The 56622-nt window shown below is 65.7% G+C and carries 54 protein-coding genes (2 of these 54 running past the window's edge); 24 read left to right on the top strand and 30 right to left on the bottom strand.

Annotated elements, in window-relative coordinates:
- The 4 genes in view from ACIPPQ_RS12760 to ACIPPQ_RS12745 are tightly spaced (at most 43 nt apart) and all read right to left on the bottom strand, a layout consistent with a single transcriptional unit that may run on beyond the window.
- On the bottom strand, positions 1–636 hold the 5' portion of the coding sequence (locus ACIPPQ_RS12760) for an N-formylglutamate amidohydrolase (protein ID WP_446544458.1). Its footprint begins 96 nt before the window's first position; the window shows 636 of its 732 coding nt (coding positions 1–636); its start codon is at positions 634–636; its stop codon lies off the left edge, out of view.
- Positions 633–1472, bottom strand: a complete 840-nt coding sequence (locus ACIPPQ_RS12755; protein ID WP_446544457.1) for a 4-(cytidine 5'-diphospho)-2-C-methyl-D-erythritol kinase — start codon at positions 1470–1472, stop codon at positions 633–635. Before ACIPPQ_RS12755 ends, ACIPPQ_RS12760 begins: the two co-directional genes overlap by 4 nt.
- An 8-nt stretch (positions 1473–1480) precedes the next feature.
- Positions 1481–3091 (bottom strand): tetratricopeptide repeat protein, encoded by a 1611-nt coding sequence (locus ACIPPQ_RS12750; RefSeq protein WP_446544456.1) that lies wholly within the window; start codon positions 3089–3091, stop codon positions 1481–1483.
- Positions 3092–3134: 43 nt separating this feature from the next.
- On the bottom strand, positions 3135–4790 hold the full coding sequence (locus ACIPPQ_RS12745; protein ID WP_446544455.1) for an electron transfer flavoprotein-ubiquinone oxidoreductase: 1656 nt from the start codon (positions 4788–4790) through the stop codon (positions 3135–3137).
- A 182-nt stretch (positions 4791–4972) separates the two neighbouring features.
- On the opposite strand from ACIPPQ_RS12745, the gene ACIPPQ_RS12740 reads away from it, so the two are divergent.
- Genes ACIPPQ_RS12740 through ACIPPQ_RS12725 form a run of 4 tightly spaced genes read left to right on the top strand, consistent with a single transcriptional unit; the run spans position 4973 to position 9114 of the window.
- Complete coding sequence (locus ACIPPQ_RS12740; protein ID WP_446544454.1) at positions 4973–5698, top strand: uracil-DNA glycosylase family protein; 726 nt, start codon at positions 4973–4975, stop codon at positions 5696–5698.
- 12 nt (positions 5699–5710) lie between these two features.
- A complete protein-coding gene (locus tag ACIPPQ_RS12735) occupies positions 5711–7465 on the top strand; it encodes a lytic transglycosylase domain-containing protein (protein ID WP_446544453.1) in 1755 nt (584 codons plus the stop codon).
- Positions 7455–7979 (top strand): molybdenum cofactor biosynthesis protein B, encoded by a 525-nt coding sequence (gene moaB, locus ACIPPQ_RS12730; RefSeq protein ID WP_446544452.1) that lies wholly within the window; start codon positions 7455–7457, stop codon positions 7977–7979. The genes ACIPPQ_RS12735 and moaB overlap by 11 nt, the downstream gene beginning before the upstream one ends.
- Positions 7980–8025: 46 nt before the next feature.
- Positions 8026–9114 (top strand): PA0069 family radical SAM protein, encoded by a 1089-nt coding sequence (locus tag ACIPPQ_RS12725; RefSeq protein ID WP_446544451.1) that lies wholly within the window; start codon positions 8026–8028, stop codon positions 9112–9114.
- Here the strand turns inward: ACIPPQ_RS12725 and ACIPPQ_RS12720 are convergent.
- The 10 genes from ACIPPQ_RS12720 to tpiA all read right to left on the bottom strand — a co-directional run bounded on the left by ACIPPQ_RS12720 (position 9111) and on the right by tpiA (position 21328).
- Entirely contained in the window at positions 9111–10715 is a 1605-nt protein-coding gene (locus tag ACIPPQ_RS12720; protein ID WP_446544712.1) for a long-chain fatty acid--CoA ligase, read from the bottom strand. The two genes, ACIPPQ_RS12725 and ACIPPQ_RS12720, sit on opposite strands and share 4 nt — an antisense overlap.
- 101 nt (positions 10716–10816) lie before the next feature.
- Complete coding sequence (locus ACIPPQ_RS12715; protein WP_446544450.1) at positions 10817–11230, bottom strand: GFA family protein; 414 nt, start codon at positions 11228–11230, stop codon at positions 10817–10819.
- Positions 11231–11236: 6 nt separating this feature from the next.
- The gene (dnaE, locus tag ACIPPQ_RS12710) at positions 11237–14725 is read right to left on the bottom strand and encodes a DNA polymerase III subunit alpha (RefSeq protein WP_446544449.1); all 3489 of its coding nucleotides are present in this window, start codon (positions 14723–14725) and stop codon (positions 11237–11239) included.
- A 39-nt stretch (positions 14726–14764) separates the two neighbouring features.
- The gene (locus ACIPPQ_RS12705; protein WP_446544448.1) at positions 14765–15241 is read right to left on the bottom strand and encodes a glutathione peroxidase; all 477 of its coding nucleotides are present in this window, start codon (positions 15239–15241) and stop codon (positions 14765–14767) included.
- A 27-nt stretch (positions 15242–15268) separates the two neighbouring features.
- Entirely contained in the window at positions 15269–15946 is a 678-nt protein-coding gene (locus ACIPPQ_RS12700; protein WP_446544447.1) for an ABC transporter ATP-binding protein, read from the bottom strand.
- The gene (locus ACIPPQ_RS12695) at positions 15939–17189 is read right to left on the bottom strand and encodes a lipoprotein-releasing ABC transporter permease subunit (RefSeq protein ID WP_446544446.1); all 1251 of its coding nucleotides are present in this window, start codon (positions 17187–17189) and stop codon (positions 15939–15941) included. The genes ACIPPQ_RS12700 and ACIPPQ_RS12695 overlap by 8 nt, the downstream gene beginning before the upstream one ends.
- 364 nt (positions 17190–17553) lie before the next feature.
- The gene (locus ACIPPQ_RS12690; protein WP_446544445.1) at positions 17554–18237 is read right to left on the bottom strand and encodes a Crp/Fnr family transcriptional regulator; all 684 of its coding nucleotides are present in this window, start codon (positions 18235–18237) and stop codon (positions 17554–17556) included.
- Between the two features lie 26 nt (positions 18238–18263).
- On the bottom strand, positions 18264–19895 hold the full coding sequence (locus ACIPPQ_RS12685; protein WP_446544444.1) for a CTP synthase: 1632 nt from the start codon (positions 19893–19895) through the stop codon (positions 18264–18266).
- A 107-nt stretch (positions 19896–20002) separates the two neighbouring features.
- Complete coding sequence (gene secG / locus ACIPPQ_RS12680; protein ID WP_327454668.1) at positions 20003–20473, bottom strand: preprotein translocase subunit SecG; 471 nt, start codon at positions 20471–20473, stop codon at positions 20003–20005.
- A 105-nt stretch (positions 20474–20578) separates the two neighbouring features.
- Entirely contained in the window at positions 20579–21328 is a 750-nt protein-coding gene (gene tpiA, locus ACIPPQ_RS12675; protein ID WP_446544443.1) for a triose-phosphate isomerase, read from the bottom strand.
- A gap of 180 nt (positions 21329–21508) precedes the next feature.
- Here tpiA and ACIPPQ_RS12670 point away from each other — a divergent pair, with 180 nt between their 5' ends.
- From ACIPPQ_RS12670 to trpC, 6 genes are all read left to right on the top strand, one after another.
- Positions 21509–23455, top strand: a complete 1947-nt coding sequence (locus tag ACIPPQ_RS12670) for a SurA N-terminal domain-containing protein (protein WP_446544442.1) — start codon at positions 21509–21511, stop codon at positions 23453–23455.
- Between the two features lie 2 nt (positions 23456–23457).
- A complete protein-coding gene (trpE, locus tag ACIPPQ_RS12665) occupies positions 23458–24975 on the top strand; it encodes an anthranilate synthase component I (protein ID WP_446544441.1) in 1518 nt (505 codons plus the stop codon).
- 35 nt (positions 24976–25010) lie between these two features.
- Positions 25011–26072: an alpha/beta fold hydrolase gene (locus ACIPPQ_RS12660; protein WP_446544440.1), complete on the top strand. Its 1062-nt coding sequence runs from the start codon at positions 25011–25013 to the stop codon at positions 26070–26072.
- Between the two features lie 106 nt (positions 26073–26178).
- Positions 26179–26769 (top strand): anthranilate synthase component II, encoded by a 591-nt coding sequence (locus ACIPPQ_RS12655; protein WP_327454658.1) that lies wholly within the window; start codon positions 26179–26181, stop codon positions 26767–26769.
- Complete coding sequence (trpD, locus tag ACIPPQ_RS12650; RefSeq protein ID WP_446544439.1) at positions 26766–27764, top strand: anthranilate phosphoribosyltransferase; 999 nt, start codon at positions 26766–26768, stop codon at positions 27762–27764. The genes ACIPPQ_RS12655 and trpD overlap by 4 nt, the downstream gene beginning before the upstream one ends.
- The gene (trpC, locus tag ACIPPQ_RS12645) at positions 27761–28546 is read left to right on the top strand and encodes an indole-3-glycerol phosphate synthase TrpC (protein WP_446544438.1); all 786 of its coding nucleotides are present in this window, start codon (positions 27761–27763) and stop codon (positions 28544–28546) included. Before trpD ends, trpC begins: the two co-directional genes overlap by 4 nt.
- Before the next feature lie 80 nt (positions 28547–28626).
- Here trpC and catB read toward each other — a convergent pair whose 3' ends face one another.
- The gene (gene catB / locus ACIPPQ_RS12640; RefSeq protein ID WP_446544437.1) at positions 28627–29265 is read right to left on the bottom strand and encodes a type B chloramphenicol O-acetyltransferase; all 639 of its coding nucleotides are present in this window, start codon (positions 29263–29265) and stop codon (positions 28627–28629) included.
- 288 nt (positions 29266–29553) lie between these two features.
- Between catB and moaC the strand changes: the two genes are divergently transcribed.
- The 3 genes from moaC to lexA all read left to right on the top strand — a co-directional run bounded on the left by moaC (position 29554) and on the right by lexA (position 31975).
- Complete coding sequence (gene moaC / locus ACIPPQ_RS12635) at positions 29554–30027, top strand: cyclic pyranopterin monophosphate synthase MoaC (RefSeq protein WP_446544436.1); 474 nt, start codon at positions 29554–29556, stop codon at positions 30025–30027.
- A complete protein-coding gene (locus ACIPPQ_RS12630; RefSeq protein WP_446544435.1) occupies positions 30024–31214 on the top strand; it encodes a molybdopterin molybdotransferase MoeA in 1191 nt (396 codons plus the stop codon). The genes moaC and ACIPPQ_RS12630 overlap by 4 nt, the downstream gene beginning before the upstream one ends.
- Before the next feature lie 77 nt (positions 31215–31291).
- Positions 31292–31975 (top strand): transcriptional repressor LexA, encoded by a 684-nt coding sequence (gene lexA / locus ACIPPQ_RS12625; RefSeq protein WP_446544434.1) that lies wholly within the window; start codon positions 31292–31294, stop codon positions 31973–31975.
- Here lexA and ACIPPQ_RS12620 read toward each other — a convergent pair.
- Positions 31929–34010 carry a ComEC/Rec2 family competence protein gene (locus tag ACIPPQ_RS12620; RefSeq protein WP_446544433.1) on the bottom strand — a complete coding sequence of 694 codons (2082 nt, stop codon included), beginning with the start codon at positions 34008–34010 and terminating at the stop codon, positions 31929–31931. The two genes, lexA and ACIPPQ_RS12620, sit on opposite strands and share 47 nt — an antisense overlap.
- 136 nt (positions 34011–34146) lie before the next feature.
- Between ACIPPQ_RS12620 and gltX the strand changes: the two genes are divergently transcribed.
- Positions 34147–35613 (top strand): glutamate--tRNA ligase, encoded by a 1467-nt coding sequence (gene gltX, locus ACIPPQ_RS12615; RefSeq protein ID WP_446544432.1) that lies wholly within the window; start codon positions 34147–34149, stop codon positions 35611–35613.
- Between the two features lie 38 nt (positions 35614–35651).
- Entirely contained in the window at positions 35652–36935 is a 1284-nt protein-coding gene (locus ACIPPQ_RS12610) for a citrate synthase (RefSeq protein WP_327454643.1), read from the top strand.
- Positions 36936–36994: 59 nt separating this feature from the next.
- Here the strand turns inward: ACIPPQ_RS12610 and ACIPPQ_RS12605 are convergent, their stop codons facing one another.
- The 3 genes from ACIPPQ_RS12605 to ACIPPQ_RS12595 are packed head-to-tail and all read right to left on the bottom strand — an operon-like array spanning position 36995 to position 40555.
- Complete coding sequence (locus ACIPPQ_RS12605; protein ID WP_446544431.1) at positions 36995–38362, bottom strand: sensor histidine kinase; 1368 nt, start codon at positions 38360–38362, stop codon at positions 36995–36997.
- Positions 38359–39282, bottom strand: coding sequence for a hypothetical protein (locus tag ACIPPQ_RS12600; protein WP_446544430.1), 924 nt, complete (start codon positions 39280–39282; stop codon positions 38359–38361). The genes ACIPPQ_RS12605 and ACIPPQ_RS12600 overlap by 4 nt, the downstream gene beginning before the upstream one ends.
- Before the next feature lie 58 nt (positions 39283–39340).
- On the bottom strand, positions 39341–40555 hold the full coding sequence (locus ACIPPQ_RS12595; RefSeq protein WP_446544429.1) for a hypothetical protein: 1215 nt from the start codon (positions 40553–40555) through the stop codon (positions 39341–39343).
- A 256-nt stretch (positions 40556–40811) separates the two neighbouring features.
- Between ACIPPQ_RS12595 and gyrA the strand changes: the two genes are divergently transcribed.
- Together gyrA and ACIPPQ_RS12585 are read left to right on the top strand one after the other, a co-directional pair.
- Complete coding sequence (gyrA, locus tag ACIPPQ_RS12590) at positions 40812–43526, top strand: DNA gyrase subunit A (RefSeq protein WP_446544428.1); 2715 nt, start codon at positions 40812–40814, stop codon at positions 43524–43526.
- Positions 43523–43831 (top strand): DUF952 domain-containing protein, encoded by a 309-nt coding sequence (locus tag ACIPPQ_RS12585; protein ID WP_446544427.1) that lies wholly within the window; start codon positions 43523–43525, stop codon positions 43829–43831. Before gyrA ends, ACIPPQ_RS12585 begins: the two co-directional genes overlap by 4 nt.
- A gap of 33 nt (positions 43832–43864) precedes the next feature.
- Here ACIPPQ_RS12585 and ACIPPQ_RS12580 read toward each other — a convergent pair whose 3' ends face one another.
- Entirely contained in the window at positions 43865–44425 is a 561-nt protein-coding gene (locus tag ACIPPQ_RS12580; protein ID WP_446544426.1) for a peroxiredoxin, read from the bottom strand.
- Between the two features lie 168 nt (positions 44426–44593).
- A complete protein-coding gene (locus ACIPPQ_RS12575; protein WP_446544425.1) occupies positions 44594–44965 on the bottom strand; it encodes a glycine zipper 2TM domain-containing protein in 372 nt (123 codons plus the stop codon).
- Positions 44966–45130: 165 nt separating this feature from the next.
- On the opposite strand from ACIPPQ_RS12575, the gene ACIPPQ_RS12570 reads away from it, so the two are divergent.
- Complete coding sequence (locus ACIPPQ_RS12570) at positions 45131–45973, top strand: TauD/TfdA dioxygenase family protein (RefSeq protein ID WP_446544424.1); 843 nt, start codon at positions 45131–45133, stop codon at positions 45971–45973.
- Between the two features lie 52 nt (positions 45974–46025).
- Entirely contained in the window at positions 46026–46487 is a 462-nt protein-coding gene (locus tag ACIPPQ_RS12565; RefSeq protein ID WP_446544423.1) for a host attachment family protein, read from the top strand.
- Here the strand turns inward: ACIPPQ_RS12565 and ACIPPQ_RS12560 are convergent, their stop codons facing one another.
- The gene (locus ACIPPQ_RS12560; protein WP_446544422.1) at positions 46488–47153 is read right to left on the bottom strand and encodes a lysoplasmalogenase family protein; all 666 of its coding nucleotides are present in this window, start codon (positions 47151–47153) and stop codon (positions 46488–46490) included. It abuts the gene before it with no gap.
- 106 nt (positions 47154–47259) lie between these two features.
- On the opposite strand from ACIPPQ_RS12560, the gene trmFO reads away from it, so the two are divergent.
- Positions 47260–48606, top strand: a complete 1347-nt coding sequence (trmFO, locus tag ACIPPQ_RS12555) for a methylenetetrahydrofolate--tRNA-(uracil(54)-C(5))-methyltransferase (FADH(2)-oxidizing) TrmFO (protein WP_446544421.1) — start codon at positions 47260–47262, stop codon at positions 48604–48606.
- Here trmFO and ACIPPQ_RS12550 read toward each other — a convergent pair.
- Positions 48603–49070: an EF-hand domain-containing protein gene (locus ACIPPQ_RS12550; protein WP_327454621.1), complete on the bottom strand. Its 468-nt coding sequence runs from the start codon at positions 49068–49070 to the stop codon at positions 48603–48605. The two genes, trmFO and ACIPPQ_RS12550, sit on opposite strands and share 4 nt — an antisense overlap.
- Positions 49071–49206: 136 nt before the next feature.
- Here ACIPPQ_RS12550 and ACIPPQ_RS12545 point away from each other — a divergent pair, with 136 nt between their 5' ends.
- Positions 49207–50115 carry a hydrogen peroxide-inducible genes activator gene (locus tag ACIPPQ_RS12545; RefSeq protein ID WP_446544420.1) on the top strand — a complete coding sequence of 303 codons (909 nt, stop codon included), beginning with the start codon at positions 49207–49209 and terminating at the stop codon, positions 50113–50115.
- On the opposite strand, the gene ACIPPQ_RS12540 is transcribed toward ACIPPQ_RS12545, so the two are convergent.
- Genes ACIPPQ_RS12540 through pgsA form a run of 3 tightly spaced genes read right to left on the bottom strand, consistent with a single transcriptional unit; the run spans position 50112 to position 51391 of the window.
- Positions 50112–50558, bottom strand: a complete 447-nt coding sequence (locus tag ACIPPQ_RS12540) for a molybdenum cofactor biosynthesis protein MoaE (RefSeq protein WP_446544419.1) — start codon at positions 50556–50558, stop codon at positions 50112–50114. The genes ACIPPQ_RS12545 and ACIPPQ_RS12540 overlap by 4 nt on opposite strands.
- The gene (locus ACIPPQ_RS12535) at positions 50555–50812 is read right to left on the bottom strand and encodes a MoaD/ThiS family protein (protein WP_446544418.1); all 258 of its coding nucleotides are present in this window, start codon (positions 50810–50812) and stop codon (positions 50555–50557) included. The genes ACIPPQ_RS12540 and ACIPPQ_RS12535 overlap by 4 nt, the downstream gene beginning before the upstream one ends.
- A 6-nt stretch (positions 50813–50818) precedes the next feature.
- A complete protein-coding gene (gene pgsA, locus ACIPPQ_RS12530; protein WP_446544417.1) occupies positions 50819–51391 on the bottom strand; it encodes a CDP-diacylglycerol--glycerol-3-phosphate 3-phosphatidyltransferase in 573 nt (190 codons plus the stop codon).
- Positions 51392–51538: 147 nt separating this feature from the next.
- On the opposite strand from pgsA, the gene ACIPPQ_RS12525 reads away from it, so the two are divergent.
- Complete coding sequence (locus ACIPPQ_RS12525) at positions 51539–52834, top strand: MFS transporter (RefSeq protein WP_446544416.1); 1296 nt, start codon at positions 51539–51541, stop codon at positions 52832–52834.
- On the opposite strand, the gene ACIPPQ_RS12520 is transcribed toward ACIPPQ_RS12525, so the two are convergent.
- The 3 genes from ACIPPQ_RS12520 to nadC all read right to left on the bottom strand — a co-directional run bounded on the left by ACIPPQ_RS12520 (position 52831) and on the right by nadC (position 54701).
- Complete coding sequence (locus ACIPPQ_RS12520; RefSeq protein WP_446544415.1) at positions 52831–53055, bottom strand: hypothetical protein; 225 nt, start codon at positions 53053–53055, stop codon at positions 52831–52833. The genes ACIPPQ_RS12525 and ACIPPQ_RS12520 overlap by 4 nt on opposite strands.
- A gap of 94 nt (positions 53056–53149) precedes the next feature.
- On the bottom strand, positions 53150–53866 hold the full coding sequence (locus ACIPPQ_RS12515; RefSeq protein WP_446544414.1) for a ribonuclease T2 family protein: 717 nt from the start codon (positions 53864–53866) through the stop codon (positions 53150–53152).
- Positions 53853–54701 carry a carboxylating nicotinate-nucleotide diphosphorylase gene (gene nadC / locus ACIPPQ_RS12510; RefSeq protein WP_446544413.1) on the bottom strand — a complete coding sequence of 283 codons (849 nt, stop codon included), beginning with the start codon at positions 54699–54701 and terminating at the stop codon, positions 53853–53855. Before nadC ends, ACIPPQ_RS12515 begins: the two co-directional genes overlap by 14 nt.
- Positions 54702–54797: 96 nt before the next feature.
- On the opposite strand from nadC, the gene ACIPPQ_RS12505 reads away from it, so the two are divergent.
- Positions 54798–55934 (top strand): NAD(P)H-dependent flavin oxidoreductase, encoded by a 1137-nt coding sequence (locus ACIPPQ_RS12505; protein WP_446544412.1) that lies wholly within the window; start codon positions 54798–54800, stop codon positions 55932–55934.
- A 36-nt stretch (positions 55935–55970) separates the two neighbouring features.
- Here the strand turns inward: ACIPPQ_RS12505 and ACIPPQ_RS12500 are convergent, their stop codons facing one another.
- Positions 55971–56417, bottom strand: coding sequence for a peptidylprolyl isomerase (locus tag ACIPPQ_RS12500; RefSeq protein WP_446544411.1), 447 nt, complete (start codon positions 56415–56417; stop codon positions 55971–55973).
- 156 nt (positions 56418–56573) lie between these two features.
- On the opposite strand from ACIPPQ_RS12500, the gene mgtE reads away from it, so the two are divergent.
- Positions 56574–56622, top strand: partial view of a magnesium transporter gene (mgtE, locus tag ACIPPQ_RS12495; RefSeq protein WP_446544410.1) — the start only. The gene runs 1403 nt beyond the window's last position; only the first 49 of its 1452 coding nucleotides appear in the window; its start codon is at positions 56574–56576; the stop codon falls past the right edge of the window.

The following is a 56622-nucleotide window of genomic DNA, read 5'->3' as shown; positions in this document are numbered from 1 at the left end:
CATCTCGATCCCGACATAAGGAATATCGTTGCCTTCCGCATGCCGGTTCATCGTCGCGTTGAGTAGCTTGCCAGAATAGGGCTGCTGGTCGCCAACGACCATATTTTCCGCCTCCAAAGCGGCAATCACCGCTGCTGCGAGCCGGTCATCCTCATTATAGAGCACCCCGACATGCCACGGCCGCGCCTGATCGGGGCGCGCCGCAAGCGACGGCGTAAAGCTGTGCAGCGACAGGATCATCGCCGGGCGGTGCGCTGCGATCGTCGCGGCGATATGATCGTGATAGGGTCGGAAAAAGCGCGCCAGCCGCGCCTCGCGCGCCGCGTCGTCGAGCGCATTGCCCGGAACCGCATGGCCGTCGCTCGCGATCGGCAGCACGCCGGGCGCATCTTCCTCGCGGTTGCAGTCGACAACGAGCCGCGACACCCCGCCGAGGATCGCCGCATCGACCGCGCCGCTTTCGACTAGCAGCGCCGCAACCTCCGCCACGCCGATGTCGATTGCGATATGGTTGGCGAGCAGCGCCGGATCGATGCCGAGGTCGATGTCGCCCGGGACATGCGCCGAGGCATGGTCGGCGATCAGCAAGATCCCGCCCGTCCGGGCTGCCCCCAACTGCCGCCACGCTTCGCTCACCGCAATACTCCCGTCATCGTCCACCAGCCCGGATGGCGTTGCGCCAGAATGGCCGCCGCCGCATCGCGCTCCGCCGCAGCGTCGAACAGCGCGAAGCAGGTCGCACCCGATCCCGACATACGCGCCAGCCAAGGCCGCAGCGCGCCCAATTCGGTGAGCATGTCGACGATCGCCGGGCATTGGGCAATCGCCGGACGCTGCAGATCGTTGCGCGCGCCAAGGAGCTGCGCGCGCCAATCGGGACCGGTGAACAAGGGCCCGCGGTCGATCCCGTCCCACGCGGCGAACACCGGCCCCGTGGATACCGGCTGGTGCGGATTGACCAGCAGAACCGGCGTCCCGCCCAGCTGCAGTTCGGGAACCGGGCTCAGTTCCTCGCCGACCCCGACGCCGAGGCAGGTAGCGCTCGCAACGCAGGCGGCGATGTCGGCGCCGAGCGGACTGACGATGCGCGCCAGCGCCGCATCGCCGAGTTCGGGCAGGAAATGCCGCCGCACGAGCCGCGCCATCGCCGCGGCGTCGGCTGACCCGCCGCCAATCCCCGCCGCGACCGGCAGCGTCTTGGACAGCGTCACGCCAAGCGGCGGAACGCGGTCGGCGCCATAGCGTGCGCGCAGCAACGCCAGCACCTTCATCACCAGATTATCGTCGCCCGCGCTCAATCCTTCGGCGAATGCGCCGTCGATCTTCAGCGCATCCTTGTCGGCAACCTCGGCGACGATCGCATCGCCGCCGTCGACGAACGCGAAGAGCGTCTCGATCTCGTGAAAGCCATCGCTTCGCCGCGCGCGGACGTGCAGCGCTAGGTTGATCTTTGCCCAGCCCGTTTCGTGCATAGCACCCGTCATGGCGCGGTGGTGGCGGGGGTCAGCCCCTCGCGTAGCTTCGCCTCCAGCCGCGTCGCCATCTCTGCGTCGGCGAGCAACGCCGCCGCGCGCCAGTTGTAGCGCGCCTGAAACTTCTGCCCGGCCTTCCAATAAGCATCGCCGAGATGTTCCACGATCACCGCATTGCCGGGTTCGCCGCGCTGCGCCTTTTCGAGCAGGCCGACGGCATCGTCGGTGCGCCCCGTCAGGAAATAGGCCCAGCCGAGCGAGTCGGTGATGCTCGCATTCTGCGGGTCCTGACGCCACGCCGCCTCGATCCGCGCGAGCGACTGCTTCACGTCCTTGCGCCGTTCCAGCGCCGAATAGCCGGCAAAGTTGAGGATCGCCGCATCGTCGGGCCGCAATGCCACCGCCTTTTCCATCAAGGGCGCCGCCGCGTCCCATTTGTCCGCCTGCAGCAACAATTCCGCCCGCGCGATCAGCAGGGTCCCGCGCAGCGACTGGTCGCCCTCGCCATCGCCCAATGCTGCCTCGAGCCGCTCATAGGCGCGCGCCGCCGCGACGGGATCGCCCGATCGCCGCGCGATGTCGGCCAGCCGGACGAGCAGGCTGCGCGCCGCATCCGTGCCCACCGACGCCTCGGCCAGCTTCGCCGCGCCGGCGAGGTCGCCCGCATCGGCCATCAATTCGGCGCGCCGCATCGCGAGCACCGGCGGCAAGGCAACGCGCCCCGTATCGAGCAGCGCCATCGCGCTGTCCCGTTGCCCGTTGCGGTCGAGCGCCTCTACCAATGTCATGCGGACCGCCAAGTCCTGATCGTCGAGCCAATAGGCCGCGCGTGCGAACAGCAGCGGCAGCTTCGGGCTGCCGCCCGGCGTGCGCGACAATCCGTCGGCGAGCAGGCCGAGCCACTGTGCCGTTCCAGCGCGCGGGCTTGATACGGGCTGGTCGGGCAGCAGCAGCATCGGGTCCTCGCGCTGCCCCGACGCGAGCGCGATCCGCGCGCGAAGCCGCTCGGCGGCCCCGCCCTCACCTGCCTTGTCGAGCGTAGCGGCGGTGCGCAGCGCAACGAGCTGGCTCGTCCGGTCGGTGAGCGTGACGCCGTCGGTCAGCGTCGCGGCCGCCGCTGCGCGCTTCGTCGCGATCTGGACCATCGCGACCTGGAGCGTCAGCGAGGGCTCGGGCCGCGCGCGATTGTTCGCGGCGATCAGGTGACGCTCGGGCAGTTTTTCGCGCGCGCCGACGTCGATCCACGCGTTTATCGTCGGCAGGATCAACCGCGCGATCGCATCAGCGCCCGCCTTGTCGTTGCGACCCGCCATCGTATCGCGCGCCGCCTTCCAGTCCGACCGGCGCATCGCATCGACCAGCAGCACTAGCTGCGCGTCGAACCGTCGTTCGCCGCTGCTCCACAAGCTCAAGGCCGCAGCCCGCGCGGCCTCCAGGTTTCCCGCTTCGATCGCCTGTTCGAGCATCCGCCCGCGCAGGCCGGGAAGGCCGGGCGCAAGGCTCGATGCCGTGGTGAGCGCCGACAGCGCGGCCGCCGGTTCACCGCCTTCTTCGGCCAGTCTTGCGCGGACCAGCGCGTTCAGCGCCGCACCGCTGTCGTCGACGGCCTGCGCCGGCACCGCCGCTGCGACAGCGGCGACGATCAGGAACAGGCGCGCGGGCTTACATATTCGGGTAATTGGGGCCTCCGCCGCCTTCGGGAGTGACCCAGTTGATATTCTGGGTCGGGTCCTTGATATCGCACGTCTTGCAGTGGACGCAATTCTGCGCGTTGATCACGAACTTGGGATCGCCCTCGGCTTCGCCGACGATTTCATAGACGCCCGCGGGGCAATAACGCTGCGCGGGCTCGTCATAGAGGGGCAGGTTATAGGCGACGGGGATCGACGGATCCTTGAGCTGGAGGTGGACCGGCTGGTCTTCCTCGTGGTTCGTGTTCGAGATAAACACCGACGACAAGCGGTCGAAGGTCAGCACGCCGTCGGGCTTGGGATAGTCGGGTTTCGGCATGATGTCGGCCCGGTACAGGCTTTCATTGTCCGGATGATGCTTCATCGTGAAGGGGACTTTGATCTTCAGCGTTTCCAGCCACATCGTGATGCCCGACAGCAATGTGCCTGCCAGATCGCCATATTTCTCGACGAGCGGCAGGACGTTACGAACGACGCTCAGTTCCTTCTTGACCCAGCTGTCGTCAAAGGCGGCCTGATAGGCGTCGAGCGTGTCGCTGCTGCGGCCCGCGGTCACCGCTGCAAATGCAGCTTCAGCCGCCATCATCCCCGATTTCATCGCGGTGTGCGTACCCTTGATGCGCGGGACGTTCAGGAAGCCGGCGGTATCGCCGATCAAGGCGCCGCCCGGGAAAGCGAGCTTGGGCACCGACTGAAGGCCGCCGTCGCTGATCGCGCGCGCGCCGTACGACACGCGCTTGCCGCCCTTCAGAATCTTCGCGATCTCGGGGTGCGTCTTCCACTTCTGCATCTCCTGGAACGGGGAGATGTGCGGGTTGCGATAGTTGAGCCAGGTCACGAAACCGAGCGCGACCTGCCCGTTCGCCTGGTGATAGAGGAAGCCACCGCCATTGGCGTTTTCGTCGAGCGGCCAGCCCTGCGTGTGGATGACACGACCCTCCGCGTGGTTCGCGGGGTCGATGTCCCAAAGCTCCTTGACGCCAAGGCCGTAGACCTGCGGCTCGCAATCGGCGTCGAGCGCGAACTGCGGCTTGATCATCTTGGTCAGGTGGCCGCGCACGCCTTCGGCAAAGAAAGTGTATTTCGCGTGGAGTTCGAGGCCGGGGGCGTAGTCGCCCTTGTGGCTGCCGTCGCGCGCGACGCCCATGTCGCCCGTCGCGACGCCTTTGACCGAGCCATCCTCATTATAGAGGATTTCGGCGGCGGGAAAGCCGGGGAAGATTTCGACCCCGAGCCCTTCGGCCTGTTCGGCGAGCCAACGGCAAAGATTGCCGAGGCTGCCGGTATAGGTGCCCTTGTTGTGCATGAAGCCGGGCGAGATGAATTCGGGAAGCGCGAATTTCTTCGCCTTCGTCAGCACCCAATGCTGGTTGTCGTTCACGGGAACTTCGGCAAGCGGGCAGCCCTGCGTCCGCCATTCGGGCAGGAGTTCGTCGAGCGACCTGGGATCGATCACCGCGCCGGACAGGATATGCGCGCCGACCTCCGACCCTTTTTCGAGGATGCAGACCGACAATTCACTGCCCGCTTCATTCGCGAGTTGTTTCAGGCGGATCGCCGCCGAAAGCCCCGCCGGCCCCGCGCCGACGATGACCACATCATAGGGCATCGATTCCCGTTCGCTCACCGCAAATACCTTTCTGCCGTCCCTGCGCCGATCATTCATCGTGTCCGACGCTCATTCTGTCACGAATTGCGATGCCCGCCAATTGACGCGCCCGTCAACTGTCTGTTTCAAACATTTTCATGGGTGGGCGAAACTCTGCGTTGCTGGCGGAAAGCACTTGCGACTGGTGGTCACTGGCGGGCGTGGATACGCTTGTCGGGGAGGAGCCGGCGGGCTGGCTTGTCACGCCCCCGGCGAATGACGCTGCGGCAGCGGGGCCGAAGCGCGCAGCGCGCGTCGAACCCGAGCCGCTCCCGCTTCCTGCGGCACTCCAACGTCAGGAAGCCCCGGAAGCCGCCGAGCCGAAGGGGCCCGTCGTCTTTCCCGACGATTGGAACGAATTCCAGCGCTGGCTCGCCGAAAATGGCGACGTGCCGGGCAGCCAGTGGGATGCGCGCCGCGTGCTTCCCGTCGGCGAAGCGGGCGCGCCGTTGATGGTGCTTACCGCCTGGCCCGAAATCGAGGACCAGCGCGACGGTGTTCTCTTCTCCGGCCCGGCGGGACAGTTGCTTGACGCGATGCTGCGCGCGATCGGCCTGACGCGCGGCGAATGTTATGTCGCCAGCCTCGCGGTGACGCGCCCCGCGGGCGGGCGCTGCGACGGCGACGACGCGGCGGAGCTCGACCGCCTGCTGTGGCATCACCTGCGGCTGGCCAGACCGGCACGCCTGCTGCTGATCGGCAGCGATATCCTGCGTATGGCGGCCGCGATGCCGCTGCCTGACGCGCGCGGAAAGTTACTCGATATTAACCAAGATGGCGGCAAGGTGGAGGCGGTAGCAGTCGCGCACCCCGCGATGTTGCTGGCCCGGCCCGCCCAGAAGGCGGCCGCATGGGATAGCCTGAAACTGTTCAACCGGGGACGTTGACGGATGCAGAATATGACCAGAACACTCGTTTCGTGCGCCGCGTTGGCGCTTTCCATCGGCGCGGTGCCCGCGCTCGCCGCCGATGCCGGCAGCCGCGATCTGGTGTCGGCGCCACAAACGGTGCCCGACATATTGTCGTCGAAGCAGAAACAGCTTTACACGCAGGTGCTCACTGCGATCCGCGGCCAGCGCTGGGCCGATGCGAAGGCCTTGCTCGACGGCGCCGACAACGGCCCGCTCACCGATTTCCTGCGCGCCGAACTGCTGACCGCGCCCAACAGTCCGCGCGCCGAAGTTTCGGACATCATGCCGATCCTCGCGCGCTCGCCGCATTTGCCGCAGGCCGAACAGCTCGGTCGGCTGGCCGCAAAGCGCGGCGCGACCGATCTCCCGACGCTGCCTTCGCAGGCGCGGCTTGCATGGGCTGGCAGCGCCCCGCGCCGGCTCGGCGCCGATGCGGTCGGCGGCGATCCTGTCGCAGCGAACCTCGCGCGCACGATCCCCGAGCGGATCAAGAATGACGATCCCGCCGGCGCCGAGGCGCTGCTCAACGCCGTGGCCGACCAGTTGACGCCGCAGGCGCGCGACGAATGGCGCCAGAAGGTCGCCTGGTCCTATTATATCGAGAATGACGACGCCAATGCGCTGCGCCTCGCGAATGAGTGCAGCGCGGGCAGCGGCGCCTGGTCGACGCAGGGCGCGTGGGTGAAGGGGCTCGCCGCGTGGCGCACGCGCGACTATCGCACCGCATTGACCGCTTTCGACCGCGTCGCGAAGGAGGCTCCCGACAGCGAACTGCGCGCCGCCGCTTATTATTGGGCCGCGCGCGCCGCGGTCGCCGCAGGCGAGCCCGCATCGGTCCAGTCGCGCCTCCGCGCCGCCGCCGCCAACGAGGAAACCTTCTACGGCCTGCTCGCGGTCGAAACGCTCGGCGTCGAAACGAACAGCCAGCGCGAACATGTCCGCGCCGACCGCAGCGCCTGGCGCGCGCTCGAAGGCCTGCCGAACGTCCGGATCGCGATGGCGCTGTCGGAAATCGGCGAGGATAAATATGCCGGCGATACGCTGCGCCATCAGGCGCGGATCGGCGACGCGCGGCAGCATGAACAGATTCTCGCGATCGCGGGCGCGCTCAGCCTGCCCGAAGCGCAGCTCTATCTAGCGCACAACACGCCGCAGGGGCGCAAGCCCTCGGCGCAGTCACGCTATCCGCAGCCCAAATGGGAGCCCAATGGCGGCTGGAAAGTCGACCCCGCGCTGGTGTTCGCCCACACGCTGCAGGAATCGCGCTTCCAACGCGCCGTCGTCAGCCCCGCGGGCGCGCTTGGCCTGATGCAGGTGCGCCCCGGCACGGCGCGCGACGTCGCGCGCTGGCGCGGCGACCTCGGAACGGGCGACCTCCGCAGCCCCGCGGTCAACATGGACATGGGGCAAAGCTATCTGCAATATCTGAGCAAGGATCCCTCGACCGGCGGCCTGCTGCCCAAGGTGATCGCTGCCTACAATGCCGGCCCGGCGCCCGTTGCGCGCTGGCAGTCGGAAATTCGCGATAATGGCGATCCGCTGCTTTACATGGAATCGATCCCCTATTGGGAAACGCGCGGCTATGTCGGCATCGTGCTGCGCAACTACTGGATGTACGAGGCGCAGCAGGGCAAGCCCTCTATCAGCCGCGCCGCGCTCGCGCAGGGCAAATGGCCGCGCTTCCCCGACGGCAAGGATCGCACCCGCCTGACCTACGCCGGCGACCTGACGAATGCCGATTGACGAAAACCTCGTCTTCAAACCCGTTCGCATCGCGCTGCTGACGATTTCGGACAGCCGCAGCGCGGCGGAGGATTGGTCGGGCGACAAGCTTGAGGAACTGCTGACGGGCGCGGGGCATATCCTCGCCGCGCGTGCGATCATCCGGGACGAGACCGACCTCATCGTCTCACGCCTCCATAACTGGATCGACGACACGCAAGTCGATGTCGTCATCACCACCGGCGGCACCGGGCTCACGGGCCGCGACGTGACCCCGGAGGCGTTGCACCGCCTCGACGGCAAGGATATCCCCGGTTTCGGCGAGCTGTTCCGCTGGCTGAGCTACCAGAAGATCGGTACCTCGACGATCCAGTCGCGCGCCTGTGCCATCGTCGCGCGCGGCACTTACATCTTCGCGCTTCCCGGCTCGACCGGCGCGGTGACCGACGCATGGGAGGGCATCTTGTCGACCCAGCTCGACAGCCGGCACAAGCCCTGCAACTTCGTCGAGCTGATACCGCGGCTCACCGAATAGGCATTTCGTTCTTTATTTGTTCTCATTGGCGCGATATCCTGCGCCGATGGAATCAACCAAGCCCCTGCCCCCGATCGCGGGCCGCGGCGCACCGACCAATCTGCGCCCCACCCGCACCGGCTCGCTCGACCGCGAGGCCGACGGCGACTGGCTCGACGCCGCGGAGGACATCGACGGCGAGGCTCCTAGGCTGCGCACGACGGTAACCGTCGAGCATCCCAGGACGATCATTTCGCGCAACAAGTCGCCCGACATCAGCTTCGACCGCTCGATCAACCCCTATCGCGGCTGCGAGCATGGCTGCATCTATTGCTTTGCCCGCCCGACACACGCCTTCCACGACCTGTCGCCGGGGCTTGATTTCGAAAGCAGGCTGTTCGCCAAACCCGATGCGGCAAAGCTGCTGCGCGCCGAACTTGCAAAACGCGGCTACACGCCGGCTCCGCTCGCGATCGGCACGAATACCGACGGTTACCAGCCGATCGAGCGCGAATGGGGCATCACGCGTTCGGTGATCGAGGTCCTCGCCGAAACGCGCCACCCGCTGATCGTCACGACCAAGTCCGACCGGATATTGCGCGACATCGACCTGCTCGCCGACATGGCGCGCGACCATCTGGTCGGCGTCGCGGTGTCGGTCACCACCCTCGATCCCGCCATCGCCCGGACGCTCGAACCGCGCGCGCCGCATCCCCGCCGCCGCCTCGCCGCAATCCGCAAACTGATCGACGCGGGCGTACCGACACAGGTCAATATCTCGCCGATCATTCCCGCGATCACCGATCACGAGATCGAAGCGATCATGGCGGCGGCGGCGGAGGCGGGCGCGATCCGTGCTTCTTACATATTGATGCGCCTGCCCTTCGAGGTCGCGCCGCTGTTCCGTGCGTGGCTCGCCGCGCACTACCCCGATCGCGCCGACAAGGTGATGCACATGGTGCAGGATATCCGCGGCGGACGCGACAACGACCCCGACTTCTTCACGCGGATGAAGGGGCACGGCGTCTGGGCGCAGCTCATCCGCACGCGCGTGAAGCGCGCGGCGCGCGAACATGGCATGGACCGGAGCTTCCCGCCGATCCGCAGCGACCTGTTCCGCCCGCCCGAGCGCGACGGGCAGATGGAGCTGTTCTAGGCCTCCGCCAGCGACTTCAGCTGGTAATCCTTGTAATCGTCGCGGATCTGGCGCTTCAAAATCTTGCCCGTCGCCGTATGCGGCAGTTCGTCGACGAAAACGATCTCGTCGGGCAGCCACCATTTCGCGACCTTGTCCTTGAGGTAATCGACAATCGCGGCCTCGCTCGCCTCGGCCCCCGGTTTCTTGACGATCAGCAGGATCGGGCGCTCGTCCCACTTCGGGTGATAGACGCCAACCGCCGCGGCTTCCTGCACCCCCGGCGCGCCGACCGCGGCATTTTCGAGTTCGATCGAGCTGATCCACTCGCCGCCCGATTTGATCACATCTTTCGCGCGGTCGGTGATCTGCATGACCCCGTCGGGGTGCAGCACCGCGACGTCGCCGGTATCGAACCAGCCATCGGCGTCGGCCGCATCCGCATCGGCCTTGAAATAGCGCTGGATGATCCACGGCCCGCGGCACTGCAACCGTCCGCTCGTCACGCCGTCGCGCGGCAGCTCGTTGTCTTCATCGTCGACGATGCGCAGCTCGACGCCGAACGGCGGGCAGCCCTGGCGGCACACGATGTCGACCTGTTCGTCGAAGCTCAGCGCGTCCCAGTTCCACGGGCGCTTGCCCATCGTTCCGATCGGGCTGGTTTCGGTCATGCCCCAAGCGTGGCCGACCGCGATGCCCGCCCGCATGAAGCGTTCGATCATCGCGCGCGGCGCCGCCGAGCCGCCGATGATCACGCGCTCGAGCTTGCCATAGCCGATGCCCGTCGCATCCATATGCGCGAACATCGCGATCCAGACCGTCGGCACGCCCGCGCTATGCGTCACGCCCTCATCGTGCATTAGATCGCACAGCACCTGCGCGTCATTGGTCGCCGAGAACACCAGCTTGGCGCCGACCGTCGCCGCAGCGAAAGGGACGCCCCAGCTGTTGGCGTGGAACATCGGCACGATCGGCAGGATCACGCTGCGATTCGCGAGGCCGAAGACATCCGGCTGGATTTCGGTGATCGCGTGGATGACGTTCGAGCGATGCTCGTAAAGCACCCCCTTCGGATTGCCCGTCGTGCCGCTGGTGTAGCAAAGCCCGACCGGATCGCGCTCGTCGAGCTCGACCCATTGGAAACTGCCGTCCTCGGCGTCGACCAGGTCGCGATACGACGAATAGCCGTCGCGCGCCGGCGCATCGAACAGGATGAAATGCTCGACCGTCGGCAATTGCGCCCGCAGCCGCTCGACGATCGGCAGGAACATCGCGTCGAACAGCAGCACGCGGTCTTCGGCATGGTTGATGATATAGATAAGCTGTTCGTCGAACAGCCGCGGGTTCACCGTGTGGAGCACCCCCCCCATGCCCGCGCTGCCATACCAGCTGACGAGGTGATGGCCGTGGTTCATCGCGAGCGTCGCGATGCGATCGCCCTTCTTAATGCCCAGCTTCGTCATCGCGGCGGCAAAACGGCGCGCATCCGTGCCGACTTCGCCCCAGGTCGTCCGCGTGATGCTGCCGTCCGCCCAGCGCGAGACGATCTCGCGTCCTTTATGTTCGCGCGCGGCATGGTCGATCAGGCCGGTTACCAGCAGCGGCTGGCCCTGCATTCCCATCATGAGGCATCCTCTATTCTATCGTTGCCTTCCGGGAATAAGGTGGGAGGCAAAGCGCGCGCAAGGGCAAATAGGCGCGGCGGCGCCGAAAGGCTCCGATTTCAGCCGGGAAGGCCGTCCATATGGGCGACATCGGCCAGATCGACGTCCCATTCGGCACGGCTGGCGCAGCAAATATGCGCCGTCGGGCGGATGCCGACCGGACCATCAAGGCTTCCCGCGGGAACGACGAGCAGCGCGCCGTCCATCCGCACGCCGGGAAGCGCGGACCCGCAAGTCTTGCAGAAGCTTCGTTCGTGCCGCGTGTCGGGTAGGCGATAGGAGGCGATATTCTCTTCGCCCGCCTGCCAGGCGATGGTCGCGTTGGAGGCGAACAGGTTCGCACCATGCGCCGACCCGCTGTTCTTGCCGCACCGCGAGCAATGGCACAGGAAAAAGGCGTCGAAGCCCCCCGACACCTCGAATTGAACGGTGCCGCAAAGGCAGCTTCCCGGTGTTTTGGCCATCGCTGTCATCGGCCCCTACCGAACCCGGAACTCGCGGGGTGCGACCAGCGAAAGCGCGGTTTCGGCAACACCGGCAACCATGTCGAGGCGCGAAACCGTGTCCGGCCCCAGCGCGAAGTTGCGACCCAGCTCGATACGGATATCCTCGTCGGTGAGCGGATCGCGTGTCGCGATCACGACCTTTCCGCGCGCATCGTCGCGTTTTTCGAGCAGTCGCGCAATCTCGTCGATCGCTTCGGGAAGCTCGACCCGGCACGTCAGCTGAAGCGCCGCGGTCGCCGCGATATCGGCGAGCGACTGCGCCCCGCGCACCGTCACGCGCGGCGTTTCTTCGCCCTCGAGCAGGTCGAGTTCGACCGACAGCATCGCGCAGCCGCCGTCGCTTGCCAGCGTCTCGAGCGTCTTTCCGGCGATCTCGTCGAAGCAGCTCGACTGGAACTGCCCACTGCGGTCCGACAATGTCAGGTTGAGGAAGCGATTTCCGCGCTGCGACACGCGCGGACGCGCGCTTTCGACCATCGCCGCCATCACCATCGGGATGCGCGTTCCCGGCGTCATTTCGACATTGTCGCAGATATCGCCATAGGTGCGGGCACCGCGCGCCGAGATGATCGCTTCATACTGCTCGACCGGGTGCGACGAATAATAAAAGCCGAACGCGTCCTTCTCGCGCGTCATCCGCTCGGCGAGCGTCCACGGCTCGGCCGCGGGCAATTGCAGCGCCGGCGCGATCGCGACGTCGCCGCCGAACAGGCCGCCCTGTCCCGTCGAACGTTCGTGCGCCGAGCTGTTCGCGCAGGCGAGCAGGCTTTCGGCACCCGCAAAGGCGCGCGGCCGGTCGGGTTCGACGCAGTCGAACGCCCCCGCCCCTGCCAGTGCCTCGATCTGGCGCCGGTTGAGCAATTTCGGGTCGATGCGGCTCGCGAAATCGTCGAGCGAGGCGAAATCGCCCTTCACATGCCGTTCGGCGACCAGCGCTTCCATCGCCTTTTCACCCACGCCCTTGAGCGCGCCGAGCGCATAGCGCACCGCGAGCCCCTCGTCGGTACGCCCGACCGAGAAATCGGCCTCGCTGTCGTTGACCGATGGCGGCGCGGCGGCGATGCCGAGACGTCGTAAATCGTCGATGAAGATCGACAATTTATCGGTCTGGTGGCTGTCGAACGACATCGACGCGGCGAAGAATTCGTGCGGATAATGCGCCTTCAGCCACGCGGTCTGGTACGACAGCAGCGCATAGGCGGCGGCGTGGCTCTTGTTGAAGCCATAGCCCGCGAACTTGTCGATCAAGTCGAACAGCTCGTTCGCGGCCTTGGGGTTGATATTATTGTGCTCGCCGCACCCCTTGACGAAGGTGTCGCGCTGCGCGTCCATCTCCGCCTGCACCTTCTTGCCCATCGCACGGCGGAGGAGGTCGGCGCCGCCAAGGCTGTAGCCCGCGAGGATCTGCGCCGCCTGCATCACCTGTTCCTGATAGACGAAGATGCCATAGGTTTCGGCGAGGATGCCTTCGAGCAGCGGATGCGGATAGGCGATCTTCTCGCGGCCGTTCTTGCGCGCGCCGAAGAGCGGAATATTGTCCATCGGTCCCGGGCGATAGAGCGCGACGAGCGCGATGATGTCGCCGAAATTGGTCGGCTTCACCGCCGACAGCGTGCGCCGCATCCCTTCGGATTCGAGCTGGAACACCCCGACCGTCTCGCCGCGCTGAAGCAGTTCGTAGACGGCGGTATCGTCCCATGCCAACGCATCGAGATCGACGTCGACGCCGCGGAGCGCGAGCAATCGCCGTGCTTCCTTGAGCACCGACAGCGTCTTGAGCCCGAGGAAGTCGAATTTCACGAGGCCGGCGCTTTCGACATATTTCATGTCGAACTGCGTCACGGGCATGTCCGAGCGCGGATCGCGATAGAGCGGGACGAGCTGGTCGAGCGGACGGTCGCCGATCACGACGCCCGCAGCATGCGTCGAACTGTGGCGCGGCAGGCCTTCGAGTTGCTTGGCCATGTCGAACAGGCGGCGGACGCCGTCGTCCTGCTTATATTCGGTCATCAGTTCGGACACGCCGTTCAGCGCGCGGTCGAGCGTCCATGGGTCGGTCGGATGGTTGGGCACCAGCTTCGCGAGCCGGTCGACCTGACCATAGCTCATCTGGAGCACGCGGCCGGTGTCCTTGAGCACCGCGCGCGCCTTCAGCTTACCGAAAGTGATGATCTGCGCGACGGTATCGCGGCCGTATTTCTCCTGCACATAACGGATCACCTCGCCGCGCCGCGTTTCGCAGAAGTCGATGTCGAAGTCGGGCATCGACACGCGTTCGGGGTTGAGGAAGCGTTCGAACAGCAGACCGAGCTTGAGCGGGTCGAGATCGGTGATCGTCAGCGCCCAGGCGACGACGCTGCCCGCGCCCGAACCACGCCCCGGACCCACCGGAATGTCGTGCGTCTTCGCCCATTTGATGAAGTCGGCAACGATCAGGAAGTAACCGGGGAAGCCCATCTGGACGATAACCCCGACCTCGAAATCGAGGCGGTCGACATAGGTCTGGCGCTCTTCTTCCGAAAGGTCCGGATAATGCGCGAGCCGCGCGGCGAGCCCCGCATGCGCGTCGGCCTTGAGCTGCGCCGCCTCGCCCTCACGGTCGCCGGCGAGGCTCGGCAGGATCGGCGCGCGCTTCGGCGCCATGAACGCGCAGCGCTGCGCGACGACCAGGCTGTTGCGGATCGCCTCGGGCAGGTCGGAGAAGGCGTCCTCCATCGCCTCGGCGGGCTTCAGCCAGGCTTCGGGACTGCTGACCCGCCGATCCTCGCTTTCGACATAGGCCGATTGTGCGATGCACAGCATGGCGTCGTGCGCGGGATGGAATTGCGGCTCGACGAAGCTCGCGGGGTTCGTCGCGACGATCGGCAGCGCGCGCGCATAGGCCAGGTCGAGCAGCGCCTTTTCGGACGCCGCCTCCGCGGCGTCGCCGCGGCGCGACAGTTCGATATAGAGCCGGTCCGCGAACAACGCCTCGAGCTGCTCGACATAATCGTTCGCCGCTGTCGCCTGTTCGCCCGCGAGCAACCGCGCCAGCGCGCCCTCGCCGCCGCCGGTCAGGCAGATCAGCCCGTCGGTCTTGCCGGCGAGGCCGGAGAGCAGCACATGCGGCTCCTGTTCGACCGGGCGCCCGAGATGCGCCGCCGACACGAGCGCGCAAAGATTGTTATAGCCCGTATCGTCCTGCGCATAGAGCGCGAGCCAATCGATCAGCGGTGCGCCATTTGCCAGCCGCTGGCCGGGCCGCGCGACGCTGAGCAGCGCGCCGACGATCGGCTGCACGCCCGCCGCCTTGCACGCATCGCCAAAGGCCATCGCGCCATAGAGCCCGTTGCGGTCGCAGATCGCAATCGCCGGAAAACCGCGGTCGCGCGCCGCCTTCGCGATCGCCTTGGGCTCGATCGCTCCCTCCAGCATGGTGAAGCTGGAAAAGACGCGGAGGGGGACAAAGGGGCTGTAGGCCATCGAATGACGCTACAGTGACAGCACTGATTCTGCCAAGGCTTAACCCAGCAGGTCCTCGATCTCTTTGCGCAGTTGCTCGGGCTTGGTCGTCGGCGCGTGGCGCGACACGGTCTTGCCATCGCGGTCGACGAGGAATTTGGTGAAATTCCACTTGATCCCGCTGCCGAGCAGCCCGGTCTTTTCCTTCTTCAGATGCTTGAAGATCGGGTCGGCATCGTCGCCGTTGACGTCGATCTTCGCCATCAGGGGAAAGCTGACGTCGTAGGTCAGCGAGCAGAAATTCTTGATTTCCTCGGCGTCGCCCGGCTCCTGCGCGCCGAACTGGTTGCACGGAAAGGCGAGGATCTCGAACCCGCGATCCTTATAATCGCGATAGAGCTCCTCCAGCCCCTCATATTGCGGGGTGAAGCCGCATTTCGACGCGGTGTTGACGATCAGCAGCACCTTGCCGCGATAGTCGGCCAGCGACTGCGTGCCGCCGCCGGGCAGCTTCGCCGAAAGATCATAAAGCGCCATATTCCGTCCCCTCCTGCCGGCGCGAACCTACGCCTCTATCCGCCCGTCGTGCAAGCGCAGCACGCGGTCCATCCGCGCCGCGAGCCGCTCGTTGTGCGTCGCGACGAGCGCCGCCGAACCATGATCGCGAACGAGTTTCACGAATTGGTCGAACACCCGGTCGGCGGTCGCCTCGTCGAGATTGCCCGTCGGCTCGTCGGCGAGCACCAGCAACGGCCGGTTCGCCAGCGCGCGCGCGACCGCGACGCGCTGTTGCTCGCCGCCCGACAGCTTGCTCGGCTTGTGATGCAGGCGCTCGCCGAGTCCGAGCCGTCCGAGCAGGTCGGCGGCGCGCTCCTCGGCCTCCGCCTGCCCCGCACCGCGGATCAGCTGCGGCAACACGACATTCTCGATCGCGTTGAAATCGGGCAGCAAATGGTGAAACTGATAGACGAAGCCGATCTTCTCGCGCCGCGTCTTCGTCCGCTCGCCCTGATCATATCGCGTGACGTCATGGCCATCGATGCGGATCGTCCCGTCGAACCCGCCTTCGAGCAAGCCGACCGCCTGCAGCATCGTCGACTTGCCCGATCCCGACGGCCCGAGCAGCGCGACGATTTCGCCGCGCTTCAGATGCGCATCGACTCCGCGCAGCACGTCGATCGTGACGTCGCCCTGCGTGAAGCTGCGTTTCAGCGCGGTCAGTTCGAGAATCTTGTCACTCATAACGCAGCACCTGCACCGGGTCGGTGTTCGCCGCCTTGAACGCCGGATAAAGCGTGGCAAGGAAACTGAAGACAATCACCATGACGACGATCGCGGTAATCTCGAACGGATCGGGCTTCGACGGCAATTCGGTGAGGAAGCGGATCGACGGATCCCACAACGGTTGACCGGTCAGGAACTCCACGCCGCGCAACACGCCTTGCCGGAAATAGAGCAGCGAGAAGCCGACCACCATGCCGGCGATCGTCCCCGCTACGCCGATCGACAGGCCGATCGCCATGAAGATACGCATCACCGCGTCGCGCGGTGCACCCATCGTCCGCAGGATCGCCATGTCGCGCGTCTTCGCGCGCACCAGCATGATCAGCGACGAGATGATGTTGAACGAGGCGACAAGGATGATCAGCGACAGGATCACGAACATCGCGACGCGCTCGATCGACAGCGCCTCGAATAGGCTGGCATTCATCGATCGCCAGTCGGACACCACCGCCTGCGCCGCGACCTTTTCGCCGAGCGGCCGCAATATTTCGCCGACCTTGTCGGGGTCGGTCGTCTTGATCTCGATCATTCCGACCTGGTCGCCGGTGAGCAGGAGCAGCTGCGCATCCTCCATCGGCATGACGACATAGGCCTTGTCGAAATCATAGACGCCGATCTCGAAAATCGCCGAAATGCGGTAGCTGATTTCGCGCGGGACGGTGCCGAACGGGGTCGATCGCCCCGCAGGGTTGATGATCGTCAGGTTCGATCCCACCGTCGCGCCAAGGTTGCGCGCGAGCTCGCTGCCGATCGCGACGTTGCCCGACCCCGGGGTCAGCGTACTGAGCCTCCCCTGCAGCACCTTGCCGTTCAGCGTCTCGTTCTTGCGGATGTCGGACACCAGCATGCCGCGCACCAATATGCCCTCGACGCGCCCGTTGAAGGTACCGAGTAACGGCTGTTCGATCAGCGGCGTCGCGGAAACCACGCCCGGCGTCGCCTTCGCCTGTTTCAGTACGTCCTGCCAGTCATCGAGCCGCCCGCCGAAACCCTGTACCACCGCGTGGCCGTTCAGGCCGACGATCTTGTCGAACAGGTCGCTGCGCACCCCGTTCATCACGCTCATCACGATGACCAGCGCCGCGACGCCGAGCATCACCGCCGTAAAGCTGAACGCCGCCGCGACGAAGATAAACCCTTCGCCGCGCTGCGGAAGCATATAGCGTTTGAAGATGGTGCGTTCGTACGGACGCAGGATCATAAGGCGAGCAGCCGTTGCGGCGTATGGAAAATGACACGCATAACGTCGCTTTAGGCAGCGCTGGCGCCGCTGGCAATGGCCGCCCGCATCGTGCCAGTTCTGCGAATGATTCGCAAAATATGTTGCCCATAGGTCACAGCGGTCGGCAAAAGCGGGGCCAAGTGCCCGTGAGAGGGTGACAAAGCCCCCCCGCCGACCTACCGCAGCGTTTCTGGTTCAACGCGGCCCAAAGGCCCGGCTCCAGGGAGTGCAGACCTTTCGCCAGGTCTGCAACAAAGGGGGATGGCGAGTGTTCGTCACAGGCGCCCGGGTTTCGCAAAGCGAGGCCCGGGCGTTGTGATTCCGGTGCGAAGAGCCGCCCTGTTTATCCCTCGCTTTCGCTGATATCCTCCAGCATATCGGCATCGAGCACGCGTACACGGCCCTGTTCGAGCGAGATCACGCCCGATTCCTCCCAGCTCTTGAGCTGGCGGTTGATATGCTCGCGGCTCATCCCCGCGAAATTGCCGAGTTCGGTCTGGCTGAGTTCTACGCGCTGCGAGACTTCGACGTCCTTGCGGATCAGGCGCTTAAGGTAACGCGCCAACCGCGGACCCGACGCATAGGCGCGATCGCTCTCGATCGTCTGGTCGGCGGTGCGCAGCCGCCGTGCGAGCTGCTGCATCAGCGACCAGGCGAATTCGGGATGGCTCGCAGCGAAATCCTTGAGCGCATTGCGGCCGAGCTGCAACGCGCTGCCCGCACTCGTCGCGGTCACCGATGCGGTGCGCTCGCCGCCATCGAGCAGCGCGATCTCGCCCAATATCGCACCGGGTTCGGCATAGGCGAGCACGATTTCGCGCCCGCCCGAGGTCAGCATGGAAACGCGCGCCGTGCCCTCGGTCAGGATCAGCATCATGTCGCCCGGGTCGCCCTGGACGAGCAGTTCCTTGCCCTTGACGAAATTGACCTGCACCGCACGGCTGGCGATTTCGGCCCAATCTTCGACCGAAAGCCCGGAAAAGATGCTGTCGGGACCCTGCAACTCGGCGAGTTTCGCGTGATCCATGCCCCTGTAACCCCTTTTTCGAACCGTTAGACCAGCCGGCTCTGTTTCACCGCCGCTTCGATGAACCCCGCAAACAACGGATGCGGATCGAACGGCTTCGACTTGAGCTCGGGATGGAATTGCACCCCGATAAACCACGGATGGTCCGGACGCTCAACGATTTCCGGCAACATGCCGTCGGGCGACATACCCGAAAAGACGAGACCGCCCTTCTCGAGGCTTTCGCGATAGGCGCCGTTGACCTCGTAGCGATGGCGGTGGCGCTCGCTGATCTCGTTCGCGCCATAGACGCTCGCGACATGGCTGTTCGGCGACAGCTTCGCCTCATAGGCGCCAAGCCGCATCGTGCCGCCAAGGTCGGTGTCGGCGCCGCGTTTTTGCAGACCTTCGTCGCTCATCCACTCGGTGATCATACCGACGACCGGCTCGCCGGTCGGGCCGAATTCGGTGCTCGACGCGTCGGCGATCCCGCTCGTATTCCGCGCCGCTTCGATGCACGCCATCTGCATGCCGAGGCAGATGCCAAAGAAGGGGACGTTACGCTCGCGCGCGAAACGCACGCTCGAAATCTTGCCTTCGGACCCGCGCTCGCCGAACCCGCCGGGAACGAGAATCCCGTGCATCGGTTCGAGATTGGCGGCGAGTTCCTCGTCGCGCTCGAACATCTCGGCGTCGAGCCAGCGGATATTGACCTTGACCCGGTGCGCCATGCCGCCGTGGACGAGCGCTTCGTTCAGCGATTTATAGGCGTCGGGCAGCGACACATATTTACCGACCACGCCGATCGTGACCTCGCCCTCGGGATGCTGCTTGCGGTCCATGATATCGTACCAGCGCGACAGGTCGGGCGCGGGCGCATCGTGGATACCGAAGGCGCGCAAGACTTCGCTGTCCAGCCCCTCGCCATGATATTGGACGGGAACCGAATAAATGCTGTCGGCATCGAGCGCGGGGATCACCGCTTCCTTGCGGACATTGCAGAACAGCGCGATCTTGGCGCGCTCGCTCTCGGGAAGCGGTTTTTCGCAGCGGCAGAGCAGGATATCGGGCTGGACGCCCAGCGAGGCGAGTTCGCGCACGCTGTGCTGCGTCGGCTTGGTCTTCAGTTCGCCCGCGGCGGCGATGTACGGCACCAGCGTAACATGGACCGAGATGGCGTTTTCGCGCCCCTCTTCGTTCTTCAGCTGGCGGATCGCCTCGATAAAAGGCAGCGATTCGATATCGCCGACCGTGCCGCCGATTTCGCACAGCACGAAGTCGAGGTCGTCGATTTCGGCGCGCGCGAATTCCTTGATCGCGTCGGTGACATGCGGGACGACCTGCACCGTTGCGCCCAGATAGTCGCCGCGGCGCTCCTTGGCGATGATGCCCTGATAGATGCGGCCCGAGGTGACATTGTCGCTCTGCCGCGCCGCAACGCCGGTAAAGCGTTCATAATGGCCGAGGTCGAGGTCAGTTTCGGCGCCGTCGTCGGTCACATAGACCTCGCCGTGCTGATAGGGCGACATCGTGCCCGGATCGACGTTCAGATAGGGATCGAACTTCCGGATGCGAACGCGATAGCCTCGCGCTTGCAACAGAGCCGCGAGGCTAGCCGCCATCAAACCTTTGCCAAGGGAGGAGACCACGCCGCCGGTGATAAAAATGAACCGCGCCATGGGAGGAAAGACTTACTCAACAGGAGGGGGACGGCGCAAGCCGTCGAATCGCATCCGGCGGAAAATATTTCCGCCGGGCGGGTTACGTTGGAGGCCGAAGCCGCCGGTTATTTCTTGGCGGGCGGCGCCTGCGCGGGAGCCGGAGCGGCTTCCTGGTTCGCGGCCGCAGCAGCGGCTGCTGCCAGCGGATCGTCGCTCGTCGGTGCGGGGGCCGCACCGGCGGGCGCGCCCGCCTGACCACCTTGGGCCGCAGGCTGCGCCGGTCCGGTCAACGACGAGGCCGGAGCCGCGCCGCTGGTCTGCGCCGTTTTCGACAGCGAAGTGTCGATCGTCGAACCGCTGCGACCGACCGAGGCCATCGCCGCGAGCACGATCGACAGCGCGACGAAAGCCGTCGCAAGGATCGTCGTCGCCCGGGTCATGAAATCCGCGGCGCCGCGCGCCGACAGCAGGCCTGCGGGGCTGCCGCCGACGCCCAGACCGCCACCTTCCGACTTCTGCATCAAAATGACGCCGATCATCACCGCGGCGACGAGCGCCTGCAGGACGAGTATGAAGGTGAAGAGGCTGGACATCATATTTTCCCGAACTTGCGTGGCCTCACACGGACCGCGCCCGCGGCGCACATAGAGACGAAGGCGCTTCGCTTCAACCCATACGTCGCCGCGCGAACGACGGCTCGGTCACGCCAGCGCCGCTGCGGCCGCGATGATCGGCACGAATTTCGCCGCGGTCAGGCTCGCACCGCCGACGAGAGCGCCGTCGACGTCGCCCGCATCGAGCAGTTCGGCGGCGTTGTCGCCATTGACCGAGCCGCCGTACAATATGCGCATCGCCCCGGCGGCATCGCCGAAACGCGCTGCGAGCGCGCCGCGGATCGCGCCATGCATCGCCGCGACATCGGCGACGGTCGGGACCAGTCCGGTTCCAATCGCCCAGATCGGTTCATAGGCGATGGCAAGCTGCTGCGGATCGAAGTCGCCGGGCACCGATCCGGCGATCTGCGCCAGAACATACTCGATCGCACCGCCCGATTCGCGCACTTCGCGCGGTTCGCCGACGCACAGGATGACCGACAGGCCGGCGGACAGTCCCGCCTCGGCCTTGGCGCGCACCTCAGCGTCGCTTTCGCCGAACCCTTCGCGCCGTTCACTGTGTCCGACGATCACGACGCTCGCGCCGATATCGGCGAGCATCGGCGCCGCGACCGAGCCGGTGAAGGCGCCCGAAATCGCGCTGTGGCAATCCTGTCCACCCACGGCTTTCCCCGGAGCCGCGGCGACCATCGTCCCGATCAGGGTGAAGGGCGGGCAGATTGCGACGTCGACTGCCCCGTGCCCGTCGGCCGCGGAAAAGATGGCCTGTGCCTCGCCGATCGCGTCCGACAGCCCGTTCATTTTCCAGTTGCCGACTACATATTTGCGACGCGCCATCACCCCGTACCTCCCGCTATTCTCACGATGGCCGTGCCCTAGCGGTGGGTGGGGGCGAAGCGCAAGCGGCGTTGCACGCGCGCGAAAACCCCCTTTCCCGCCTTGATGACACGTCGTCGCGCCTCTAAAGCAACGCGCAATCGCGCGCACCCGCGCCCTGCCGGAAAGAATGCACCTTTCATGATTACCGCTATCCGCGCCATGTTTTCTTCGACGATCGGCAAGTTCCTCGCCCTCGCCTTCGTCGCGCTCGTCGGCCTCGCCTTTGCCCTCGGTGACGTCACCGGCAACTCGAGCTTCGGCGGGCTTGGCGGCGCGAATGTCGCAAAGGTCGGCAGCGAAGAGATCGGCGTCGGCGAACTGCGCGATCGCGCCCGGCAGGCGTACAACCAGGCGCGGCAGCAGCAGCCCGGCCTGACGATGGCGGCCTTCGTCGAATCGGGCGGCCTCGACCAGGTGCTCGATCAGCTCGTAGAGGGGCTCGCCTTTGACCAATATGCGACCAAGATGGGTTTTGGCGTCAGCAAGCGGCTGATCGACGGCCGCATCGCCGACCTTCCCGCCTTTGCGGGCGTGTCGGGCAAGTTCGACCAGAAGGTGTTCGAAAATTTCCTCCGCCAGAACGGGCTGACCGAAACCCAGCTGCGCCGCGACCTGCGCCAACAACTGCTGATCGAACAGCTTGCTGCGCCGATCGCGACGATGCCGCGCATCGCGCAGGGCATGGCACAGCCCTATGCCGCGCTGTTGATGGAGCAGCGCCGCGGACAGGCGACCTTCATCCCCGCCAGCCCCTTTGCCCCGACCGCCGATCCCGGCGATGCGGCGCTGCAGACCTTCCTGTCGCAGAACAAGGCGAAGTTCACCGTGCCCGAACGCCGCGCGATCCAATATGCGGTGTTCGACCGGAGCGCGGTCCCCGTTCCCGCGGTGACCGACGCCGAAATCGCCAAGGTCTACAAGGACAATGCCCCGCAATATGCGGCGAGCGAAACGCGCCGCTTCGCACAGGTCATCGTTCCCGATCAGGCCACCGCGACCGCTCTTGCCGCCAAGGTTCGCGGCGGAACGCCGCTCGCCGCCGCCGCGCAGGCCGCCGGCCTCTCGGCCTCGACCACCGGAGACCTCACCCAGTCGGCCTATGCGGCGACATCGACCGCCGCCGCCGCCAAGACCGCCTTCGCGGCGAAACAGGGCGACCTGATCGGCCCGACGCAGACCGGGCTTGGCTGGACCGTCGCGCGTGTCGAGAATGTCACCGCCCGTCCCGCGCGCAGCCTCGCCGACGCCAGTGCCGAGATCCGCACCGAGCTTGGCAAGAACAAGGCGAACGAGGCGATCGTCGATTATTACAACAAGCTTCAGGACGCCGTGAACGGCGGCGCGTCGATCGAGGAAATCGCCACCGACCGCAAACTGCAACTCGTCGAAACCCCGGCCCTGCTCCCCAGCGGCCGCGTACCCTCGCAGCCCGATTATGCGCTCGCCCCCGAACTCGCACCGCTCGTTTCGCAGGCGTTCCAGGCGGCGGGCGAAGGCGAAGGCCATATCGCGACGCTCGTCGAGAATGAGAAATTCGCCGTCTATGCGGTGAAGTCGATCGTCGCCGCCGCGCCGCCGCCCTTCGCGCAGATCCGCCCCGCGCTGCTTAACGAATGGCGCTTTGCCGAAGGACAGAAGGTCGCACGCGACAAGGCACGCGCCATCGTCAAGTCGGTCGAAGGCGGCAAGAGCCTCGCCGATGCAGTCTCCGCTGCCGGCCCCAACATCGGCAATGTCCAGACCATCGGCGGTCGCCGCGCCGAACTCGGCGCGGGCGGCAAGCCCGTTCCGCCCGAACTCGCGCTGCTCTTCTCGATGGCCAAGAACAGCGTCAAGACGCTGGAAATCCCCGGCAATCGCGGCTGGATGGTGATCGCGCTCGACGACGTCCAGCGCCCCGACCCGAAATCGATCGAACCGGCGCGCGTCGCTGCGATCGCGCAGCCGCTCGCGCCCGCCTTCGGCAACGAGCTGATCGAGCAGCTCGCCGCCGAAGCCAAGCGCCGCGCCGGCGTTACGATCAACAAGAAGCTCGTCGACCAGCTGCGCGCCGAACTGACCGGCAACGCGCCGGTCGCCGAATAAGGGTGAGCCTCGAAGGCAGGGCCGCCGCGCTCGAAGCGCTGGCGCAGGGCCGCGGTGCGGTCGTCTGGCAGCGGCTGATCGCCGATGTCGAAACCCCGGTGTCGGCGGCGCTCAAGCTGATCGAGCCGGGTCGCGGCGACTGGGTGCTCGAATCGGTCGAAAGCGGCGAGACGCGCGGGCGCTACAGTCTGATCGGCCTCGACCCCGACCTGATGTTCGAGGTCACCGGCGACGCAGCGCGGATCAACCGCGAATGGCGCCGCGACCGCGAGGCGTTCAAGCCGCTGGAAACCGGCGCGCTGCAGGCACTGCGCGACCTCGTCGCCGAATGCCGCTTCGATGTGCCCGAGGGACTGCCCAAGGCGCTCGCGACGCTCGTCGGCTTCTTCGCCTATGAAACGATCGGCCTTGTCGAGCGCATCCCGCGCGCGCCGGGCGCCGGGCTCGGCCTGCCCGACATGGTGTTCGTGCGCCCGACGGTGATCCTCGTCTTCGATCGCCTCGCCGACGAACTTTTCCTGATCGCACCGATCTGGCCCGACGCGCACGCGCCGATCGACCGCATGATCGACGCCGCGCAGGAACGGCTCGACGACATTGCCGCGCGCCTGTCGAGCGTCAGCGCGCATTCCGATCGCGCCCTGACCGACGCGCTGCCCGGTGATATCGTCGCGAACGCGGCCACCTCGCCCGCAAATTTTGCTGCGATGGTCGCGGCCGCGAAGGATTATATCGCCGCGGGCGACATCTTCCAGGTCGTGCTGTCGCAGCGCTTTTCGACGCCGTTCGACCTGCCGCCCTTCGACCTCTACCGCGCGCTTCGCCGCATCAACCCCTCGCCCTTCCTCTATTTCCTCGACCTCCCGGGCTTCGCGCTGATCGGCTCGTCGCCCGAGATCCTCGTCCGGGTCCGCGACGAAGAGATCACGATCAGGCCCATCGCCGGCACCCGCCCCCGCGGACGCACGAGCGCCGAGGATGCCGAGAACCGCGAAAGCCTGCTCGCCGATCCCAAGGAACGCGCCGAACATCTGATGCTGCTCGACCTCGGGCGCAACGACGTCGGCCGCGCGGCGGTCGGCGGCAGCGTGGCCGTGACCGATAGCTATACGGTCGAATTCTACAGCCACGTCATGCACATCGTGTCGAACGTCATCGGCCGCATCGCGCCCGGCAAGGACGCGATCGACGCGCTGTTCGCGGGCTTCCCCGCGGGCACCGTCAGCGGCGCGCCCAAGGTGCGCGCGTGCCAGATCATCGCCGAACTCGAAGCCGATGCGCGCGGGCCCTACGCCGGCGGGGTCGGCTATTTTGCTCCCGACGGCAATATGGACAGCTGCATCGTGCTGCGTACCGCGATCGTCAAGGATGGCGAAATGCACGTCCAGGCCGGCGCCGGCATCGTCGCCGACAGCGACCCCGCCTATGAGCAGCGCGAGTGCGAGGCGAAGGCCGGGGCGCTCTTCGCCGCGGCGCGCGAGGCGGTGCGGCTGGCGGGCACGCCCGGGTATGGGCAATAGCTTGACCTCGTGGGACGCTGCGCTAGCGTCCCGTCATGCACAAACTCCTCGCTCCGCTCGCCCTGCTGCTCACCAGTGCCGTCCCTGCCAGCGCGCAAGTGGAAGGCGCCGTCGAAGGCGACGCAATCCTCAAGGATTTCACCTTTGCGAGCGGTGAAAAGCTGCCCGAGCTCAAGATCCACTACACCACGCTCGGCACACCGCAACGCGACGCAAAGGGCCATGTCACCAACGCGGTGATGATCCTCCACGGCACCGGCGGCACCGGAAAGCAATTCTTCCAGCCGCAGTTTGCCGGCGAACTCTTCGGCCCCGGCCAGCTGCTCGATACGCAGAAATATTATGTGATCCTGCCCGACAACATCGGCCATGGCGGATCGTCGAAACCCAGCGACGGGCTGCGGATGAAATTTCCGCGCTACGATTACACCGACATGGTCGGCGCCCAGCACCGGATGCTCACCGAAAAGCTCGGGGTCAAAAAGCTCAAGCTCATTCTCGGCACCTCGATGGGCTGCATGCACGCCTTCGTCTGGGGCGAGACTTGGCCCGATTTTGCCGAAAGGCTCGCGCCCTTCGCCTGCCTGCCCGTCGAGATCGCGGGGCAGAACCGCATGTGGCGCACGCTGTCGATCGACGCCATCAAGGCCGATCCGCTGTGGCAGGACGGCAACTACACCACCCCGCCCGCGGCAGGCTTGCGCACCGCCGCCTCGCTCAGCATGATCGCGGGCGCCAACCCCTATGCGTTGCAGGCCCAATATCCGACGCGCGAGGCGGCCGAGAAATACAAGGACGAGGCCTTCGCGCGCACTTATGGCCGCAATGACGCAAATGACACGATTTATCAGCTCGATAGCTCGCGAACCTATAATCCGTGGCCAAATCTCGAAAAGATCAGGGTGCCGGTGCTCTGGATCAATTCGGCCGACGATTTCATCAACCCGCCCGCCTATGGCATCACCGAAAAGGCCGCGGCGCGCATGAAGACGGCCAGGTTCATCCTGATTCCGGCGAGCCCGGAAACCAAGGGCCACAGCACCCATACCTGGGCAAAGTTCTGGAAGGCCGATCTTGCCAAGCTGATGGCGGAGTAATCTGCTCCTCGTCGTTCTCGCTTTCGCAGGAATGACGAAGGTAAGTTTGGCGCTCGAAAAGCTTCTATCCCTTCCCCAACCCCCGCAAAATCGTTAGTGCGCCCCCATGATCCTCGTCATCGACAATTATGACAGCTTCACCTTCAACCTCGTTCACTATCTGATCGAGTTGGGGGTCGACGTGCGCGTCGAGCGCAACGACGCGCTGACCGCGGCCGACGCGCTCGCGACCGGCGCCGACGCGATCCTTATCTCGCCGGGCCCCTGTACCCCGAACGAGGCGGGAATCAGCCTCGATCTCGTCGCTGCCTGTGCCGAAGCGCGGCGTCCGCTGCTCGGCGTGTGCCTCGGCCATCAGGCGATCGGCCAGCATTTCGGCGGCACTGTCCAGCGCGGCCATCTGATGCACGGCAAGACCTCGCCCGTCTGCCACGACAACAGCGGGCTTTACGCTGGCCTGCCCTCGCCCTTTCAGGCGACGCGCTATCACAGCCTCGAGGTCGTCGACATTCCTGACAGCCTCGCAATCAACGCGACGAGCGACGACGGCGCAGTGATGGGTTTCCGCCACGTCGACCTGCCGATCCACGGCGTCCAGTTCCACCCAGAAAGCATCGCGACCGAACATGGCCATGCGATGCTCGCCAATTTCCTGAAGATCGCGGGGCTGCCGGTCGGCGAGCGCAAAGCGGCATGAGCCGTTTCGGCCCGTTTCCCGACCCCTCGGTGCTGCTCGATCATGACGAGGCGGCCGACGCCTTCGCGACGATGCTCGACGGCGGCGCGAGCGACGAACAGGTCACCGAATTCCTGATCGCCCTTTCCGACCGCGGCGAAACGATGGTTGAAATCGCCGCCGCGGCGCAGGCTATGCGCGACCGGTTGATCCCGATCGACGCGCCCGCGGGTGCGATCGACGTCTGCGGCACCGGCGGCGATGGGCATCACACGCTCAACGTCTCGACCGCGGTGTCGATCGTCGTTGCGGCGTGCGAGGTTCCCGTCGCAAAGCATGGAAATCGTGCGGCTTCTTCGAAATCGGGCGCCGCCGACACGCTCGAAGCCCTCGGCCTCGATATGGAACGCGCCGATCGCCAGGCCGAGGAACAGCTCGCCGATCTCGGCATCTGCTTCCTCTTCGCGGGCACCCGGCATCCGGCAATGAAGCGCATCATGCCGATCCGCAAGGCGATCGGCCGCCGCACGATTTTCAACCTGATGGGGCCGCTCGCCAACCCCGCGCGCGTCACGCGCCAGCTGGTCGGCATCGCGCGCCCTGCCTATGTCCCCGTCTATGCCGAGGCGCTGCACCGTCTCGGTACCGAACATTCGCGCGTCATTTCGGGCGACGAAGGCCTCGACGAGCTTTCGCTCGCGGGCGGCAACGAAGTCGCGGTCGTCACGCCCGAGGGCGTGCGGATGCAGCGCAGCGTCGCGGCCGATGCCGGCCTTCCCACGCGCACGCTCGCCGAAATCCGCGGCGGTGATGCGGCCTATAACGCGAAAGCCCTGCGCTGCCTGCTCGAAGGCGAGCCGGGAGCGTATCGCGACGCGGTGCTCTACAACGCCGCCGAAGCGCTTGTTGTCGCAGGTGCGGCAGAAACACTGCCCGAAGGCGTCGAGGAAGCCGCCGAAGCGATCGACAAGGGCCTCGCCAACGCACTGCTCAACTGCTGGATCGCGTATAAATGAACAAGCTCACGCAAATTCTTGCCACCAAGGCCGATGAAGTCGCCGAACGCCGAGCGATCCGCTCCGTCTCCGACCTCGATGCGATCGACGCCGGTCCGGTGCGCGGTTTTGCCGGCGCGCTGCGGGGGAAGGTCGACGCCAGCGGCTTCGGCCTCATTGCCGAAGTGAAAAAAGCTTCGCCGTCCAAGGGACTGATACGGGCTGATTTTGATCCTGCCGATCATGCGCGAGCCTATGCCGCCGGGGGTGCGGCCTGCCTGTCGGTCCTGACCGACGCGCCCTGGTTTCAGGGCCATGAGGATTACCTCGTCGCGGCGCGCGCGGCGTGCGCCCTCCCCGCGCTCCGCAAGGATTTCATGGTCGATCCCTGGCAGGTCGCCGAAGCGCGCGCGATCGGCGCCGATGCGATCCTGATCATCGTCGCCGCACTCGACGATGGCGTGATGCGCGAGATCGAAGCCGCGGCGTTCGAACGCGGCATGGACGTGCTCGTCGAAGTGCATGACGAGGCCGAGCTCGACCGCGCGCTGACACAGCTCCGGTCGCGCCTGATCGGCGTGAACAACCGCGACCTGCGTAGCTTCGAAACCGACCTCGCGGTCACCGAACGCCTTGCGAAGCTTGTTCCTTCCGATACGCTGCTCGTCGGCGAAAGCGGCATCGCGAGCCATGCCGACTGCCAGCGCCTTGCCGAGAGCGGCGTAAAAGCGTTCCTTGTCGGCGAAAGCCTGATGCGTCAGCATGACGTCACGGCGGCAACGAAGGCCCTGCTGGAAGGCTGAAGCGCCGCACGCGTGCCTTTTCGGCGACGCGCCTGCCCGTCCACTTCGAAAGCCGCGACGGGCAGGCGAATCCGTTCAGTCTAGACCTTTCCGTCAATCGCCTCACGCCAATGATCGTGAAGCGCCCCGACACCCGCGCTGGTGAGGATCGGCATCGCCTCGCGAAGCTGATCGTCGGTCCAATGCCACCATGCGAGTTCGAGCAGCATGGCGATGTCCGCCTCGTCGAAACGCTTTCGGATTACCCTCGCCGGGTTGCCGCCAACGATGGCATAGGGTTCCACATCGCGCGTCACGACCGCGCGCGTCCCGATCACGGCCCCGTCGCCGACCCTGACGCCGGGCATTACAATCGCTTCCGATCCGATCCATACGTCGTTTCCGATTACGGTATCGCCAGCGCGCTCAAATCCGTTGGCTGCCCCGGCAAAGGCCGCCACCTCGGGCATCCAGAAGAAGGGAAATGTGCTGATCCAGTCGTTCCGGTGCCCCTGATTGCCGGCCATGATGAAGGCTGCCCCCGATCCGATCGAGCAGAAGCTGCCGATAACGAGCCGGTCGACACCAGCGTCCGGGAAAAGGAAACGGGCACAGTCGTCAAAACTGTGGCCGTGATAATAGCCCGAATAATAGCTGTAGCGGCCGACAACGATGTTGGGATTGGTGACCTGTCGGTCGAGCGTGATGCCCTTGAAGGGGCTTTCGAAAAAATTGTTCATGGAAGTTACCATCGAATCTGAGCCGGATTAACGGCTTCGGTCCCTGCGTCCGCACGTGCGAACGCGGACCGGCACGCTTTGCGCATGCCGGCGCGGAGGCTTCTCGCGTCGAAACGCGAAAGCCGGTTCAGATGGTACAGTCGGCGGACTTCATACCGCCTCCATGCGCCGGATGCCGGCTCGATTGCAAGGCCTCGACGGAATTTGCCATCGGGCAATCGCCGCTCGAACGACGGCAAGCGACCAAAGCGTCTTGCCTTTCCCGCCCGCCATTGCTTGGCTTGCGCCATGACGAAAAGACCGACTCATCTCGACGAAACAGGCGCGGCCCATATGGTCGATGTCGGCGCCAAGCCCGCCACGCAGCGCCGCGCAGTCGCGGGCGGGCGCATCACCATGTCGGCCGAGGCGCTTGAAGCGATCCGCAGCGGCAACGCGCCCAAGGGCGACGTGCTGTCGACCGCGCGGATCGCCGGGATCATGGCCGCCAAGCGCACCGCCGACCTCATTCCGCTCTGCCATCCGCTTTCGCTGACTAAGGTCTGTGTTGATTTTGCATGGGAAGACAATGGCATCGCGGTCACAGCTGTTGCGCAGACAAGTGGGCCGACGGGCGTCGAGATGGAGGCGCTCACCGCTGCTTCGGTCGCGCTTCTGACGCTCTACGACATGGCGAAGGCACTCGATCGTGCGATGGTGCTCGGCGATATCCGCCTCATCGAAAAGAGCGGTGGCCGTTCGGGCGACTGGCGCGCCGCATGAGCGGCCTGCTTCCGGTCGAAGAAGCGCAGGCGCGGCTGCTCGCACTACGCGAATCGCTTGGAAGCGAAAATATCGCGCTTTCCGAATCGCTTGGACGATATCTTTCGCACGATGTCCGGGCTTTGCGCGACCAGCCCGCGGTCGCCCTGTCGGCGATGGACGGTTATGCGATTCGCTTCGACGATTTGCCGGGCCCCTGGCACGTCATCGGTGAGGTGGCCGCCGGTTCGGTGCCCGCGCTGCACGTCGACGTAGGCCACGCGGTGCGCATCTTTACCGGGGCAATGCTGCCAGAGGGCGCCGATACCGTGATCGTGCAGGAAGATGTCGCGCTGTCGGGCGGGCAACTCCTTCTCACCGGCGACGGGCCGGGTTCGCGCGGGCGCCATATCCGCGCGCGCGCGATCGATTTCGCCGCGGGGGATTGCCTGCTGCCCGCCGGGACCCGGCTGACGCCCGGCGCGATCGCCGCGGCGGCGATGAGCGGTGCAGGACAACTCGCCGTCGGCATGCGCCCGCGCGTCGCGATCGTGACCACGGGTGACGAGCTCGTGCAGCCGGGGCGCGAACTCGCCCCCGGCCAGATCCCCGACAGCAATGGCGCGATGCTCGCGGCGATGCTCGCGGGCGACGTCGCCGATCCGGTCCTGCCGCATCACATCCCCGATGACCGGGAAAAACTCGCTCATGTTCTCAAGGAACTGGCGCGACGTCACGACGTCATCGTCACCGTCGGCGGCGCCTCGGTCGGTGACCATGATCATGTCCGCGCCGCGCTCGAAGCGGCGGGCGGAAGCCTCGATTTCTGGCGCATCGCGATGCGCCCCGGCAAACCCGTGATCGCCGGCAGGCTCGGCGACGCGATCCTGCTCGGCCTTCCCGGCAACCCTTCGTCGGCGTTCGTCACCGCGACCATGTTCCTGCTGCCGCTGGTCCGGCATCTCGCCGGCGCGCGCGATCCGCTGCCGGTGGTGCACCGCGCGCCGCTCGCCGCGGCCTTGTCCGCAGGCGGTGCACGGCGCGATTATCTGCGCGCGCGACTCGAAAATGGCGAGCTTGTCCCGCTTTTCGGGCAGGATAGCGGACTCACCCTGCCATTCGCTTCGGCGAACGCTCTGCTGATCCGCGAGATTGGCGCCCCGGCGCGCGATGCCGGGGAAATGGCGGATTACATCGCCGTCGCTTGACAAGTTCCGCTTTGTTCCACTATCGTTCTCCCTATGTCCGGCTTGGGCGTCATCCAGGCCATCATGGAGAACGACCGATGTTGACCGCAAAGCAGCATGAACTGCTCCACTTCATCCAGGAACGGCTCGACGCCAGCGGCATTTCGCCGTCGTTCGAGGAGATGAAGGAGGCGCTCGGCCTCAAGTCGAAATCGGGTATACATCGGCTGATAAGTGCTTTGGAAGAAAGGGGATTCCTCCGCCGCCTTCCCAACCGCGCGCGCGCGCTCGAGGTGCTCAAGGTTCCCGACGCCGCTAAGCCAGCCGTGCGCGATGATCGCGACAATATCGTTCCGCTCCGCAAACCCGCTCCCGCGCTGCGTCCGATCGCGGCGAACGACATCGTCGAGGTTCCGCTCCACGGCAAGATCGCCGCGGGCGTGCCGATCGAGGCGTTCGAGGATCACAACAATCTCGCTGTTCCTGCTGCGCTTCTCGGCTCTGGCGAACATTATGCGCTAGAAGTCTCGGGCGACTCGATGGTCGAGGCGGGCATTTTCGACGGCGATTATGCGCTGATCCAGAAGGCGAGCACCGCGCGCGAGGGTGATATCGTCGTCGCGCTCGTCGACGGACAGGATGCGACGCTCAAATATTTCCGCCGCGAAGGCCGGATGATCCGGCTCGATCCCGCGAACAGCGCCTATGAACCGCAGCGCTACCCCGCCGAGCGCGTTATCGTGCAAGGTCGGCTGTCGGGACTGCTTCGTCGTTACCACTAAGTTGCGGCGGCAAGCGCCACGGATGTTCGTCGCCCGCCTTGAGCGCGGCGACGGCTTCGGGCGTTTCGCCCAGATAGAGCGCCAGCCCGCCGGTTTCGGCGAGACTGTCGCGATCGATCGTCATCCAGCGGCCCACGCATTCGCGCGGTAGCCAGCGATCGCTGACCACGACATCGGCGGCAGCACAGGCGGCCGCCATGTCGGCGCCCTCGATCCGGTCGCGGCCGCGCGTGGCGAGAATGACGCGCCGCACAGCGCCTTCGCCCTGGCTCCAGCGGCAAAAATCGCGGTTGCATTCGACATGATCGAGCTCGGCCAGCGCGCCGAGGGGCGCATCGACACCCGCCGCCTCCGTCATCGTATCACGAATATAGTCACCGGCGCGATCGCGGAGCAGCGCGTAGCTGCCACCGGGAAGCGCGGCGGCGATATGGCGGCCGTCCCCGGTGACGAGTAGGTCGGGGCGCGGCTGGGCGAGCAGGGCAGCCGCTCCGATGACCAGCGGAACAATCCCCGCCCGCCGCCAGCGAGTTTGCCAGAGCAGGATCCAGAGCCCCCCAAAAACAGCCAGCGCAAAACCCCATGACGGGAAGCTGGGCAGCATGGCGACAGCACCGGGCGCCTCGGCGACGCCGTGCGCAAGGCCGATCAGCAGTTGCAGCGCCTGTTCGGTGACCCACCAGAAGGGAGCGCCGAGGCCAACGCTGTCGAATAGCAGCGCGAGCGCCTCGGCCGGCATGATGACGAATGTCGTGAGCGGGATTGCGACGACATTGGCAAGCGCGCCATAGAGCCCCGCCTTGTGAAAGTGGAACAGCGCGATCGGCGCGAGCGCGACTTCGACGACCAAACCGGTGATCAGCAGCCCCGCAACCCCGCGCCCCAGCCGGAATAGCCACGGCTCTTCGCGGCGCGCAAGGAACACCCGCATTGCGCGGCTCTCGTGAAGCGCAATGATGGCGGTAACCGCCGCGAAACTGAGTTGAAAACTCGGCCCGGCAAGCGATTCGGGGCGCCAGATCAGCACGATCAGCGCCCCCGCCGCGACGAGCCGCAATGTGAGCGCCTCGCGCCCCATCAGGAAGGCGATCAGCACGAGAAGCGCGGCGATGAAGGATCGCAGCGTCGGAACCTCCGCCCCTGCAAGGAGCGTATATCCCCCTCCCGCAAGCGCACCGGCTGCGGCGGCAAGCGGCAGGACATAACCCGCGAGTGCGAGCCGGCGATTGAGCGCGAGAAGGCGCATCGTCAGCAGCATCGCAAAGCCGACCACCGCAGTCACATGCAGCCCGCTGATCGACAGAAGGTGCGCAAGGCCGCTGCGCCGCATCGCTTCCTCGTCCGCTTGGCTGATCGCGCCGCGATCCCCCGTCACGAGCGCGGCCGCGATGCCGCCCGCCGATCCCTCGACCTGGCCGTGGATATGCGCGCTCAATCGCGCGCGCAGCGGCGGCGCGGCGCGTCCACTGCCCGGCGCCCGCGAAACCTCTCCCAGCACGGTTCCCACCGCGCCGATGCGATCGAACCAAGCGCGCTGCGCGAAATCATAACCGCCGGGCAGGCTCGCGGTCGGCGGCGGCATCAACCGGGCACGCACGCCGATCGTCTCACCATCGACCAGATCTACCGCCTGTTCGCTGCGCAGGGTGAGCCGCACGCGCGGGGGCAAATCGCTCCGCCGCTGCGGCAGCGCGAGGATGCGCAGCTGCCCCTTCGCGGGCAGAGGCTCGACGCGATCGACGATCGCCGAAAACTCGGTCACAACCGGCGCCGCCAGAACCGGCGCGGACACCCAGAGCGCGCGCGCCCAGATGAGCAGCATCCCGACCGCCATCACGCCGCAGGCGACGGCTACCGCGCGCCCAAGGCGACTCGACCAGCCCAGCAACAGGCCGCCAAGCAAGCCGCCAGCGAGGAGCAGGAGCAGCCCGATCCAATGCGTCATCGACGGAAGCGCGAACCATGCCGCGATGCCGGCGCCCAGCGTGACGGGCAGCCACAGCCCGATCCGCTCGCGTTCGGCCTCCAGCCGCATTTCGAGCGCATCGGCGATCCGATACCGGCGACGGCCCCGATCTCGCACAATGGGCGTTTGAAGCGGCCCTGTCGCCATGCTAGGGGCACCCCCGATCCCGCCCGACTGAGCGGCAAAGTGAGTGAAAGAGGCCGTAGTGGCAACCGAAAACCAAACCAAAGTGGCTGGAGCGACGACCGAAGCGACCGGCGCCGACGTGGTGACGCGCTTCGCGCCCTCGCCGACCGGCTATCTGCACATCGGCGGCGCGCGCACCGCGCTGTTCAACTGGCTGTTCGCGCGCCATCACGGCGGCAAATTCCTGCTGCGCATCGAGGATACCGACCGCGCCCGGTCGACCGATGCGGCGATCGACGCGATTCTCGACGGGATGCAGTGGCTCGACCTCGACTGGGACGGCGAAACGGTGTTCCAGTTCGCGCGTGCACCGCGGCACGCCGAGGTTGCGCATGAACTGCTCGCGAAAGGCGAAGCCTATCGCTGCTACCTGACGCAGGACGAGCTCGCCGCGATGCGCGCTGAAGCACAGGAAAAGCGCCTGCCCTTCCGCGTCCGCAGCCCCTGGCGCGACCGCGACGACGGCGCCCCGTCGGTGCCGCACGTCATTCGTCTGCGCGCACCGCAGGAGGGTGCGGTGACGATTGCCGACAAGGTCCAAGGGGACGTCACCGTCCAGAATGCCGAACTCGACGATTTCATCCTGCTGCGCAGCGACGGCACGCCGACATATATGCTGAGCGTCGTTGTCGACGACAATGACATGGGCGTGACGCACGTGATCCGCGGCGACGACCATCTCAACAACGCCTTCCGCCAGCTGGCGCTGATCCGCGCGATGGGCTGGCGCGAGCCGGTTTATGCGCATGTCCCGCTGATCCACGGCGCCGACGGCGCAAAGCTGTCGAAGCGCCACGGCGCGCTCGGGGTCGACGCGTACCGCGACGAGATGGGCTATCTCGCCGAAGCGGTGAACAATTATCTCCTTCGTCTTGGCTGGGGGCATGGCGACGACGAGATCATCAGCCGCGAACAGGCCACGGAGTGGTTCGACCTCGATCATGTCGGCCGCTCGCCGTCGCGCTTCGATTTCAAGAAGCTCGAGAATCTCAACGGCCACTATATCCGCGAAGCCGACGATGCACGCCTCGCCGGCCTCGTCGCCCCGCGCGTCGAGAAACTCGTCGGCCGCGCGCTCGGCGATGCCGATCGCGACCTGCTGACGCGTGCAATGGAAGCGCTCAAACCGCGCGCCAAGACGCTCGACGAAATCGCCGATGGCGCGACCTTCCTGTTCCAGCCGGACCCGTTGCCGGTGGACGAAAAGGCAATCGAAGTGCTAAAGGGCGCGCCCGAAGGCTTGCTTGCCGCGGTGACAGAGCGGCTGCGCGGGCTGAACGACTGGACAACAGAAGAGCTGGACGCTGCCGTGCGCGCCGAAGCCGAAGCCGCCGAATTGGGGCTCGGTAAGTTGGCGCAACCGCTACGCGCTGCACTAACCGGCCGAACCGTTTCCCCGGGAATTTTCGACGTGCTGCTGTTGCTCGGACGAGATGTCAGTCTGGCTCGACTTGACGCAGCGCAACATTATCCGGCAGGGGCGTAGCCACTCTCTCTCCCCGCCGTCAGTACAGGGAATAAAATATGACCGACACCGCGAAAATCACGCTGGGCGACAAGACCGTCGACAGCCCTGTCCTGTCGGGCACCGTCGGCCCCGATGTCGTCGATATCCGCAAATTCTATGCGCAGACCGGCGCGTTCACTTACGATCCGGGCTTCACCTCGACCGCGAGCTGTGAATCGCAGATTACCTACATCGACGGCGACGAAGGCGTGTTGCTCCACCGCGGTTACGCCATCGGCGACCTCGCCGAACATTCGAGCTTCATGGAAACCTGCTATCTGCTGCTCAACGGCGAACTGCCGAATGCGCAGGAACTGGCGGACTTCGACAACACGATCACCCGCCACACGATGCTGCACGAACAGCTCGCGACCTTCTACCGTGGTTTCCGCCGCGACGCACATCCGATGGCCGTCATGTGCGGCGTCGTGGGCGCGCTTTCGGCCTTCTACCACGACTCGACCGAGATCCACGATCCGCACCAGCGGATGATCGCCAGCCACCGCCTGATCGCCAAGATGCCGACGATCGCCGCGATGGCGTATAAATATTCGGTCGGCCAGCCGTTCGTCTATCCCGACAACAAGCTGAGCTACACCGGCAATTTCCTGCGCATGACCTTTGGCGTGCCCGCCGAAGAATATGAGGTTGTTCCCGCCGTCGAGCGTGCTCTCGACCGCATCTTCATCCTCCACGCCGATCATGAGCAGAATGCGTCGACCTCAACCGTGCGTCTCGCGGGTTCGTCGGGTGCGAATCCCTTCGCGTGCATCGCGGCGGGCATCGCCTGCCTCTGGGGCCCCGCGCACGGCGGTGCGAACGAAGCCGCGCTCAACATGCTGCGCGAAATCGGCCGTCCGGAACGCATTCCCGAATATATCGCGCGCGCGAAGGACAAGGACGATCCGTTCCGCCTTATGGGCTTTGGCCATCGCGTCTATAAGAATTACGACCCGCGCGCGACCGTGATGCAGAAGACCGTGCGCGAGGTATTCGACGCGCTGAAGGTCAACGACCCCGTGTTCGAAGTCGCGCTGCAGCTCGAAGAAATGGCGCTGAGCGATCCCTATTTCGTCGAGAAGAAGCTGTTCCCGAACGTCGATTTCTATTCGGGTGTGATCCTGTCGGCGATCGGTTTCCCGACGACGATGTTCACCGCGCTGTTCGCCCTCGCCCGCACCGTCGGCTGGGTCGCACAGTGGAACGAAATGATTTCGGATCCCGCGCAGAAGATCGGCCGTCCGCGCCAGCTTTACACCGGCCCGACGCACCGTCCGTTTGTCCCGGTCGACAAGCGCTAAGCTGAAGTTCCCGGACGTTTTTCGAACGGCGGTGCAGGCAACTGCGCCGCCGTTTCGATTCAGGCGTCGCGCGCCGGGAGGCTCAGCGTGAAGCGCGCGCCCTGCCCCGGCGCGCTGTCGACGGTGAGGTCGCCGTCCATAGCGCGCGCCAGACGGCGGGCGATATAGAGGCCGAGGCCCGAGCCCCCGCTGTCGGTGCGACCCAGCCGCTCGAACTTTTCGAACACAACCGCCTGCTGGTCGGCGTCGATGCCCTGCCCCTGATCGGCTACGGTCACCGTCGCGCGGTCGCCTTCGCGGTCGACACGGATCCAGATTTGCGAATCGTCGGGCGAATAGCGGATCGCATTACCGAGGAGGTTGAGCAGAACCTGCAGCACGCGCCGGAATTCGCCCGTCGCCGGCGCGCGGTCGTCGGTACGCGGTGCGTCGATCCGAATGCCTTTTTCCTCGGCCTTCATCCCGAGCAGGCCGACCGCGCGCCGCGCAAGGTCGCCAAGGTCGATTTCGTCGCGCGCGGCCTTGAAGCCGGGCCGTTCGATATTCTGCAGGTCGGCGAGGTCATCGACAAGGCCGAGCAGGTGACGCCCGGCGTGGGCGATATCGCCGGCGTAACGTGCGTAGTCGGCCCGGATCGGGCCGTCGAACTGCCCTGAAATCGTCTCGGCCGTCGCAATGATGCGGCTCAGCGGCCCGCGCAGCGCGCCATCGATGCGGCGTCCGAACTGCGGATCGGACAAGGGGAGCGACCCGAAAGCCGGATCGACCAGCGCCCCGCCCGCCTTGGGTTCGGCCGACGACTGCTTATCGACAACGACAGCAAGGCCGCGGAAGCCGGTGAAACGGCCGGTGGCGTCGAACAGGGCTTCACCGGACAGGCTCATCGCCATATCGGCCACCCGGACGCGCTGTCCGTCGAAGCGCGATTGCCGAGCCAGCGCACGCAGCACCGGGAAGCGCCCGTCTTCGTCGGGTTGGAGTTCGAACAGTTCCGAAAGCGATCGCGCCTCCCAACCGTCGGGGATCGGCGGCGCGTCGGTTGCGGCGCGCAGCGCAACGATGCGCAATTGCTGGTCGCATTCCCACGTCCAGCCTTGCGGAGCGGCGGCGCTATCGCCGATCGCCGGAATTTGCGGCTGTGCGAGCGGACGGGTGCGCCAGTCGGTAATCTCGAGGCTCGCACCGTCGGCATCGGGCGTGATGCGCACGAGTGCGTGGATGTCGCTATGGTCGTCGGCCGCGTAAAGCGGGCGGCTGATGTCGCGGTGCAGCCGCTGCGCCAGCGTCACGAGACGCGCGAGATGCGGCAGCGCCAGTGGCTTGTCGAGCCCGGCGCCCGCGCGCTGCTGCAAGCGCAGCAGCGGCGCGTCGGCACTCACCAGCGCTCCCGTCCGGTCGATCCGGCCCCGGATGACGCGTTCGCTCATTGCGCCCGTCCCGGCGCAGGAAAATCTGCAAAATCCGCCCCGCTCACCGCGCGCGCCGGCAACATCGCGAGCGACGCCTCGAGCGGCGCGAGCGCAGCGTGATCGAGACGGAGTGGCGCCAGCAGCGACGGCAACGCGGCGGTCTCGGCGGTCATCAGCGCGACAGCCATATCATCATAGGCGCGGCGATGCGACGCTGCGGCGAGCGCGATCAGCGTCGGCCAGTCGTGCCGTGCGATCGCGGCAGCCGCCGCATCGGGCCGTGCGGCACCCAGCGCTTCGCTATAGGCGGCGCCCGCGCCGGTGATTCCCGTTTCGTGCCCCTGCCGCTCGGTTGCGGATCGCACTGCCTCGCCCAGTTCGCGGGCTCGTTTTCCGTCCTTGGCCACTTCGGCCAGCCGCCAGGCCGCGATGTCGAGCAAGAGCGCACGGAAAATGTCTTCGCCGATGTCCGCAACGGCCAGCGCCGGATTGCCCAAGGCATCGAACCGGCGTCGATCGGCGATCTGAAGCGCCAGATAGGCTCGCTCGACATCGGACAGCGTCTCGACGACCGTTGGCGCCTCGGCGATCGACGCGGCCGGTTCGGACAGAATAGGCGGCGGGGTCGACCGCTGCACCGATTGCTCGCGCCAGCGGTGCTCTTCGGCGCGCGCGAAACAGATGCCCGCGAGCCGCGCCGCACACGGCAATCCGCCGCGCAGCCACGCGTTCCACAAACCAGCAGGATCGATTCCAGGGTCGAGGCGCGCGGCGACTTCGACGACCAGCCGACGCGCGATCCCCAAGGACAACGCACGCTGCTCCTCGGTCAGCCGCCCTGCCGCGGGTGCGGCGAAATAATCCGCCAGCTCGCGCAGGCGCGCCGACAGTGTCGGCGACGGCGGATCGATGCCGGGCGAGGAGACGGATTCACTCATGCGCATCCGCCAATAACAGCATGGCGTTAATAGGCCTTAAACCTTCAAGGCCATTGTTCTAGCGCGCTTCCGGGCGCCGCGCGAGCCGCAGCCAGAGCAGGATCTGGAACAGCGCGAGCAGCGGCAGGATCGCGAACATCAGCGGCGCGAAGCCGAACAGCAGGGCGGGCGCCAGCAATATCCACGCCTGATCGGCGTCGGGAAGCAGCCAGTGGAAGCGCCTCTTCTCACCCGAATCCTCGTACAGCGAGCGTGCCAGCAGGATCGTCGCGGCGAGGCATGGCGCCAGCGCTGCTTCCGAAAATGGCGGCATCTTGTGCTCCGGACCGGCGAGCGACAACAGCCAGGGGAAGATCGCGAGCAGCACCCACGCAAAGCCCCGGATCACGTCGCGCGCGCGGTCCTGCGCCGCGCTTTCGGCGCGAAAGGCTGACAGGAAGCGCATCGCCGCCAGCGCCAGCCCGCCGAGTATCGCCACCATCGCCCCCGCCGCCGCCAGCCCGCTCGCGGCGAGCAAGCCGACCGCAACCCACAAAAGGGCAGTGACGTAGGGCAAATAGCGTGCGGTCTTCGGCGACTTGACGATCAGCGGCCCCGCGAGCCGGATCAGCGGCATCATGATCGCCGATCGGCCCAGTCCCATGCCGCCATATTCGACCTGTTGCAGGCTCGACTGTTCGATCAGCGCCGCGGTCGGACGGTCGGTAACGATCGCGATCTCGCCCTGCTCGAACAGCGCAGGTTCGCAATAGAGCCGTCGTGCGCTCGATTGCACCGCGAGCCGTAGCAAGGTGAGCATCATGTCCCACTCGCCGGGCATCGCGGCGAGTTCGGCGACCATCGTATCCGAAATACACGCAAGCCCGCCCCAGCGGCGCGTCGCATCGATCCGTTCGAATGTCTGCGTCAGCGGGGTGTCGCCGGTGACGAGGATTGCAGACGATCCGGGCCGGGCAATCGCCGCATAATGCGTTCCGCCCGCGCGAAGCCCGTCGGCGACGAGGATGATCCGGTCGTCACCCTCTACCAGCCCCATCAGGTCGGGCGCGGCCCGCACGGGGGTCACCTTGACGCCGCGGCGGCGAATGCGATCGCAAGTCGCAAGCAACTCTGCAGGAACCGCACCCACTGCAACGGCGATGTGCGTCACACCGACGTCGGAAAGGCGCGCGGCCTGCCGCTCGATCAGCGTTTCGCCCGCGACCGTGACGAGCGCGCGAAGCGACCCGTCGGGCAGCGTTTCGCTGGCGCCGACCAGCGCAATCAGAGCCATCGGCGCAACGGTTTTTCAGCAGCGGTCATCGCAGCGCAGCTTTACGGCCGAACGGGCGATTGGCAAGTCCCACGGCGACGCGCGATGACGCCACGGCTTCACCCTGTTTTCCTCTGCTTTTCCTGCCTTTTCAGCCCGCAAAAATTTGGCCGGAAAATGACCGAATCGCTGGTCTTTCCACCCGCCATCGGCTAGGCCAAATCTATCTCCCGAAAGAGCAGAAAAAGGCCGGGTCTTGACCGAAGAAAATACGCCTATGCAGCCGTCTGAGGATGGCGTGTCGTCGATCAACATCGTCGATGAAATGAAGACGTCCTATCTCGATTACGCGATGAGCGTGATCGTCAGTCGCGCGCTTCCCGACGTGCGCGACGGGTTGAAGCCGGTGCACCGCCGCATCCTCTATTCGGCGTTCGAGAGCGGCTATGTCGCCGGACGGCCTTACCGCAAGTCGGCGCGCATCGTCGGCGACGTGATGGGTAAATATCACCCGCACGGCGACAGTTCGATCTACGAAGCGCTCGCGCGCATGACGCAGGACTGGTCGATGAGCGTGCCGCTCGTCGACGGTCAGGGCAATTTCGGGTCGATGGACCCCGATCCGCCGGCGGCGATGCGTTACACCGAATCGCGCCTCGCAAAGGTCGCGAACACACTGCTCGGCGATCTCGACAAGGATACGGTCGATTTCCAGCCAAACTACGACGGGTCGGAATCCGAACCGACGGTCCTTCCCGCGCGCTACCCCAACCTCCTCGTCAACGGAGCTGGCGGCATCGCGGTCGGCATGGCGACCAATATTCCGCCGCATAACCTCGGCGAAGTGATCAACGCGACGCTCGCGACGATCGACAATCCCGAAATCACCCTCGATGACCTGATGGCGATCATCCCGGGCCCCGATTTCCCGACCGGCGCGACGATGCTGGGCCAGGGCGGCGCACGCAACGCCTACGCCACAGGCCGCGGCTCGATCATGATGCGGTCGACCTATGTCATCGAGGAGGGACGTGGCGATCGCCAGTCGATCGTGCTGACGTCGATCCCCTTCCAGGTCGGCAAGTCGGGTCTCGTCGAAAAGATCGCTGAAGCAGCGCGCGACAAGCGCATCGAAGGCGTCGCCGACATCCGCGACGAATCGAACCGCGAAGGCGTGCGCGTCGTCATCGAACTGAAGCGCGACGCGACCGCCGAGGTCGTGCTCAACCAGCTCTGGCGCCACACGCCCGCGCAGTCGAGTTTCCCCGCCAATATGCTCGCGATCCGCGGCGGTCGCCCCGAAATGATGGGGCTGAAGACGATCCTCGAGGCGTTCATCGCCTTCCGCGAGGAAGTCATCACCCGTCGCTGCAAGTTCGAGCTCGCGAAGGCGCGCGACCGCGCGCACATCTTGCTCGGTCTCGTCGTCGCGGTCAGCAATCTCGACGAAGTCGTCCGTATCATCCGCGGCTCGTCCAGCCCGGCGGCGGCGCGCGACGCGTTGCTGGCACGCGAATGGCCGATCGGCGACATCGCGCCCTACATCCGCCTCGTCGAGGCAATCGACGGCGAAATGGACGATAGTTCGAGCTATCGCCTGTCGGAAATCCAGGTGAAGGCGATCCTCGACCTCCGCCTGCATCGCCTGACGGCACTCGGCCGCGACGATATCGGCAACGAACTCAAAGAGCTCGCAAGCGAAATTGAGGGGCTGCTTGAAATCCTCGCCGACCGCGAAAAACTCTATGTCGTGATGCGCGAAGAACTGATCGCGGTGCGCGACGAATTCGCGAAGCCGCGCCGCACGCTGCTCGCGCCCGCCGCCGACGGAATCGACGACGAGGATCTGATCGAGCGCGAGGAGATGGTCGTCACCGTCACCCTCGACGGCTATATCAAGCGCACCCCGCTCGACACCTTCCGCGCCCAGCGCCGCGGCGGCAAGGGCCGCGCCGGCATGGCAACGAAGGACGAGGACGTCGTCACCGAGCTGTTCGTCACCTCGACGCACACGCCGGTGCTCTTCTTCTCGACGCTCGGCAAGGTCTACCGCATGAAGGTGTGGCGCCTGCCCGAGGGCGGGCCGGCGACGCGCGGCCGCCCCATGATCAACCTGCTGCCGCTCGGCAAGGACGAGACGATCTCGACGGTGCTGCCGCTGCCCGAAGACGAAGCCGAATGGGGCAAGCTGCACGTAATGTTCGCAACCGCCAAGGGCAATGTGCGTCGTAACAGCATGGACGCCTTCACCAACGTGCCCTCGAACGGCAAGATCGCGATGAAGTTCGAAGGCGAGGACGAGGACGACCGCCTGATCGGTGTCGCACTGCTCGACGAAAGCGACGATGTGCTGCTCGCGACGCGTCAGGGCAAGGCGATCCGCTTCGCCGGCGACGACGTTCGTGAATTCCAGAGCCGCAATTCGACGGGTGTGCGCGGTATGCGCCTCGCCGACGGCGACGAGGTCATCTCGCTGTCGATCCTGCATAAGGTCGGCACCACGAGCGAGGAACGCGAAGCCTATCTGCGCGCCGCACCGTGGAAGGATAACGAGAACGAACCGACGCTCGATGGCGACCGCATGGCCGAACTCGCCGCGCGCGAAGAGTTCATCCTGACTGTCTGCGCTAATGGTTACGGCAAGCTCTCGTCGGCCTATGAATATCGCCGCACCGGTCGCGGCGGTCAGGGGATCACCAACATCGACAATATCGGCCGCAACGGGCCGGTCGTCGCAAGCTTCCCCGCCACCAAGGTGCATCAGCTGATGCTGGTCACCGACCAGGCCAAGCTGATCCGCATGGGCCTCGATTCGATGCGCGTCATCGGCCGCGGCTCGGCGGGTGTGCGCCTGTTCGACGTCGCCAAGGACGAGCATGTCGTCTCTGCGGCGCTGATCGAGGAAAGCGACGAGGAAGAAGTCGAAGGCGTGGAAGCGGCCGAAGGCGACGCGCCCGAAGCCGAAACCCCGACCGAGGCCGCGCCCGAATGACCGCCTCGACGGCCTTCAAGGTGCTGACCCAGCAGCAATGGGCCGATTTCGAGCGCGAGCGCGTGTTCCGCGGGGCGCCGGTGGATATTGCCGACGGCTATATCCACCTGTCGACCGCCGAACAGCTCGAAGCCACGATCGCAAAGCATTTCGCGGGCCAGACCTGCCTGATGATCGCCGAGGTGGACCTGCTCCTCCTCGGCGACGCGATCCGCTGGGAACCCGCGCGCGAAGGCGAGTTGTTCCCGCACATTTATGCGGAACTGCCGATCCATGCTGTGGTGAGCCTGCAACGACGCGACTGACGTCAGATCGGCCGCATTCGTCTGCCTTCGCGGTTAACGGAGCTTCGCTCTCCACGCGCGAACCGCAGCCATCGACTTTTCGATATGCGCCTGCGGCTTGGGGTCGGTGTAGCTCATCAGGATCGTGCCGTTCGGGGCGATCACATAGGACGTCCGGTTGGAGAGCATGGTCCCGTCGGGTCGACGCATCGTCGAATCATATTTCGCCGCGACCGCCGCACCGGGGTCGGCCGCGACCGCGAACTTGTCGCGGCATTCGGATTTCGAAAATTCGGCGACGCGCTCGATATTGCCCGCCGTCACGCCGATGACACGCGCGCCCTGCCGGTTGAAGTCGTCGCTCGCTTCGGCGAACAGATGCGCCTCGACCGTGCAGCCGGGCGTGAAGGCGGCCGGAAAGAAATAGAGCACGACCGGCCCGTTGCGGAGCGTCTGCTTCAGCGACAGGGTGAACGGCTTGCCCCCTTGCGCCGCCTTCAGCGTGAAATCGGGTGCCTTCGCGCCTTGCTGAAGCGCGGCGATGCCCGACGCCGGAACGACGGCCAGCGACAGGCCGAGACCCGTCACCATCGCGAATTTCATCAGGCTTTTCATCTGCGGCCTCCACATCGGCGACAGGAAAGCTCCTGCCATGATGTGCACTCTACCGCGATATTCGGCGAGGGCAATCGGGCCAATATCGGCGCCTCGGCAGACGCCGCACCAGCGCGAGCCAATTGACACGCACGGTGCGGGCGTCACCCCCGAAAAGCTATCGCCGAATTAACAGCGACGACCGCCGCGGTCGATCTCGCGTCCGATCAGCGCGCCCGCGGCACCGCCGATAATCGTGCCGGGAAGGCGGTCACCGTAACGGTCGACCTCGCGCCCAAGCAGCGCGCCGGCGGCGCCGCCGACAATCAGGCCGGTGGTTCCGCTACCGCGCTTGCAATAATAGCGGCGGTCCCCGCGATAATGATTACGCCGGTAGTCGCGGCGGTTATCGCGCCGGTAGTCGCGATACCGGTCATGGTCCCGATCGCTGTAATAGCTATGGCGGTGGTGGCGGTCGCGCGCCTCCGCCTCTGCGGGCAGCGCCGCCACGGTGCTGGCACCGATCAGCGCGGTCAACGCCAGTCTTTTTAGCAAGAACATCTGTCTTCTCCGTCTTGCCCCCCGCGGCCGAAATTAGGGAAGCAAAGATGGCGCTTGGCTGAACTGCTCCCAGTACCAGGCCCAAGGCGTATCGGTTCGGCGACATTTCGGGGCGGTCTGGCGCGCCCAATTGACCGCGCGCCGCAAACGGCGCAGCATCGCGCCATGACGCTCACCATCACCCCCAGCGGCCAGGCCTGCGGCGCTCACATCACCGGTGTCGACCTGACGCAGCCGCTAGCGCCCGAAACCGTCGCCGAAATACGCGCCGCGTGGCTCGATCATCACGTGCTCGCCTTTCCCGACCAGCCAATGAGTGAGGACGATCTCGAGCGTTTCACCGGCTATTTCGGCGGTTTCGGTGACGATCCCTTCATCCGCCCGATCCCCGGGCATGAGCATATCATCGCGGTCAAGCGCAAGGCGGACGAGACCGCGCCGCTCTTCGCCGAAAACTGGCACAGCGACTGGAGTTTCCAGGCGCGTCCGCCTGCGGGAACCTGCCTCTTCGGGATCACCATTCCCCCGGTTGGCGGCAACACCGAATTTGCGAACCAGCACGCCGCGCTCGATGCGATGCCCGCCGATCTCCGCGCGCGTGTCGAGGGATTAAGGGCGATTCACAGCGCGCGCGCCGGCTACGCGCCCTCAGGCATGTATGGCGCGAACGACAAGGACCGCAGCATGGACATTCGCTCGGGCGACGAAGCGCTTGAAACGCAGCTCCATCCCTTCGTCCGCGAACATCCCGAAACGGGCCGCCCCGGCCTGTTCGGCTGCGCGGGTTATATCATCGGCTTCGACGGGCTCGACGACAGCGAGGGGCTCCCCCTCCTCTACGAACTCATCCAATGGCAGGGCCGCGAGGAATTTCGCTATAGCCACGAATGGGAACCCGACATGCTGATCATGTGGGACAATCGCTCGGTCCTTCACCGCGCGACCGGCGGTTATGACGGCTATGATCGCCTGCTTCACCGTACAACGATCGCCGCGTGGGACGGATAGCGAAACTCCAGCGACCCGCCATGCGTTGCTCCGGACAGAAGGAGCAAGAATCATGACCCTCCCCAGCAACGCCCTCGTCCTCGTCGCAGACGGCCGCAAGGCTCTATTCCTGCGTAACCAGGGCGACGACCGCCAGATCGACTTGCGCACGACCTCGCATCGGGAACGCGAGGACCGCAAGGACAGCGACATCAAGACCGATGCCGCGGGCCAGTCGCCCGCGCCCGCCGGCACCGGCCTTCCGGGCGGCACGATGGGCGAACCTGATTTCCACCAGCAGGAAGAAGACCGTTTCGCGCGCGAGCTCGCCGAAAAGATCAACGCAATGGCGCTCGCGGGCAAGTTCGACGCGCTGGTCGTCGTCGCCCCCGCGCGCACCATGGGCGAGCTTCGCCCGCTCTGGCACAAGGAAGTCGGCGCCCGGATCGTCGGCGAGCATGTCAAGGAGATGACCGACCGGCCGATCTCCGACATCGAGGCGCTCCTCATCGGCGAGGGCGCCCCGCCATCCTGATCAGGCGCGCGCCTCTTTCGACAACGTGCCCACCACGCCCCACGCGATCAACGCCTGCCCGGCGAAATAGAGCGGCCAGACCAGCCAAATCCGGGCGTCCTTCGAAATCACGCCGCCCTCGCCCGCAAAGATGAACAGGTCGCTCGCGAGGAACAGCATCGCGCCGATCCCCGTGCGGTAGCGCGGAAAGCGGCTGGTCCATGCTGTGCCCGCCATCGCGGCGACGAACAGCGAATAGACGGCGGCGTGCCACCAGCCCGGCGCCGGGCTCAGCATCGCCCAGACGATCACGAGCGTCGCCGGCATCGCCAGCCAGCCGAGCAGGCGCTGCGACGGGGTCGTCTGCGGCCGTCGTTTCATCAGGTACAAGGCAATCGCGATGATATGCCCTACGACGAACGCCACCGCGCCGGTTTCCAGCCCCTTCGCATCGAGCAGCCAGTCGCCGAGCGCGTCGAAACCCAGTGCCGCCGCGATCAGCCAGCCATTCCGTTCGCGCGCATTCGCCGCGGCCCACAGCGCAAGCAAGCCGACTCCGCTCGTCTTCCACGCCCAGATCGCCGGGCCGTCGAGCCGCTGATACACCGCGAAGAAGAAGCTGATCCCGCCAGCCAGCGCCAGCCACCACAGCCATCGCGCCCGATCCCAATCCTGCTTGCCGCCCATCCTCCGCCCCTTTGCATCTTGCCTTCAATGGCCTAGTGCGCGGCAACTGCCGTGCAAGTCAACCAGCGCGCGCGGCTCCACAAGCACAAGTCAACGGATAGCGTAAATGGGTCACGACATTCACATCATCGGCGGCGGCCTCGCCGGATCCGAAGCTGCATGGCAACTCGCCGAGGCGGGATTTCGCGTGCGGCTCTCCGAAATGCGCGGCGGCGGCGACATGACCCCCGCGCATCAGGGCGATGCGCTTGCCGAGATGGTGTGCTCCAACAGCTTTCGCAGCGACGACGGCGACAGCAATGCCGTCGGCCTCCTCCACCGCGAGATGCGCACGCTGGGTTCGATCATCATGCGCGAGGCCGACGTGCACAAGGTCCCCGCGGGCTCGGCGCTCGCCGTCGACCGCGACCTCTTCTCGGGCGGCGTGACCCGTGCGCTCGAAGGGCACCCGAATATCACCATCGTCCGCGAACGTGTGGACACACTGCCGACCGAGGGCCTGACGATCGTCGCGACAGGCCCGCTCACCGCAGCCAGCCTCGCCTCCAGCATCGGCACCGCGACGGGCAAGGACGCCCTCGCCTTCTTCGACGCGATCGCCCCCATCGTCTACCGCGAGAGCATCGACATGGACGTCGCCTGGATGGCGAGCCGCTGGGACAAGGTCGGGCCGATCGGCGACGGCAAGGATTATATCAACTGCCCGATGGACAAGGACCAGTACCACGCCTTCGTCCAGGGACTGGTCGACGGTGACAAGACCGAATTCAAGGATTGGGAAAAGGACACGCCCTATTTCGAAGGCTGCATGCCGATCGAGGTGATGGCAGAACGCGGCCCCGAAACGCTGCGCTTCGGCCCGATGAAGGGCGTCGGGCTCGACAATCCGCGGACCGGGCGCTGGCCCTACGCCGTCGTCCAGCTCCGTCAGGACAATGCGCTCGGCACGCTGTGGAATATGGTCGGCTTCCAGACCAAGCTGAAGCACGCTGCGCAAGTCGAGCTGTTCCGCACGATCCCCGGCCTCGAAAAGGCCGAGTTCGCGCGGCTCGGTGGCCTTCATCGCAACAGCTTCATCCGCTCGCCCGAATTGCTCGACGGCCAACTGCGCCTCAAATCGGCGCCGCACATCCGCTTTGCGGGGCAGATCACGGGCTGCGAGGGTTATGTCGAAAGTGCAGCGATCGGCCTCGTCGCCGCGCGCTTCGCGGCCGCCGAGCTCGGCGGCCGCGATTTGCCGCCGCCGCCAGCAGAAACTGCGCTCGGCGCGCTGCTGGGCCACATCACCGGCGGCGCCGATGCCGCGAGCTACCAGCCGATGAACGTCAATTTCGGCCTCTTTCCGCCGCTCGCCGAAGATGTCCGCAAGAAAGACCGCAAGCTGGGCTATACGCAGCGTGCAGGGACGGCGCTGGCCGAATGGGTCAAAGCCGCCGACGGGGTCGCCGCTTAACAGCTACATTTCGGCTTGGCCGCGCGCTTGGGCGCCGTCGTCGCGAACTCGACCCGCGTCAGGTCACCCGACTTGTCGCGATCGGCGCCCGCAAAGCGTTCGCCCGTCGCGGCCGCCCATTCTTCGAACGTCAGCAGGTTATTGCCGTCCTTGTCGAGCTTGCGGAATGCCGCGGTGCGCGATGACATCAGCTCGACGCGGCTGATCTTGTCGTTGCGGTCGCGGTCGAAGCGGTTGAAGCGCCGTTCCTCGCGCGACGCTTCCTTGGCAGCGGGCAGCGCCGGCGGCGCGGGTCCGCGCTTCGGGGCATTGGCGGCGGCCACGGGGATCGCGGGCAAATTGGGCGGCGGGTCGGGCAAGACCTCTTCCTCGGCGATCTGCGTATAGCCCTTCCACATGAACAGGCCGCCGGTGAGCAAGAGCGCGCTCGCGACGCCGCCGATCAGAAAACGGGAAACCGCCATACCGCCCCTCCGCGCCGGTTGATCGCCCTTGCTATCACGGCTCGCCGGGAGCCGACAATAATCACCACCACAATGGCCACGAATTTTGATCGACAAACCTGTTCAAAAACGAACCATCGATTGCTACATTCGATTAATGCACAACTACCTCCCCTCGCTGAAGCAGATGCAATATCTCGTCGCACTGCACGAGCACGGCCATTTCGGCCGCGCCGCCGACGCGTGCAATGTCACGCAATCGACGCTGTCGGCGGGCATCCGCGAGCTTGAAACCTTGCTTGGACAGACGCTCGTCGAACGCACTCGCCGCGTCGTGCGCTTCACCGGGCTCGGCAACGCGATCGTCGAAAAGGCACACCGCGTGTTGCGCGAGGCCGAGGAACTCGCCGACATGGCGGCCGCCGCCGCCGCGCCGCTCGTCGGCGAACTCAGGATGAGCGTCATCCCGACGATCGCGCCCTTCCTGCTGCCCGGCCTGCTCCCGCGCCTCCGCAAGGAGCGCCCCTCGCTGAAGCTCTTCCTTCGCGAAGAACCGAGCGCGCAGGCGTGCGAGTCGCTTCACCACGGCACGGTCGACTGCGTCCTCCTCGCCCTCCCCTATGCGTGCGGCGACGTCGAAGCCGAAAACCTGTTCGACGATGCGCTTTTCGTCGCTTTCCCCGGCGACCAGTCCGAAGACCTGCCCGCGATGGTCAGCGCCGACCAGCTCGACCCTGCGCAGATGCTGATGCTCGAGGACGGACATTGCCTGAAAGACCATGTCCTCGCTGCCTGCAACCGCCCCGAACTGCGGGCCGGCGCGCGGATGATGGGAACGTCGCTGCACACGCTGGTGCAGATGGTCGACAACGGCCTCGGCATCACGATGCTGCCGCAAATGGCTATTGAGGCGGGCATTCTCGATCACACCGACATCGACACGCGCCCGCTCGATTCGGAGCATGACTGGCGGACGATCGCACTCGTGTGGCGCAAAGGCAGCCCGCGCGCCGACGAGTTCCGGATGCTCGCGGATATTTTCCGCAAGCATCAGGTGACAAGCTAGGCCTGGTCCCAGCGCCCCGCGCGGCTGTGGTCGCCTTCGCGCTGCTCGACCCATTGCACGCGCCCGTCGGCGAACGTCTCGCGCTTCCACAGCATGACGTCGGTTTTCAGCCGGTCGATCAAAAACTCGCACGCCGCGAGCGCCTCGGCGCGGTGCGGGCTGCTCGCTAGGACGAGGACGATCGTGTCGCCCGGCTCCATCGCGCCGACGCGGTGGATCAGCGTCAGCGCCGAAAGCCGCCAGCGGTCGGTAGCGGCGTGGGCCAGATCCGCCAGCCCCGCTGTGGTCATCACCGGATGATGGTCGAGGAACAGCTCGACAAGATCGCCCTCGCCGCGCACGCGGCCGATGAAGCTGGCGCTCGCGCCATGCCCGCCCGCATCGTGGAGGTCGAGTTCGGCGGCCACGTCGATCGCCGCGGGCTGGACGAGGACGCGGATCACCCGCCGGTCACCGGTGGGAAGAGCGCGACTTCGCGGGCGCCCGAAAGTGGCGCGCCCGGTCCCATCATCACCCCGTCGATCGCGGCGCGGATACGCTGCGGTTCGGCAAAGGCCAACGCCCCCCGATCATCCCGCGCCGCAAGCCACGCGACCAGCGCGCCGATATCCACGATGCCCGGCGGAACGTCGACCACCTCGTCGGCAATCCCCATCCGCTCGCGGACCCAGGCAAAATAGGCGATGTTCAGCGCCATCCCGAATCAATCCATATGTTTCAGGCCGACGCGCAGATAATCCCAGCCGGTGATCAGCGTCAGCACGGCAGCACCCCAAAGCGAGGCCAGCCCGACGGTCTTGATCCACGCCATCGCCGGAAGCGCGCCGGCGAGGATCAGCGCGCCGAAGGCGACGAGTTGGAAGGTCGTTTTCCACTTCGCAAGCTGCGTGACGGGCATCGACACCTGCAGTGTCGCGAGGAATTCGCGCAAGCCCGACACGATGATCTCGCGCAGCAGGATCATCAGCGCCGCGATGACGTGGTATCCGGCGATATCGCGGGTGAAGACGAGCAGCAGGATCACCGCCGCGATCATGATCTTGTCGGCGATCGGATCGAGGAAAGCGCCCAGCCGCGACACGATCCCGCGCGAGCGTGCAACATAGCCGTCAAAATAATCGGTAATGCCCATCAGGCAGTACAGGCCAAAAGCGAGCGCATAGTCGATCGGCCTCGGCTGATGCGAGCCTTCGACCACCCCCGGCCACAGCAGGAAAAGCAATATGGGCACCGCCAGGATGCGCGACAATGTCAGGATGTTCGGAAGACTGAGCATGGTCCCTGATTCCAGCGCGCGCGTTACGTTCCGCCCAAAATGGGCTTTGACCCCGCTTCCCCTAACCGATAAGCCCGCCGGGCGACAACCATATTGCCTCTTGGGGCGGGCGTTGTCCGAATGTCGGGGTACAAAAGTGGATTTTCAATGACCGGTTCCTTTGCGCTGATGAAGCAACGCCGGTTCCTGCCACTGTTCGCGACACAGTTCCTCAACGCCTTCAACGACAATTTCTACAAGATGGCGATGGTGATCCTCGTCACCTTCACCATCTATAAGGATCCCGAGACCGAGGCGTGGTTCAACGCGCTCGCGGGGGGCCTTTTCATCCTGCCCTTCTTCCTTTTTTCCGCGCTCGCCGGGCAACTCGCCGACAGCACCGACAAGACGCGGATGATCCGCGTCATCAAGACGGCGGAAATCTTCATCATGATCGTCGGCGCGATCGGCATCTGGTTTCACCTGGTGCCCGTGATGCTGCTCGCGCTGTTCGCAATGGGCATGCACTCGACCTTCTTTGGTCCGATCAAATATGCGATCCTGCCCCAGCATCTGCACGAGGATGAGGTGCTGGCGGGGACCGGCTGGGTCGAGGCGGGCACCTATATCGCGATCCTCGGCGGCACGATCGTCGGCGGCCTTACCCCGCCGCACATCGCCATTCCGGGCATCATCCTCGTCGCGATCATCGGACGCCTGACCGCGACCTATGTGCCTTCGGCACCGCCCGAAAAGGAAGCCGCGGGCATGGTCATCGACCGGAATGTGCTTCGCTCGTCGTGGCAGATCGTCAATTCGACGATGCATATCCCGCGGCTGTTTCTCGCGATCCTCTCGATCAGCTTCTTCTGGGCGATCGGTGCGATCCTCGCCGCGCAATTCCCGCCGCTGGTGAAAAACGCGCTGGGCGCCGACAACACCGTTGCGACCCTGTTTACCGCGATTTTCTCGGTTGGTGTCGCGATCGGTTCGATCGTCGTCAACCGCCTGCTCAAAGGGCATGTCTCGGCGCGCTATTCGCCTGGATCGGTGATTGTGATGGGGCTGTTCGTGCTCGACCTGTGGTGGAATGTGAAGGGGTGGAGCCACCATGGCGCGGCGCTGATGAACTGGCGCGACTTCCTCGCGCTCACCGCGGGCGATCGCATCATCCTCGACCTGCTCGGCATCGCAATCGCCGGCGGCATGTTCGTCGTGCCGCTCTATGCGTTCCTGACGACGACGGTCGCCAAGTCGCAGACCGCGCGCACCGTCGCCGCAAACAATATCGTCAATTCAGGCTTCATGGTTGCCGCGACGCTGTTGCTCAGTGTGCTGATCGGTATCGGCCTGACGATCGACGACACGCTGCTGATGGTCGCGGCGATGTGTCTCGTGTCGGCGATGCTGGCCTGGCGCCTGCACAAGGCCTGCGATGAAGTACCGCAATTGCGGCCTGATTAGATCAGGAACATCATCGTCGCGGTGAAGAAAATCGCGAAGCTCTGAAGAAACAGCCGGAAGTCGTTGTTGGAAAAGATCGTGACCGGCTCGCGATGCGCAGCGAGCGCCGTTCGCAATTCACCCTGCCAGTCCGCTGGCGCGCTCAGCCGCGCGATCGTCAGCTGCCGTGCCCCATGTTCGCGAACCAGGGTGCGAATATCGATATGATCGTCCGAGTCCATGCAGCCGAGGCTAGGACGATGTTAACGAGTCGATAAGGTTAAAAGAGTGTTAACGCCGCGGCGTCCCAGCGTGGGACGCTTGGCCGCGATTGCCTTAAGATGCCGGCATCGGCTTGATGCGGACTTGGCGGTTGTCGCCGACCCCCGACTGGAAAGGCTTGCAACGCGCCGGCTTCATTCGCGCGCCGAGACACAGGCGCACCTCGCTGAGCCATCCCTTCCGGTCGAGCGAGACGGCAATCATCGAAGGCGCCACGCCGCGATTGACCTCGGCAAAGGCCCTTCGGATACTGCCCGCTGTCTGGGGTTCTGCCGCAAGCTTCTTCATGTCGGGAAAACGCACCGCGCGGAACAATATCTCCGCAGACCGGAAATAGGCGGCGGGATTGGGGCTCATGCACGTCCCATGCTTCGCCCATTCATGCTGGAGGAGCTGCGCCGAAGGCGTCATGCACATATGCTTCTTCAGCACAGGCCGCGGTACGATCTTCGCCGGACGGCACCATTGCGGATAACCGGGGGTATCGGTTTCGGGCCACAGCCCGTGGAGCACCCAGCCGAAACGCCCGCCCTCGCCCGAGCATTGGAAACGGTCGCGCGCATCGCGCGGATTGCGCGCATTGGCGCAATGTTGCGGCGACCAGCTCATGCTGAGCAGATAGCCCGTCGTCTTGGGATTGCGGACAGGTTCGCCGCGCTTGGGCTGTTCGAGACGCGGCACCGCGATGCGGTCGGGCGCCGAGCAGGCCAGCGATTGCGCCTGCGCCGCGACCGGTATCAGCGCCAGCGCAATCGCGCTAAGCGAGCGCAAAATCGAGCCCGATGTCCGCCGCCGGGGACGACTGCGTCAGCCGTCCGACCGACACATAGGTCACGCCGGTCGCGCCGATGTCGCGGATCGTGTCGAGCCGGACCCCGCCCGATGCCTCGGTCGGAACCTTGCCGCCAACCAAAGCGACGCATTCGCGCAATTCGGCGAGATCCATATTGTCGAGCAGCAGGTGCGTCGCGCCGGCAGCCAGCGCGGGCGCGACCTGCGTAATACGGTCGACCTCGACGATGATGTTATCGATCCCGGCATCGACCGCACGGCGCACGGCTTCCTCGACCGATCCCGCGACCGCGACATGGTTGTCCTTGATCATCGCCGCGTCCCACAGGCCCATACGGTGGTTCGTCGCGCCGCCCATGCGCGTCGCATATTTTTCGAGCACGCGAAGGCCCGGGATCGTCTTGCGCGTGTCGAGCAGGGTTGCGCCGGTGCCGGCGAGCGCATCGACATATTGGCGCGTCATCGTCGCGATCCCCGACAGATGCTGCACCGTATTGAGCGCCGATCGCTCCGCGGTCAGCATCGCGCGGGCATTGCCCGACAGCCGCATCAGGTCGCTGCCCGGCGCGACCTGTGCGCCCTCTTCGACCAGTATCTCGATCTCCATCGCAGGGTCGAGCGCGCGAAAGAATCGCTCGGCGATCGGCAGGCCCGCGACGGTGATCGCATCGCGGCTGTCCATCACGCCGCCGAAGCGCGCATCGGCTGGGATCGTCGCCATCGAGGTGATATCCCCCCCCGCCCCCAAATCCTCGGCCAAAGTGGCGCGAACGAAGGCATCAAGGTCGAAATCGGGCAAGGAGAATTGGGTCATGCCACCTGCGATAATCGCCCCGCCTAGCAAATCAACTTGACGTTTACGTCAACTGGCGCTGACATGGGCGCAAATAGACAAATAGGAGAGGCCCCCATGCAATCCCCCATCTGCGCGATGCTCGGTATCGAATTCCCGCTCCTCGCCTTTTCGCATTGCCGCGACGTCGTCGTTGCCGTGTCGAAGGCCGGGGGAATGGGCGTCTTCGGCGCCGCTGCGCTGCCGCCCGAACGGCTCGAGGAAGAGCTGCAGTGGATCGACGCCCATATCGGCGGCCTCCCCTATGGCGTCGACCTGATCGTCCCCAATAGCTTTGTCGGCAAGGGCGAAGCCCCGTCGTCGGGCGCCGCGAAGATACCCGAAACGCACCTGCAGTTCGCCGCCGACCTGCTCGGCAAGTTCGACGTCGACGCGGCGGGACTCGAAGCCGCGATGGACGCCCGGCAGAGCTTTGGCGACAATATGCACGAAGATGGTGCGGCGAAGCTGCTGGAAGTCGCTTTCCGGCACCCGATCAAGCTGATCGCCAATGCGCTGGGCGTCCCGCCGCCGCTGATGCTCGAACTCGGCAAGCGCCATAACGTCCCCGTCGCGGCGCTGGTCGGCACGCGCGACCATGCGCTGGCGCAGGTCCGTGCCGGCGTCGATATCCTCGTCGTCGCGGGTGGCGAAGCGGGCGGTCATTGCGGCGAGGTCGCGACGATGGTGCTCGTTCCGGAAGTCGCCGCCGCAGTCGAGGCGATCGGTGCGAATACGCCGATCCTTGCAGCGGGCGGGATTGTCACGGGTCGCCAGATGGCGGCGGCGATGGCGATGGGCGCGCACGGTGCATGGACGGGATCCGTGTGGCTGACCACAGCTGAGGCCGAAACCAATCCGGTCGTGAAGGAAAAGATGCTCGCCGCGTCTTCGCGCGACACGGTGCGGTCGAAAAGCCGCACCGGCAAGCCGTCGCGCCAGCTCCGTTCGCCATGGACCGATGCGTGGGAGGCCGACGGCGCGCCCAAGCCGCTCCCGATGCCGCTACAATCGCTGGTCAGCGAGCCCGCGCTGCGCAAGGTCGATAAACTGTCCGAAGGCGGCCACGAAGGCGCGAAAACGCTCGCAACCTATTGGGTCGGGCAGGGCGTCGGCCTGATGAACGAAGCGATGGGCGCCGGGCAGGTCGTGCAGGAATTCAAGCAGGACTGGGTTGCCGCCTGCGAACGGCTCAACGGTTTTATCGGCGACTAGGCAAAAAAGTCCCCGCCGAAGCGGGGACTTTGCAAATCAGCTGACGGTCGCCTTGACGATCTTGCCGGGCTCGCGCGGCGGCTCGCCCTTGGGCAGCGCGTCGACATTTTCCATGCCTTCGATCACTTCGCCCCAGACGGTATACTGGTTGTCGAGGAAGCGGGCGTCGTCGAAGCAGATGAAGAACTGGCTGTTCGCGCTGTTCGGGTTCTGCGCGCGCGCCATCGAACAGACACCCCGAACGTGCGGCTCGCTGTTGAATTCCTGCGGCAGGTCGGGAAGCTCGCTGCCGCCCATGCCGGTACCGGTCGGGTCGCCACCCTGCGCCATGAAACCCGGAATCACACGGTGGAACACGACGCCGTCGTAGAAGCCTTCCTTGGCGAGCGACGAGATGCGCTCGACATGCTGCGGCGCCAGGTCGGGACGGAGGCGGATGACGACATCGCCGGTCGACAGCGAAAGGGTAAGCGTTTCGGACATGGGTGAACTCCTGCGGTCTGCGTTGGCGGTCCCATAGCCGCCACCGCCGTCAAAGCCACGCATTAAATGCGCAAAAGGCGTTCGCGGCGTTGCCATCGGCGGGTGGCGGCACTAGGGGAAAGCTCGCACGCCGCAATTGTCAGGGAGGACCGCGCGATGGACAAACGCGAAGATTCCCTGCCGCCGGAAGAAATCGTCATCACCG

The sequence above is a fragment of the Sphingopyxis sp. LARHCG72 genome, assembly GCF_052871675.1.
Note: the sequence above shows the minus strand (reverse complement) of the source record. Positions and strands in the feature narration are given on the sequence as shown.

Bases quoted from the DNA above. Each gene is read 5' to 3' on its own strand.
- ACIPPQ_RS12755 (WP_446544457.1), bottom strand. From the start codon at position 1,472: ATGCACGAAACGGGCTGGGCAAAGATCAACCTAGCGCTGCACGTCCGC.
- ACIPPQ_RS12735 (WP_446544453.1), top strand. From the start codon at position 5,711: ATGACCAGAACACTCGTTTCGTGCGCCGCGTTGGCGCTTTCCATCGGC.
- moaB (WP_446544452.1), top strand. From the start codon at position 7,455: ATGCCGATTGACGAAAACCTCGTCTTCAAACCCGTTCGCATCGCGCTG.
- ACIPPQ_RS12725 (WP_446544451.1), top strand. From the start codon at position 8,026: ATGGAATCAACCAAGCCCCTGCCCCCGATCGCGGGCCGCGGCGCACCG.
- ACIPPQ_RS12720 (WP_446544712.1), bottom strand. From the start codon at position 10,715: ATGGGAATGCAGGGCCAGCCGCTGCTGGTAACCGGCCTGATCGACCAT.
- ACIPPQ_RS12715 (WP_446544450.1), bottom strand. From the start codon at position 11,230: ATGACAGCGATGGCCAAAACACCGGGAAGCTGCCTTTGCGGCACCGTT.
- dnaE (WP_446544449.1), bottom strand. From the start codon at position 14,725: ATGGCCTACAGCCCCTTTGTCCCCCTCCGCGTCTTTTCCAGCTTCACC.
- ACIPPQ_RS12705 (WP_446544448.1), bottom strand. From the start codon at position 15,241: ATGGCGCTTTATGATCTTTCGGCGAAGCTGCCCGGCGGCGGCACGCAG.
- ACIPPQ_RS12700 (WP_446544447.1), bottom strand. From the start codon at position 15,946: ATGAGTGACAAGATTCTCGAACTGACCGCGCTGAAACGCAGCTTCACG.
- ACIPPQ_RS12695 (WP_446544446.1), bottom strand. From the start codon at position 17,189: ATGATCCTGCGTCCGTACGAACGCACCATCTTCAAACGCTATATGCTT.
- ACIPPQ_RS12690 (WP_446544445.1), bottom strand. From the start codon at position 18,237: ATGGATCACGCGAAACTCGCCGAGTTGCAGGGTCCCGACAGCATCTTT.
- ACIPPQ_RS12685 (WP_446544444.1), bottom strand. From the start codon at position 19,895: ATGGCGCGGTTCATTTTTATCACCGGCGGCGTGGTCTCCTCCCTTGGC.
- secG (WP_327454668.1), bottom strand. From the start codon at position 20,473: ATGATGTCCAGCCTCTTCACCTTCATACTCGTCCTGCAGGCGCTCGTC.
- tpiA (WP_446544443.1), bottom strand. From the start codon at position 21,328: ATGGCGCGTCGCAAATATGTAGTCGGCAACTGGAAAATGAACGGGCTG.
- ACIPPQ_RS12670 (WP_446544442.1), top strand. From the start codon at position 21,509: ATGATTACCGCTATCCGCGCCATGTTTTCTTCGACGATCGGCAAGTTC.
- ACIPPQ_RS12660 (WP_446544440.1), top strand. From the start codon at position 25,011: ATGCACAAACTCCTCGCTCCGCTCGCCCTGCTGCTCACCAGTGCCGTC.
- ACIPPQ_RS12655 (WP_327454658.1), top strand. From the start codon at position 26,179: ATGATCCTCGTCATCGACAATTATGACAGCTTCACCTTCAACCTCGTT.
- trpD (WP_446544439.1), top strand. From the start codon at position 26,766: ATGAGCCGTTTCGGCCCGTTTCCCGACCCCTCGGTGCTGCTCGATCAT.
- trpC (WP_446544438.1), top strand. From the start codon at position 27,761: ATGAACAAGCTCACGCAAATTCTTGCCACCAAGGCCGATGAAGTCGCC.
- catB (WP_446544437.1), bottom strand. From the start codon at position 29,265: ATGAACAATTTTTTCGAAAGCCCCTTCAAGGGCATCACGCTCGACCGA.
- moaC (WP_446544436.1), top strand. From the start codon at position 29,554: ATGACGAAAAGACCGACTCATCTCGACGAAACAGGCGCGGCCCATATG.
- ACIPPQ_RS12630 (WP_446544435.1), top strand. From the start codon at position 30,024: ATGAGCGGCCTGCTTCCGGTCGAAGAAGCGCAGGCGCGGCTGCTCGCA.
- lexA (WP_446544434.1), top strand. From the start codon at position 31,292: ATGTTGACCGCAAAGCAGCATGAACTGCTCCACTTCATCCAGGAACGG.
- ACIPPQ_RS12620 (WP_446544433.1), bottom strand. From the start codon at position 34,010: ATGCGGCTGGAGGCCGAACGCGAGCGGATCGGGCTGTGGCTGCCCGTC.
- ACIPPQ_RS12610 (WP_327454643.1), top strand. From the start codon at position 35,652: ATGACCGACACCGCGAAAATCACGCTGGGCGACAAGACCGTCGACAGC.
- ACIPPQ_RS12605 (WP_446544431.1), bottom strand. From the start codon at position 38,362: ATGAGCGAACGCGTCATCCGGGGCCGGATCGACCGGACGGGAGCGCTG.
- ACIPPQ_RS12600 (WP_446544430.1), bottom strand. From the start codon at position 39,282: ATGAGTGAATCCGTCTCCTCGCCCGGCATCGATCCGCCGTCGCCGACA.
- ACIPPQ_RS12595 (WP_446544429.1), bottom strand. From the start codon at position 40,555: ATGGCTCTGATTGCGCTGGTCGGCGCCAGCGAAACGCTGCCCGACGGG.
- gyrA (WP_446544428.1), top strand. From the start codon at position 40,812: ATGCAGCCGTCTGAGGATGGCGTGTCGTCGATCAACATCGTCGATGAA.
- ACIPPQ_RS12585 (WP_446544427.1), top strand. From the start codon at position 43,523: ATGACCGCCTCGACGGCCTTCAAGGTGCTGACCCAGCAGCAATGGGCC.
- ACIPPQ_RS12580 (WP_446544426.1), bottom strand. From the start codon at position 44,425: ATGAAAAGCCTGATGAAATTCGCGATGGTGACGGGTCTCGGCCTGTCG.
- ACIPPQ_RS12575 (WP_446544425.1), bottom strand. From the start codon at position 44,965: ATGTTCTTGCTAAAAAGACTGGCGTTGACCGCGCTGATCGGTGCCAGC.
- ACIPPQ_RS12570 (WP_446544424.1), top strand. From the start codon at position 45,131: ATGACGCTCACCATCACCCCCAGCGGCCAGGCCTGCGGCGCTCACATC.
- ACIPPQ_RS12565 (WP_446544423.1), top strand. From the start codon at position 46,026: ATGACCCTCCCCAGCAACGCCCTCGTCCTCGTCGCAGACGGCCGCAAG.
- ACIPPQ_RS12560 (WP_446544422.1), bottom strand. From the start codon at position 47,153: ATGGGCGGCAAGCAGGATTGGGATCGGGCGCGATGGCTGTGGTGGCTG.
- trmFO (WP_446544421.1), top strand. From the start codon at position 47,260: ATGGGTCACGACATTCACATCATCGGCGGCGGCCTCGCCGGATCCGAA.
- ACIPPQ_RS12550 (WP_327454621.1), bottom strand. From the start codon at position 49,070: ATGGCGGTTTCCCGTTTTCTGATCGGCGGCGTCGCGAGCGCGCTCTTG.
- ACIPPQ_RS12545 (WP_446544420.1), top strand. From the start codon at position 49,207: ATGCACAACTACCTCCCCTCGCTGAAGCAGATGCAATATCTCGTCGCA.
- ACIPPQ_RS12535 (WP_446544418.1), bottom strand. From the start codon at position 50,812: ATGGCGCTGAACATCGCCTATTTTGCCTGGGTCCGCGAGCGGATGGGG.
- pgsA (WP_446544417.1), bottom strand. From the start codon at position 51,391: ATGCTCAGTCTTCCGAACATCCTGACATTGTCGCGCATCCTGGCGGTG.
- ACIPPQ_RS12525 (WP_446544416.1), top strand. From the start codon at position 51,539: ATGACCGGTTCCTTTGCGCTGATGAAGCAACGCCGGTTCCTGCCACTG.
- ACIPPQ_RS12520 (WP_446544415.1), bottom strand. From the start codon at position 53,055: ATGGACTCGGACGATCATATCGATATTCGCACCCTGGTTCGCGAACAT.
- nadC (WP_446544413.1), bottom strand. From the start codon at position 54,701: ATGACCCAATTCTCCTTGCCCGATTTCGACCTTGATGCCTTCGTTCGC.
- ACIPPQ_RS12505 (WP_446544412.1), top strand. From the start codon at position 54,798: ATGCAATCCCCCATCTGCGCGATGCTCGGTATCGAATTCCCGCTCCTC.
- ACIPPQ_RS12500 (WP_446544411.1), bottom strand. From the start codon at position 56,417: ATGTCCGAAACGCTTACCCTTTCGCTGTCGACCGGCGATGTCGTCATC.